48 protein-coding genes and 1 pseudogene (1 of these 49 running past the window's edge) are annotated in these 57,671 nt (G+C 62.8%); 26 read left to right on the top strand and 23 right to left on the bottom strand.

What is annotated here, in order from left to right; genetic code table 11:
• The 3 genes in view from folK to panB are tightly spaced (at most 33 nt apart) and all read left to right on the top strand, a layout consistent with a single transcriptional unit that may run on beyond the window.
• Positions 1 to 219, top strand: partial view of a 2-amino-4-hydroxy-6-hydroxymethyldihydropteridine diphosphokinase gene (gene folK / locus J2W46_RS12820; protein ID WP_020069715.1) — the end only. Its footprint begins 315 nt before the window's first position; 219 of the gene's 534 nt are visible here — the last part of the coding sequence; its start codon lies off the left edge, out of view; it ends in the stop codon at positions 217 to 219.
• Positions 216 to 896 carry a deoxynucleoside kinase gene (locus tag J2W46_RS12815; RefSeq protein WP_020069714.1) on the top strand — a complete coding sequence of 227 codons (681 nt, stop codon included), beginning with the start codon at positions 216 to 218 and terminating at the stop codon, positions 894 to 896. Before folK ends, J2W46_RS12815 begins: the two co-directional genes overlap by 4 nt.
• A 33-nt stretch (positions 897 to 929) precedes the next feature.
• Positions 930 to 1,745 (top strand): 3-methyl-2-oxobutanoate hydroxymethyltransferase, encoded by an 816-nt coding sequence (gene panB / locus J2W46_RS12810; RefSeq protein WP_020069713.1) that lies wholly within the window; start codon positions 930 to 932, stop codon positions 1,743 to 1,745.
• A gap of 47 nt (positions 1,746 to 1,792) precedes the next feature.
• On the opposite strand, the gene pabB is transcribed toward panB, so the two are convergent.
• From pabB to grpE, 5 genes are all read right to left on the bottom strand, one after another.
• Positions 1,793 to 3,682, bottom strand: a complete 1,890-nt coding sequence (gene pabB, locus J2W46_RS12805; RefSeq protein ID WP_310354198.1) for an aminodeoxychorismate synthase component I — start codon at positions 3,680 to 3,682, stop codon at positions 1,793 to 1,795.
• Positions 3,683 to 3,707: 25 nt separating this feature from the next.
• A complete protein-coding gene (dnaJ, locus tag J2W46_RS12800; RefSeq protein ID WP_020069711.1) occupies positions 3,708 to 4,850 on the bottom strand; it encodes a molecular chaperone DnaJ in 1,143 nt (380 codons plus the stop codon).
• A gap of 269 nt (positions 4,851 to 5,119) precedes the next feature.
• Positions 5,120 to 7,078, bottom strand: coding sequence for a molecular chaperone DnaK (gene dnaK, locus J2W46_RS12795; RefSeq protein ID WP_020069710.1), 1,959 nt, complete (start codon positions 7,076 to 7,078; stop codon positions 5,120 to 5,122).
• A gap of 152 nt (positions 7,079 to 7,230) precedes the next feature.
• Complete coding sequence (locus tag J2W46_RS12790; protein ID WP_088173104.1) at positions 7,231 to 7,671, bottom strand: thioredoxin family protein; 441 nt, start codon at positions 7,669 to 7,671, stop codon at positions 7,231 to 7,233.
• An 89-nt stretch (positions 7,672 to 7,760) separates the two neighbouring features.
• Entirely contained in the window at positions 7,761 to 8,345 is a 585-nt protein-coding gene (gene grpE, locus J2W46_RS12785; RefSeq protein WP_027804896.1) for a nucleotide exchange factor GrpE, read from the bottom strand.
• Between the two features lie 379 nt (positions 8,346 to 8,724).
• Here grpE and J2W46_RS12780 point away from each other — a divergent pair, with 379 nt between their 5' ends.
• Positions 8,725 to 8,886, top strand: a complete 162-nt coding sequence (locus tag J2W46_RS12780) for a hypothetical protein (RefSeq protein ID WP_006047884.1) — start codon at positions 8,725 to 8,727, stop codon at positions 8,884 to 8,886.
• On the opposite strand, the gene J2W46_RS12775 is transcribed toward J2W46_RS12780, so the two are convergent.
• The 3 genes from J2W46_RS12775 to hrcA form a co-directional block, all read right to left on the bottom strand.
• A complete protein-coding gene (locus J2W46_RS12775) occupies positions 8,858 to 9,265 on the bottom strand; it encodes an RNA-binding S4 domain-containing protein (protein WP_020069707.1) in 408 nt (135 codons plus the stop codon). The genes J2W46_RS12780 and J2W46_RS12775 overlap by 29 nt on opposite strands.
• An 8-nt stretch (positions 9,266 to 9,273) precedes the next feature.
• A complete protein-coding gene (gene hemH / locus J2W46_RS12770; protein WP_310354195.1) occupies positions 9,274 to 10,344 on the bottom strand; it encodes a ferrochelatase in 1,071 nt (356 codons plus the stop codon).
• A 167-nt stretch (positions 10,345 to 10,511) separates the two neighbouring features.
• On the bottom strand, positions 10,512 to 11,531 hold the full coding sequence (gene hrcA / locus J2W46_RS12765; protein ID WP_020069705.1) for a heat-inducible transcriptional repressor HrcA: 1,020 nt from the start codon (positions 11,529 to 11,531) through the stop codon (positions 10,512 to 10,514).
• A 330-nt stretch (positions 11,532 to 11,861) separates the two neighbouring features.
• Here hrcA and J2W46_RS12760 point away from each other — a divergent pair, with 330 nt between their 5' ends.
• A complete protein-coding gene (locus J2W46_RS12760) occupies positions 11,862 to 12,764 on the top strand; it encodes an NAD kinase (protein ID WP_027804895.1) in 903 nt (300 codons plus the stop codon).
• Between the two features lie 68 nt (positions 12,765 to 12,832).
• Positions 12,833 to 14,503 (top strand): DNA repair protein RecN, encoded by a 1,671-nt coding sequence (recN, locus tag J2W46_RS12755; protein ID WP_310354193.1) that lies wholly within the window; start codon positions 12,833 to 12,835, stop codon positions 14,501 to 14,503.
• Positions 14,504 to 14,629: 126 nt separating this feature from the next.
• Here the strand turns inward: recN and glnE are convergent, their stop codons facing one another.
• Entirely contained in the window at positions 14,630 to 17,482 is a 2,853-nt protein-coding gene (glnE, locus tag J2W46_RS12750; protein ID WP_310354191.1) for a bifunctional [glutamate--ammonia ligase]-adenylyl-L-tyrosine phosphorylase/[glutamate--ammonia-ligase] adenylyltransferase, read from the bottom strand.
• 151 nt (positions 17,483 to 17,633) lie between these two features.
• On the opposite strand from glnE, the gene J2W46_RS12745 reads away from it, so the two are divergent.
• The 3 genes from J2W46_RS12745 (at position 17,634) to tldD (ending at position 24,427) form a co-directional block, all read left to right on the top strand.
• On the top strand, positions 17,634 to 21,821 hold the full coding sequence (locus J2W46_RS12745; RefSeq protein ID WP_310354189.1) for a YhdP family protein: 4,188 nt from the start codon (positions 17,634 to 17,636) through the stop codon (positions 21,819 to 21,821).
• A gap of 272 nt (positions 21,822 to 22,093) precedes the next feature.
• Positions 22,094 to 22,870: a carbon-nitrogen hydrolase family protein gene (locus J2W46_RS12740; RefSeq protein WP_374726832.1), complete on the top strand. Its 777-nt coding sequence runs from the start codon at positions 22,094 to 22,096 to the stop codon at positions 22,868 to 22,870.
• A 90-nt stretch (positions 22,871 to 22,960) separates the two neighbouring features.
• Positions 22,961 to 24,427 (top strand): metalloprotease TldD, encoded by a 1,467-nt coding sequence (gene tldD / locus J2W46_RS12735; RefSeq protein ID WP_088173110.1) that lies wholly within the window; start codon positions 22,961 to 22,963, stop codon positions 24,425 to 24,427.
• Positions 24,428 to 24,532: 105 nt separating this feature from the next.
• Here the strand turns inward: tldD and J2W46_RS12730 are convergent, their stop codons facing one another.
• Positions 24,533 to 24,715 carry a hypothetical protein gene (locus tag J2W46_RS12730; RefSeq protein ID WP_288824676.1) on the bottom strand — a complete coding sequence of 61 codons (183 nt, stop codon included), beginning with the start codon at positions 24,713 to 24,715 and terminating at the stop codon, positions 24,533 to 24,535.
• 57 nt (positions 24,716 to 24,772) lie between these two features.
• Here J2W46_RS12730 and aroG point away from each other — a divergent pair, with 57 nt between their 5' ends.
• Positions 24,773 to 25,846 (top strand): 3-deoxy-7-phosphoheptulonate synthase AroG, encoded by a 1,074-nt coding sequence (gene aroG, locus J2W46_RS12725; RefSeq protein ID WP_020069697.1) that lies wholly within the window; start codon positions 24,773 to 24,775, stop codon positions 25,844 to 25,846.
• Positions 25,847 to 26,083: 237 nt separating this feature from the next.
• Here the strand turns inward: aroG and hmpA are convergent, their stop codons facing one another.
• Complete coding sequence (gene hmpA / locus J2W46_RS12720; protein WP_310354186.1) at positions 26,084 to 27,289, bottom strand: NO-inducible flavohemoprotein; 1,206 nt, start codon at positions 27,287 to 27,289, stop codon at positions 26,084 to 26,086.
• A 104-nt stretch (positions 27,290 to 27,393) separates the two neighbouring features.
• The gene (locus J2W46_RS12715) at positions 27,394 to 27,948 is read right to left on the bottom strand and encodes a cob(I)yrinic acid a,c-diamide adenosyltransferase (RefSeq protein ID WP_310354184.1); all 555 of its coding nucleotides are present in this window, start codon (positions 27,946 to 27,948) and stop codon (positions 27,394 to 27,396) included.
• Between the two features lie 458 nt (positions 27,949 to 28,406).
• Between J2W46_RS12715 and J2W46_RS12710 the strand changes: the two genes are divergently transcribed.
• From J2W46_RS12710 to proC, 6 genes are all read left to right on the top strand, one after another.
• Positions 28,407 to 29,822: an FAD-linked oxidase C-terminal domain-containing protein gene (locus J2W46_RS12710; RefSeq protein ID WP_310354182.1), complete on the top strand. Its 1,416-nt coding sequence runs from the start codon at positions 28,407 to 28,409 to the stop codon at positions 29,820 to 29,822.
• A gap of 139 nt (positions 29,823 to 29,961) precedes the next feature.
• Positions 29,962 to 31,455 (top strand): FAD-linked oxidase C-terminal domain-containing protein, encoded by a 1,494-nt coding sequence (locus tag J2W46_RS12705; RefSeq protein WP_020069693.1) that lies wholly within the window; start codon positions 29,962 to 29,964, stop codon positions 31,453 to 31,455.
• 136 nt (positions 31,456 to 31,591) lie between these two features.
• The gene (gene glcE, locus J2W46_RS12700) at positions 31,592 to 32,680 is read left to right on the top strand and encodes a glycolate oxidase subunit GlcE (RefSeq protein WP_020069692.1); all 1,089 of its coding nucleotides are present in this window, start codon (positions 31,592 to 31,594) and stop codon (positions 32,678 to 32,680) included.
• A gap of 7 nt (positions 32,681 to 32,687) precedes the next feature.
• The gene (glcF, locus tag J2W46_RS12695) at positions 32,688 to 33,914 is read left to right on the top strand and encodes a glycolate oxidase subunit GlcF (protein WP_020069691.1); all 1,227 of its coding nucleotides are present in this window, start codon (positions 32,688 to 32,690) and stop codon (positions 33,912 to 33,914) included.
• Between the two features lie 37 nt (positions 33,915 to 33,951).
• On the top strand, positions 33,952 to 34,650 hold the full coding sequence (locus J2W46_RS12690; protein WP_310354180.1) for a YggS family pyridoxal phosphate-dependent enzyme: 699 nt from the start codon (positions 33,952 to 33,954) through the stop codon (positions 34,648 to 34,650).
• 96 nt (positions 34,651 to 34,746) lie between these two features.
• Positions 34,747 to 35,562: a pyrroline-5-carboxylate reductase gene (gene proC, locus J2W46_RS12685; protein ID WP_088173114.1), complete on the top strand. Its 816-nt coding sequence runs from the start codon at positions 34,747 to 34,749 to the stop codon at positions 35,560 to 35,562.
• A gap of 144 nt (positions 35,563 to 35,706) precedes the next feature.
• Here the strand turns inward: proC and ubiA are convergent, their stop codons facing one another.
• From ubiA to recG, 7 genes are all read right to left on the bottom strand, one after another.
• Positions 35,707 to 36,570: a 4-hydroxybenzoate octaprenyltransferase gene (ubiA, locus tag J2W46_RS12680; RefSeq protein ID WP_310354178.1), complete on the bottom strand. Its 864-nt coding sequence runs from the start codon at positions 36,568 to 36,570 to the stop codon at positions 35,707 to 35,709.
• Between the two features lie 297 nt (positions 36,571 to 36,867).
• Positions 36,868 to 37,356 (bottom strand): Dps family protein, encoded by a 489-nt coding sequence (locus J2W46_RS12675; protein WP_006047907.1) that lies wholly within the window; start codon positions 37,354 to 37,356, stop codon positions 36,868 to 36,870.
• Positions 37,357 to 37,630: 274 nt separating this feature from the next.
• A complete protein-coding gene (locus J2W46_RS12670; protein WP_204520256.1) occupies positions 37,631 to 37,792 on the bottom strand; it encodes a hypothetical protein in 162 nt (53 codons plus the stop codon).
• A gap of 77 nt (positions 37,793 to 37,869) precedes the next feature.
• On the bottom strand, positions 37,870 to 39,324 hold the full coding sequence (locus J2W46_RS12665; RefSeq protein WP_204520255.1) for a catalase: 1,455 nt from the start codon (positions 39,322 to 39,324) through the stop codon (positions 37,870 to 37,872).
• A gap of 81 nt (positions 39,325 to 39,405) precedes the next feature.
• A complete protein-coding gene (locus J2W46_RS12660; protein ID WP_310354175.1) occupies positions 39,406 to 39,543 on the bottom strand; it encodes a hypothetical protein in 138 nt (45 codons plus the stop codon).
• A 205-nt stretch (positions 39,544 to 39,748) separates the two neighbouring features.
• Positions 39,749 to 40,708, bottom strand: a complete 960-nt coding sequence (locus J2W46_RS12655; RefSeq protein WP_020069683.1) for a LysR substrate-binding domain-containing protein — start codon at positions 40,706 to 40,708, stop codon at positions 39,749 to 39,751.
• Between the two features lie 147 nt (positions 40,709 to 40,855).
• Positions 40,856 to 43,246: an ATP-dependent DNA helicase RecG gene (gene recG / locus J2W46_RS12650; protein ID WP_310354173.1), complete on the bottom strand. Its 2,391-nt coding sequence runs from the start codon at positions 43,244 to 43,246 to the stop codon at positions 40,856 to 40,858.
• Between the two features lie 167 nt (positions 43,247 to 43,413).
• Between recG and queA the strand changes: the two genes are divergently transcribed.
• The 5 genes from queA (at position 43,414) to secF (ending at position 49,450) form a co-directional block, all read left to right on the top strand.
• Positions 43,414 to 44,481, top strand: coding sequence for a tRNA preQ1(34) S-adenosylmethionine ribosyltransferase-isomerase QueA (queA, locus tag J2W46_RS12645; protein ID WP_310354171.1), 1,068 nt, complete (start codon positions 43,414 to 43,416; stop codon positions 44,479 to 44,481).
• Between the two features lie 103 nt (positions 44,482 to 44,584).
• Entirely contained in the window at positions 44,585 to 45,775 is a 1,191-nt protein-coding gene (gene tgt / locus J2W46_RS12640; protein ID WP_020069680.1) for a tRNA guanosine(34) transglycosylase Tgt, read from the top strand.
• A 198-nt stretch (positions 45,776 to 45,973) separates the two neighbouring features.
• On the top strand, positions 45,974 to 46,303 hold the full coding sequence (gene yajC / locus J2W46_RS12635; RefSeq protein ID WP_020069679.1) for a preprotein translocase subunit YajC: 330 nt from the start codon (positions 45,974 to 45,976) through the stop codon (positions 46,301 to 46,303).
• Between the two features lie 117 nt (positions 46,304 to 46,420).
• On the top strand, positions 46,421 to 48,481 hold the full coding sequence (gene secD / locus J2W46_RS12630; protein WP_087750842.1) for a protein translocase subunit SecD: 2,061 nt from the start codon (positions 46,421 to 46,423) through the stop codon (positions 48,479 to 48,481).
• 18 nt (positions 48,482 to 48,499) lie between these two features.
• On the top strand, positions 48,500 to 49,450 hold the full coding sequence (secF, locus tag J2W46_RS12625) for a protein translocase subunit SecF (RefSeq protein WP_020069677.1): 951 nt from the start codon (positions 48,500 to 48,502) through the stop codon (positions 49,448 to 49,450).
• 137 nt (positions 49,451 to 49,587) lie between these two features.
• On the opposite strand, the gene J2W46_RS12620 is transcribed toward secF, so the two are convergent.
• From J2W46_RS12620 to J2W46_RS12605, 4 genes are all read right to left on the bottom strand, one after another.
• Positions 49,588 to 50,865 carry an MFS transporter gene (locus J2W46_RS12620; RefSeq protein WP_020069676.1) on the bottom strand — a complete coding sequence of 426 codons (1,278 nt, stop codon included), beginning with the start codon at positions 50,863 to 50,865 and terminating at the stop codon, positions 49,588 to 49,590.
• 320 nt (positions 50,866 to 51,185) lie between these two features.
• On the bottom strand, positions 51,186 to 51,758 hold the full coding sequence (locus J2W46_RS12615) for a YceI family protein (RefSeq protein WP_020069675.1): 573 nt from the start codon (positions 51,756 to 51,758) through the stop codon (positions 51,186 to 51,188).
• Between the two features lie 63 nt (positions 51,759 to 51,821).
• Positions 51,822 to 52,385: a YceI family protein gene (locus J2W46_RS12610; protein ID WP_110402670.1), complete on the bottom strand. Its 564-nt coding sequence runs from the start codon at positions 52,383 to 52,385 to the stop codon at positions 51,822 to 51,824.
• 8 nt (positions 52,386 to 52,393) lie between these two features.
• The gene (locus J2W46_RS12605) at positions 52,394 to 52,954 is read right to left on the bottom strand and encodes a cytochrome b (RefSeq protein ID WP_310354169.1); all 561 of its coding nucleotides are present in this window, start codon (positions 52,952 to 52,954) and stop codon (positions 52,394 to 52,396) included.
• 375 nt (positions 52,955 to 53,329) lie between these two features.
• On the opposite strand from J2W46_RS12605, the gene J2W46_RS12600 reads away from it, so the two are divergent.
• The 5 genes and pseudogenes from J2W46_RS12600 to J2W46_RS12580 form a co-directional block, all read left to right on the top strand.
• Complete coding sequence (locus tag J2W46_RS12600) at positions 53,330 to 54,109, top strand: paraquat-inducible protein A (RefSeq protein ID WP_020069672.1); 780 nt, start codon at positions 53,330 to 53,332, stop codon at positions 54,107 to 54,109.
• 7 nt (positions 54,110 to 54,116) lie between these two features.
• On the top strand, positions 54,117 to 54,767 hold the full coding sequence (locus J2W46_RS12595) for a paraquat-inducible protein A (protein WP_020069671.1): 651 nt from the start codon (positions 54,117 to 54,119) through the stop codon (positions 54,765 to 54,767).
• Entirely contained in the window at positions 54,760 to 56,418 is a 1,659-nt protein-coding gene (locus tag J2W46_RS12590) for a PqiB family protein (RefSeq protein WP_310354166.1), read from the top strand. The genes J2W46_RS12595 and J2W46_RS12590 overlap by 8 nt, the downstream gene beginning before the upstream one ends.
• Positions 56,415 to 57,197 carry a PqiC family protein gene (locus J2W46_RS12585; RefSeq protein ID WP_310354164.1) on the top strand — a complete coding sequence of 261 codons (783 nt, stop codon included), beginning with the start codon at positions 56,415 to 56,417 and terminating at the stop codon, positions 57,195 to 57,197. Before J2W46_RS12590 ends, J2W46_RS12585 begins: the two co-directional genes overlap by 4 nt.
• A gap of 265 nt (positions 57,198 to 57,462) precedes the next feature.
• Positions 57,463 to 57,671: pseudogene (locus J2W46_RS12580) on the top strand (IS256 family transposase); the annotation flags it as partial.

Here is a 57,671-nt window from a genome sequence, read left to right as displayed (position 1 = left end):
GACGAAGCCGATCTGATCGTTCCGCATCCTCGCCTCGTCGAGCGTGCTTTCGCGCTGGTGCCGCTTGTCGAAATCGACGCTGCGCTGATCATTCCGCGACATGGGCGCGCCGACGCGCTGCTCGACGCCGTGCGCGATCAGCGCATCGAGAAAGTCAAAGGACCCTGCCAGTGCCCGATGCTGAACGCACTCGCCGCGGGCAAGGGCCGCTGCGAATGAATTCCACACCGCTTACCGTCACCGCGCCGCAATTGCGGCCTCCATTCGGCTATCTGGCGATCGAAGGGCCTATTGGCGTCGGCAAGACCTCGCTCGCGCGGCGTCTTGCGCAACGCTGGTCGATGCAGGAACTGTTCGAGAGGCCGCAGGACAATCCTTTCCTCGAGCGCTTTTATCGCGACACCGCGCGTTATGCGTTGCCAGCGCAATTGCATTTCGCGTTGCAACGCGCGCAGCAGGCGCAGGAAGTGAACGCGGCGCAAGTGGCGGGCACGCCGCTCGTCGCCGATTTCATGACGCAAAAGAACGACATCTTCGCGCGCCTCACGCTGCAGGAAGACGAGTGGCATCTGTATCGCGCGCTCGCCGCGCGGCTGGAAGTGAGCGCGCCGGCACCGGACTTCGTCGTGTATCTGCAAGCGAGTCCCGAAGTGCTCTTCTCGCGCATTCAAAAGCGCGCAGTGCCGATGGAGTTGCAGATTTCCGATGCGTATCTGCATGCCCTTTGCGACGCCTACAACGAATTCTTCTATCACTACGACCGCACGCCGGTGCTGACGGTTAACGCCGAACATCTGAATCCGCTCGACTCCGACGCGGACCTTGCGCTGCTCGCCGAGCGCATCGAAACCATGCGCGGACGCAAGGAATTCTTTGTCAAGGGCACGTCGCTCTGAGCGGCGCGCGCCTCTCTCTTCAACGGATCGACCATGACCTATTTGCAGGAGACGAGCCGCAGCGCCGTCACCGTGCCGAAACTACAGGCAATGCGCGATGCTGGCGAGAAAATCGCCATGCTCACCTGTTACGACGCAAGCTTCGCCGCGCTGCTGGATCGCGCGGGTGTCGACGTCATGCTGATCGGCGACTCGCTCGGCAACGTCCTGCAAGGACAGACGACCACACTGCCGGTTTCGCTCGCCGACATCGCCTATCACACGGCGAGCGTGGCGCGCGCGCGACCGTCTGCGCTGATCGTCGCGGACTTGCCGTTTGGCACGTATGGCACGCCGGAAGAAGCGTATAGAAGCTCCGTCGAATTGATGCGCGCGGGCGCGCAGATGGTGAAGCTCGAAGGCGGTGAATGGCTCACGGATACTGTCCGTTTCCTCGTGGAGCGCTCAATTCCGGTGTGTGCGCATGTCGGGCTGACGCCGCAATCAGTGCATGCCTTTGGCGGCTTCAAGGTGCAGGGCAAGACCGAGGAAGGCGCGAACCAGTTGTTGCGCGACTCGCTTGCCATGCAAACGGCCGGCGCCCAGCTCATCGTGATGGAAGCGATTCCGACGCTGCTCGCGAGCGAAGTCACGAAGCAGTTGCGGATTCCAACCATCGGCATCGGCGCGGGCCTCGACTGCTCAGGTCAGGTGCTGGTATTGCACGACATGCTGGGCATCTTTCCCGGTAAACGGCCGCGTTTCGTGAAGGATTTCATGGTCGGGCAGCCGAGCATTCTTGCTGCGGTGGAAGCGTATGTGCAGGCCGTGAAGGACGGGACTTTTCCTGGGCCTGAGCACTCGTTTTGAGAGTGCTTTCGCGGGGGCGATATTAGCGTGGCCGCGCTTCGGTGTTTCTAGCGGACGATCCGGGCCGGCAGCGCGCCGCGCAATGCATTGCAGATCAACAGCGCTTCGGCGCTCAGTACGTCAGCCTCTGTCAGCACCTTTTCAGCCGCCTGCAGATTAGCGTCGTCTTCAAGCAGGATGCTTCGCATCACACCAGGCAGCACGCCCGACGCGAGCGGCGGCGTCCACCACCGCCCCGCCAGCTTCACGAATACGTTTGAGCGCCCGCCTTCCGTCAACTCGCCTCGTTCGTTGAAGAACAACGTGTCGAAGGCGCCTTTTGCCTCTGCTTCGCGCCAGCCGCGATCGTACTGTGCTCGGTGCGTGGTCTTATGACGCAGCAGTGGATCGTCGGATTGGGTCGATGCAAAATCGTGATCCGTTGCGAGCAGAACGTTGACCGTCAAATCGGCCAACGGCACCAACACCGCCGCCGTGATTTGCGTCGCGCCGCTCTTGCCTAGCGCGACGCGCATACGGTGCGGTGTGGCCGCGGGCAACAACGCGCATCGCTCCGCGATCTGCGCGCGGATGCTTGCGGCATCGAATTGAAAACCTAGCGTCGCTGCACTCGCCGACAGCCTCGCGAGATGGCGCGACACATGGCGCACGCCCTCTTCCCGCGTCGCGTACATGGTTTCGAATAGCTCGAAGCCGGGTTCCGCACCGGTCAGGAAACGCGCTTTCAATCGACACTCCGCATATTCGTCTTCGGCGACGCTGTCGAGCACGATGCCCGCGCCTATGCCCATCGTGCCGCGCAATTCTCCCGTGGACTCTAACGGCTTCAAGGTCAGCGTGCGAATCGCGACGGACATGCAGAAGTCGCCGCCGTTATTTTCATTCGCCGCCGGCTCGGGCGTGGGCGCGTCCAGCCAGCCGATCGCGCCGGTGTAAAGGCCGCGTGGCGTGCTCTCCAGTTCGTCGATCAACTGCATCGTGCGATGCTTCGGCGCACCGGTGATCGAGCCGCAAGGAAAGAGTGCGCGCACTATCGCGGCGAACGACGTGCCGGGCCGCAAAGCGGCTTCAACCGTCGACGTCATCTGCCAAACCGACGCATACGGCTCGACGGAAAAGAGCGCGGGCACTTTGACGGAGCCCGTCTGAGCGACGCGCGACAGATCGTTCCTCAGCAGATCGACGATCATCACGTTTTCGGCGCGGTTCTTGGGGTCGTTGCCGAGGAATTCAGCTGCGCCGCGATCCGCTGACGGATCGGCTGAACGTGGCGCGGTGCCTTTCATCGGGCGCGCGCGCAATGTTGCATTCCGCTTCTCGACGAAAAGCTCCGGGGAACACGACAGCACCCACCCGTTACCAGGCATCGCGATCAATGCGCCGTACCGAACGGGTTGACGCGCCCGCAACCGCCGATAAAGCGCGATGGGCGGGCCAAATACGTCGAAGCCGAGCCGGTATGTGTAGTTGACCTGATAGGACTCGCCGTCGCGCAGGGCGGCATGAATTGCACCGATGGCCGCATTGAACTCCGCGGGTTCGACACTCTCGCGCACATTGGCTGTGCCCGCCACAGACGGCTCTGCGAGGTCGCCGTCTTGTTTTACGAGCCACGCGTCGACCTCGTCGCGTGAGAGTTTCTCGCAACGCTCGAACAATAAAAAACGCAGCGTGGCATCGCCATGCTGCGTTTTGAACGACGGGTCTGATGCCCCGCCGAGAAGATGCCGGCCAAACTCGTAGTCGGCGAGCACGATAGCGTGCAGGCCGTGCCGTGCATCCGATTCGGCGGCCTCGCATACGGCTTCCAGCTGCGCGGGATCGGCGCATACCCGCTCATGCGCGAAACCGGTGTACAGCCTGCTCGCGCGGCGCGCCGCCGACGCGTCGCAATCATCGAGCAATGCAAATACAGCGCCGCGCTCATCTGCCGTCATGCGTACCGCCAACTTCTAACTGCCGTTAATCGAAGAAGCTCTTCACTCTATCGAACCAGCTCTTGCTTTGCGGGCTGTGCCGAGCGCCACCTTCCACCAAAGCTTTTTCGAACTGCTTGAGCAGATCGCGTTGCGGTTCCGTGAGCTTGACCGGCGTTTCGACCTGCACATGCACGTACAGATCGCCGGCAATGCTCGAACGCAAGCCCTTGATACCCTTGCCGCGCAACCGGAACGTCTTGCCCGACTGCGTGCCTTCAGGCACCGTGAAGCTCGCGCGGCCCGCGAGCGTGGGCACCTCGATTTCGCCGCCCAACGCCGCCGTGGTAAACGGAATCGGCATCTGGCAATGCAAATCGTCGCCGTCGCGCTCGAATACCGAATGCTGCTTGATATGAATTTCGACGTACAGATCGCCTGACGGCCCGCCGTTGATGCCCGGTTCGCCGTTGCCGGCCGAACGGATGCGCATGCCGTCGTCGATACCTGCCGGGATCTTTACTTCGAGCGTCTTGGTTTCCTTTACCTTGCCCGCGCCGTGGCAGTGAGCGCACGGCTCAGGAATATAGGTGCCAGTGCCGTGACACTTCGGACACGTTTGCTGGATGCTGAAAAAGCCTTGCGACATCCGCACAGCACCCGAACCGCTACAGGTCGGGCAGGTTTCCGGCTTGGTGCCGGGCTTCGCGCCCGAACCGTGACAGACTTCGCACGAGACCCAGCTCGGCACGCGAATCTGCGTGTCGTAACCATGCGCCGCCTGTTCCAGCGTGATTTCCATGCTGTAGCGCAGATCGGCGCCGCGATACACCTGCGGGCCTGCACGTCCGCCGCCGCCTCGCGCCGCGCCGCCGGCCGCCTGGCCGAAGATGTCGCCGAAAATATCGCCGAACGCATCGGCAAAGCCGCCGAAGCCTTGCGCACCGGCGCCGCCCATGTTCGGATCGACGCCCGCGTGACCATACTGGTCATAAGCCGCACGCTTTTGCGAGTCCGAGAGCATTTCATAGGCTTCCTTCACCTCCTTGAAATGCTCTTCCGCATCCTTGTTGCCCGGATTGCGGTCGGGGTGGTGCTTCATCGCCAGCTTGCGATAAGCCTTCTTGATTTCGTCGTCGCTCGCGTTCTTTGCGACGCCCAGAACCTCGTAGTAATCCCGTTTCGCCATATCGGTTCAACGCCCCTCGCGAGAGTGCCGCGCGGTGGCTCCTCTTGAATGCTGGAGTCTCACGACTCGTCCGGTCGTGTTTCGTGCCGCGTGAATGCGGTTCAAAACAACGGCCTCCATAAAACAAATGTGCCCGGAGAGCCTAAAAGGCTCGCCAGGCGTGATAACCGCTCTTGCACGTTCCCGCGTTCAGATGCCCGCGGTGCTTCGTGCAGCCGGGCTGCACACATGACCCGTGTGCGGCTTTACGGTCGGAATGCGACCTGGCTTTAGTCTTTCTTGACTTCCTTGAAGTCGGCGTCGACCACGTCGTCCTGCTGCTGGCTCGCGCCACCAGCCGACGGGCCTGCGCTCGCGCCCGCCGCGCCTGCTGCCGCAGCTTCGGCACCTTGCGCAGCCTGCATGTCGGCGTACATCTTTTCGCCCATCTTCTGCGAGGCAGTCGCCACCGCTTCGATCTTGGCTTCGAGTGCAGCCTTGTCGGTCGAACCGCTCTTCAGTGCGTCTTCCAGGTCCTTCAGCGCGGTTTCGATCTTTTCCTTCTCGCCGGCTTCCAGCTTGTCGCCGTACTCGGTGAGCGCCTTCTTCGTGCTGTGGACGAGCGCGTCGCCCTGGTTGCGGGCGTCGGCCAGCTCACGCAGCTTGTGATCTTCTTCCGCGTTCGCTTCGGCGTCCTTCACCATCTTCTCGATTTCGGCTTCGGACAGACCCGAGTTCGCCTTGATCGTGATGCGGTTTTCCTTACCGGTCGCCTTGTCTTTCGCGCCGACGTGCAGAATGCCGTTCGCGTCGATGTCGAAGCTCACTTCGATCTGCGGCGTGCCGCGTGGTGCCGGCGGAATGCCTTCAAGGTTGAACTCGCCCAGCAGCTTGTTGCCCGCCGCCATTTCGCGTTCGCCCTGGTACACCTTGATCGTCACGGCGCTCTGATTGTCGTCAGCCGTCGAGTAGACCTGCGAATGCTTGGTCGGGATCGTGGTGTTCTTGTTGATCATCTTCGTCATCACGCCGCCGAGCGTTTCAATGCCGAGCGACAACGGGGTCACGTCGAGCAGCAGAACGTCCTTGCGGTCGCCGGACAACACCTGGCCCTGGATCGCGGCGCCAACGGCCACGGCTTCGTCCGGGTTCACGTCGCGGCGCGGGTCTTTGCCGAAGAATTCCTTAACCTTTTCCTGCACCTTCGGCATGCGGGTCATACCGCCGACCAGAATCACGTCGTCGATTTCGCCGACCTTTACACCTGCGTCCTTGATAGCGACGCGGCACGGTTCGATCGTGCGCTCGATCAGTTCTTCAACCAGCGCTTCCAGCTTGGCGCGCGTGATCTTCAGGTTCAAGTGCTTCGGACCCGACGCGTCGGCCGTGATGTACGGCAGGTTGATTTCGGTTTGCTGGCTCGACGACAGTTCGATCTTTGCCTTTTCAGCCGATTCCTTCAGGCGCTGCAATGCGAGCACGTCTTTCGACAGATCGACGCCCTGCTCTTTCTTAAACTCACCGATGATGTAGTCGATGATGCGCTGGTCGAAGTCTTCACCGCCGAGGAACGTATCGCCGTTCGTGGACAGCACTTCGAACTGCTTTTCACCGTCGACATCGGCGATTTCGATGATCGACACGTCGAACGTACCGCCGCCCAGGTCATACACGGCGATCTTGCGGTCACCCTTCTCGTTCTTGTCGAGACCGAACGCGAGCGCGGCTGCGGTCGGTTCGTTGATGATGCGCTTGACTTCCAGACCGGCGATGCGGCCTGCATCTTTGGTTGCCTGACGCTGGCTGTCGTTGAAGTACGCGGGAACCGTGATCACAGCTTCGGTGACCGGCTCGCCGAGGTAGTCTTCAGCGGTCTTCTTCATCTTGCGCAGCACTTCCGCGGAGATCTGCGGCGGAGCGAGCTTCTGATCGCGTACTTCGACCCATGCGTCGCCGTTGTCGGCCTTCATGATCTTGTACGGCATCAGGCCGATATCTTTCTGAACTTCCTTCTCTTCGAAGCGGCGGCCGATCAGGCGCTTAACCGCGTACAGCGTGTTCTTCGGGTTGGTGACCGACTGACGCTTGGCAGGCGCGCCGACGAGAATCTCGCCGTCTTCCATGTAGGCGATGATCGACGGCGTGGTGCGTGCACCTTCCGAGTTCTCGATCACCTTGACCGAATTGCCTTCCATGATCGCCACGCACGAGTTGGTCGTGCCGAGGTCGATACCGATGATTTTGCCCATTTTTACTAATCTCCTGACTTTGATCGCTGCGGGAATCGCCCTGTTTGCCGTCCGGCGGCAAGGCAATCCGCCCTAAATTCATACCTGCACTCAACATAAGTGCGTCCGCATCGTTTTCAAGACCTCTTTTGCGATGCGGTCTTTAATTTTTTTCAATCGACCGAACTTTTGCCCGAATCCGCTCCGTCGGCTTGCGAACCGCCTGCGGCATTGGCCGGGCGGATCTTCTCGCGCGCCGCGGCGACCGCCGCCTCGAACTGCGCGAGGCCGTGCCAGCCTGTCGCCCTACCCAGCCGTTTGCCGCGGTGAAAGAAGAACCACGTCGGCACACCATGAAGCATGAAACGCCGGCCAAGTTCACGGTGCTCGTAGACATTGCTGTGAAACCACCGCAGGCCGAGCGCGCGGATCGCGTCCGGTTGCGCAAGCATGGCCTTCTTGGCGATCTCGCAGTTGAAGCAGTCCAGTCCCCAGAAGAACACCACCGCGAGTTGGTCACCCGCTTCGGCGAGACTGGCGTCGAATGACTCGGCGCTTAGCTCCTGCATGTCAAACGCCGAAAACGCGGTTGCGTCGACGGGAATTTTGGCCATGGCGATGCTTACTTGATGCCTACTCGTTGTCTACGGCTGTGTCTAGCGAACGCCAGCGAAACCCGAACGGAATACGGAGCAAACTGGCCTTACTTCGGCGCGGCGACAGTAACGAGCGCCGGGCGCAGCACGCGATCGGCAATCACGAAGCCCTTTTGCAACACGGCAACAACCGTGTTCGGCTCCTGGTCTGCCGGCACCATGGAGATAGCCTGATGGCGGTGCGGGTCGAACTTCTCGCCCACCGGATTCAGCGCGACGACGCGGCCTTTCTCCAGCGCGCCTGTGAGCTGACGCAGCGTGAGTTCGACACCTTCGCGCACTTTCTGCAGGTCGTCGGTCGAGTGAGCGACGGCTGCTTCCAGACTATCGATCACCGGCAGCAGATGCTCCGCGAAGCTCTCGATTGCAAACTTATGTGCCTTCGCAACGTCTTCTTGCGCGCGGCGGCGCACGTTCTCCGTCTCGGCTTTCGCGCGCAGGAAGCTTTCCTGCAATTCGGCGATCTTCGCCTGCGCTTCGGCCAGTGCAGCTTCCGCACCCGTTGCCGGCGTGTCCGTGGCGACGCTCGCAGCGGCTTCCTGCTCGGGCGTGACCGCCTCGGCGGCCTGGCGCGCGGTTTCGTCCGCGGGCGTGGGATTCTGGCTCGTCGGGTTCTCTTGCGTGTTTTCCATGTCGCTGAAAGTCGTTAAAAAATTAAAAGCCAACGGCAGCAACGGCGCATGACACCGACGCGATTTGTGCGTTGCAAAATCGCGACAGTTACCCAGGCGCGCTACCACGTATCGAAACGGCAGTTGGGGCCGCAGATGCGCCATTTCAAGCGCCTTCGCCGAAATTTTCAAACCGGCAGCAGCCGGCCGAAACGCGCGGTTACAACCATGAGTGCGCGGCGATCAGATTCAGATTGAGCGCGGCGTGCAAGTGACCTATGCTCCAGTTACGCGGCGGAAAAACAGCGTTAACCCTAATCTGACATAAACCTTTCCGCCTTTTTGCAATTTCCACCTGGCTAGCTCGTTTCTTTTCCGCACCATCCCAAAAGGGGGTACCGTGAAACTGACCTTTGCAATCTCGGTGGTCGCACTGGTACTCGTTGCGGGCACCACGACCATCTGTATGTCTGGGGCGGTCAACGATCACACAACCGAATACGGCGGCGTGAACGCGACCATGGAACAACTGTTCAATCCCCACCTGAAAATCTGTCGATAGTCCGGCGGTCGCGCTTGGTCGGGCGGCCGTGTAGTGCCTCGGCCGGCTCTCGATAGGTCTTGCGGCGCTCGTGCTCAGCCTGCCGCTTTTGCCGGCTTTCGTCCGTCTCCGCGTAAAGCGTCTGCGCGACGCTTGCTGGGCCGCGCACGTCACATACGCCCAGCACCTGCACCTGCCATACGAACCGCTCGATTTCGATCTCGACGAGATCGCCGACCCGCACGTCCTTGGCCGGCTTCACGTTGGCTCCGCCTATGCGCACGCGCCCCTTCTCGACCGCGTCCGCGGCAAGCGAGCGCGTCTTGAAGAAGCGTGCTGCCCAAAGCCACTTGTCGATGCGCAGCTTCGCGCCCGGTTCCGTCGAAATTCGATAGTTCATAAGCGTGCTCAAGCCGGAGTGTGATGCGGTACGGGGACCGCCTGCACCGGCCAGCCTTGCAGATTCTGCGCGACGATTTCGCCAAGCGCGGCAATCCACGCCTGCGAAGCGTTCACGCAAGGAATGCGATGGAACTCCTTGCCGCCGGCATGCAGGAACTCGTCGCGCACTTCCATGCCGATCTCCTCGATCGTCTCGAGGCAATCAGCGGTGAAGCCGGGACAAAATACGTCAGCACGCCGCACGCCTGCTGCCCCGAGCTCCTTCAGCGTGGGTGCCGTATACGGCTGCAACCACTCCGCCTTGCCGAAACGCGACTGGAACGTGATCCGGCATTCCACCGGCGTGAGGCCGAGCGCCTGCATCAGCAGCGCGCCTGTCGTCTGGCACTGCTCGTGGTACGGATCGCCAAGATCCAGTGTTCGCTTGGGCACGCCATGAAAACTGAGAACGAGCTTGTCGCCGGCAGCGAAATCCGGACGACCATGCAGATGCCAGTAGTGGTGCACCTGCGCAGCGAGCGCTGAAATGTACGCGGGATGATCGGCGTACTGGCGAACCGTGCGGATCTCGGGCTGGTTACGCATGCGCTTCAGGGCGGAGAACGCGTCGTCGAACGCGGTCGCCGTGGTCGACGACGAGTATTGCGGATACATCGGCACCAGCAGCACCCGTTCAGCACCGGCGAGCTTCAGCTGATTGAGCATGGCGGGAATGCCTGGCGTGCCGTAGCGCATGGCGTACTCGACGAGCACCGTGTAGTCATTCAATTGCAGCAGGTGGCGCAAACCTTCCACCTGCTTTTCCGTATAGACGCGTAGCGGCGAGCCTTCGGGCATCCACACGGCCGCATATTTCTTCGCGGATGCGCGACCCCGGAACGGCAGGATCAGAAGCCGCAAAATGATTTGCCACAGCAGCGCCGGAATTTCTACCACGCGAGGATCGGAAAGGAACTGCGCGAGATAGCGGCGAACCGCTCGAGGCGTTGGCGCGTCGGGCGTGCCGAGATTGATCAGCAGCACGGCAACGCGGTGCGACGTGGCGTTCTGCGAGGGCCGCTCGAGGTCGAAGCGCATAGGCAGCAGGGATAACCGCTCAAGGCGGGAAGTGGAATCAGGTGAGATTCATTATAGCGGCGCGCCTCGTGGCCGCGCGCCCTGGAGACCCCTGGCCATTCGGCCAATTGGCAGGCGGCGCCGGCTCGCGCATCATGTACTGGAAGAAACGCCGCAGCGGCGACGCGCTACTGCTGGCTGAGCGTCAGCGAGAGCAGTCTCGCGGTGATGTCCACGATCGGGATCACGCGGTTGTAGGCCATTCGCGTGGGTCCGATCACGCCAAGTGTGCCGACGATCTTGCCATTCACCTCGTACGGCGCGGTAACGACGCTCATTTCCTCGATAGGCACGAGGTTCGACTCGCCGCCTATGAAGATCTGCACGCCGGCCGCATGACTCGACACATCCAGCAACTGAAGGAGACTGGTCTTTTGATCGAACACATCGAAGAGCTTGCGCAAGCGCGCCATGTCCGAGGAAAGATCCGCGACCTCGAGCAGATTGCGCTCGCCCGAAATGAGCACGGTCTCGCCGGTGTCCGATTCGTCGGTGCTCGCGGTGACGGCCGCGTGCATGAGCGTGGTCATGTCGCCGCGCAACTGGTCGATCTCTTCGCGCAGGCGGCGGCGCACTTCGTCGAAAGAAAGACCGGCGAAGTGGGCGTTGATGTAGTTGGACGCTTCGACCAGTTCGGACGGCGTGAAGTCGCGTTGGGTCGCCATCATGCGGTTCTGCACGTCGCCTTCGGGCGTAACGATGATCAGCAGAATGCGCTTGTCCGACAGGCGCATGAATTCGATCTGCTTGAACACGTGGCTGCGCCGCGGCGTGAGCACGACCCCGGCAAACTGCGACAGATTCGAGAGCACGCTCGCCGCCGCGGCGACGATTTTCTGCGGCTCGCCGGCCTGCAGCGTAGTCTTGACAGTACGCGTGACTGCTTCTTCGTCTGCGGCCGACTCGACAGTCAACATTGTGTCGACAAAAAGCCGGTAGCCGCGCGGCGTGGGAATGCGTCCAGCCGAAGTATGCGGGCTGATCACAAGGCCCAGATCCTCGAGGTCCGACATGACGTTGCGGATGGTCGCCGGACTCAGCTCCAGGCCGGAATAGCGCGACAACGTGCGCGAGCCGACCGGCTGACCTTCGGCAATGTAGCGCTCGATCAGAGTTTTTAGGAGGGTTTGTGCGCGAGGATCTAGCATGACGGAAAATTTTAGCTCAATGGTGCGACTACCGCGAGCGCTAACGGCGCCCAACACCGGCGGATCAACCGCCGCTCGCCAGGACTGCGTCTTGCGCTGGTTTCAGCGCCGGTCTCAACGCCCGGTGCCGCATTCGGTCCGGTGCGCCGCCAGCCCTGTTGCCGACGGCCCCGCCCGCAGCGCGCCGTTGCAGTTTGCAGGGCGCGCATGTCATCAAGGCTTCACCATTCTAACGATAATCCCTAACTGCGCTGGCGGCCTGCCCGTGCCGGCGGGCCACCGGGTCCGCGCGCGGTTCTTTTCGGGCCTTACCTATGGTGTAATGCCGGCATGCAAGTAACCAGCCAGTTCAAGACCGTGGCGCTCGTCGGGCGCAACAACACCCCGGGCATTCGCGAGCCCCTGACGGCGCTCGCCTCCTGCATCGCGAAGCGCGGCTTCGAAGTCTTTTTCGAAGCCGACACCGCCGCGGAAATCGGCGTTACCGAGTATCCGGCGCTGCGTCCGGCCGAGATCGGCGCGCGTGCAGATGTGGCGATCGTGCTGGGCGGCGACGGCACGATGCTGGGCATCGGGCGGCAACTGGCGCCTTACCGTACTCCGCTCATCGGCATCAACCACGGACGGCTGGGTTTCATTACCGACATCCCGATCTCGGACATGAGCGAGATCGTGCCGCAAATGCTGGCGGGCAACTTCGAACGCGAGGAGCGCGTGCTGCTGGAGGCGCGCATCATGCGCCAGGGCAATCCGATCTATCACGCGCTTGCCTTCAACGACGTGGTGGTCAATCGCAGCGGCTTCTCCGGCATGGCGGAACTGCACGTTTCGGTGGACGGCCGCTTCATGTACAACCAGCGCTCGGACGGCCTGATCGTCGCCACGCCCACCGGCTCGACGGCTTACGCGCTGTCGTCGCAAGGGCCGATTCTGCATCCGCAGTTGCAGGGCATCGTACTCGTGCCGATCGCGCCGCACGCGCTGTCGAACCGGCCCATCGTGCTGCCGGACGACTCGAAGGTCAGTATCCAGATCGTTTCGGGGCGCGAGGTCAACGTCAATTTCGACATGCAGTCGTTCACATCGCTCGAACTGGGCGACGCGATCGAAGTGCGCCGCTCGCGTCATACGGTGCCCATGCTGCATCCGGTCGGCTACAGCTATTTCGCGACGCTGCGTAAGAAACTGCACTGGAACGAATACCCGTCGCACGAAGAAGACGGCAAGCTCTGACCCGCGGAATGCCGGGATATACAAGCGCCGCTAGAGAAACCCGAATATCAGGCTCACAGACCACCTTCATGCTTCGCCACCTCTCGATACGCGACTTCGTCATCGTCGCCGCGCTCGATCTTGAATTCGACAGCGGCTTTACCGTTTTTTCCGGCGAGACCGGCGCCGGCAAGTCGATCCTCATCGACGCGCTGGCGCTCGCGCTCGGCGCGCGCGCCGACGCGAGCGTCGTTCGCACCGGCGAGAGCCGCGCCGACATCACCGCGGAATTCGACACGCACGCGCAGGTGGATCAGTGGCTCGACGAGCAGGCGTTCGCCGCGTCGGCAGCCGACGGCCCGAACGGCGGCACGGTGATGCTGCGCCGCGTGGTGGATGCAAATGGGCGCTCGCGCGCTTTCATCAACGGCACGGTCGCGACTTTGGCGCAACTGCGCGAGGTCGGCGAAATGCTGGTGGACATTCATGGCCAGCACGCGCACCAGTTGCTGATGCGTCCCGACGCCCAGCGCGAGCTGTTCGATACCCACGCGGGTTTGAGCGAACTTTCCGCGGGCGTCACGCGCGCGTGGCGCACATGGCGCGAGAAGGTTCAGGCGGTCGAGCATGCGCAAACGCGCGATCGCGAGTTGCAACTGGAACGCGAGCGGCTTGCCTGGCAGCTTGCGGAGCTGGACAAGCTGTCGCCCCAGCCGGGCGAGTGGGAAGAAGTTAACGCGGAGCATCGGCGGCTGTCGCATTCGGCGAATCTGATCGACGGCGTGCAAGGTGCGCTGACTGCGTTATCCGAATCGGACGAAGCGATGATCACGCATCTTGCGTCGATCGTGTCGAAGGTGCGCGACCTCGCGGAAATCGATCCGGCGTTGAACGACGTGCTGGCCGCGCTCGAACCCGCCGAGATTCAACTTCAGGAAGCTGCGTACTCGCTGAGCCATTACGCACAGAAGCTCGAACTCGATCCCGACCGGCTCGCCCAGGTCGAAAAGCGCCTCGACGCATTGCATTCGGCGGCGCGCAAGTTCCGCTTGCAGCCCGAAACGCTGCCCGACGAACATGAAACACGCCGTGCGCAGCTTGCCGCGCTTGACGCTGCCGCCGACCTCGATAGCCTGCATGCAGCAGAAGCGAAGGCGCGTGAGGTATTCGTCGCGGAAGCTAAAAAGCTGTCCAAGGCGCGCGCAAAGGCCGGCAAGGCCCTCGGCGCGGCGGTCACCACGGGCATGCAGGAACTGTCGATGAAAGGCGGCAGCTTCGAAGTTGCGCTCGTGCCGCTGCCGGAAGGCGGCGCGCATGGGCTTGAGCAGGTCGAATTCCGCGTTGCCGGACATGCAGGCGTGCCGTTGCGGCCGCTCGCCAAGGTCGCATCGGGCGGCGAACTCGCGCGGATCAGCCTTGCGCTGGCTGTGATCGCCAGCGCCGCAAGCCCGACGCCCACGCTGATCTTCGACGAAGTGGATACGGGCATTGGCGGCGGCGTCGCCGAAGTGGTCGGACGGCTACTGCATCAACTCGGAGAAGCGCGCCAGGTGCTTTGCGTGACGCATTTGCCGCAGGTCGCCGCACGGGGCGATCATCATTTCCAGGTCGCGAAGACCGGCAATGGCAAGGGCGGTACGGTAAGCAGCGTCGTTTCCCTTGACAAGGCGAGCCGCGTGGAAGAAGTCGCGCGAATGCTCGGCGGACTCGAAATCACGCCGACCACTCGCAAGCACGCGAAGGAAATGCTGGCGGCTTAGTCGTCCCAAGGCTGCGGCGAACGCCCGGACTTCAGCGCGGGCAGAGGTCTTTACCGTAGAAGCGGCACCGGACAAAGCGCCGGCAACACGCGCTTGTGCCGCGGCCCGCCATAACGCACGTCTCCTTCAACGCTCGCCAAACACCCGCTCCCAAAGTCCGAGCACGGCATCGCGTTCCGTCGCGACGAGAGCCGGCTCCACGCGCGCCTTCTCCATCCCATCCAGCCGCAGCTTGTGCTGCAGCTTCCGGTACGTGCGGTAAGCCGCGCCGACCGTCTCGGCTTCGGCCTCGCTCATCAGCCCGAGGCGCGACACTTCGCGCAGCAAAGCAATGTTCCCGGTATTGCGGATCAATTCGGGATCGCGCGCCGCGTGCAGCAAGACCCAGTACTGCACAGTGAATTCGATATCCACCATGCCGCCGCGATCATGCTTGAGGTCGAACAGCGTCGTATGGTTAGGGTGCCCGGCTATCACCCGCTCGCGCATCTCGACAATCTCGGCGGCAAGCTGCGCGGCGTCGCGCGGCGTGGTCAATACCTGCTCACGGATCGCCTCGAACTGCGCGCCGATCTGCGCGTCGCCCGCACAGTAACGCGCGCGGGTCAGTGCCTGGTGCTCCCAGACCCATGCGGTGTTGGCTGCGTCGCCCTCGCGCAACTGATAGCGGCGGAACGCGTCCAGATCGGTGACGAGCAAACCCGACTCGCCGTTCGGCCGCAGGCGCAGGTCGATATCGAACAATGTGCCTGCGCCGGTCGCCGTGGTCAGCCACGTAATCAGCCGGCGGGTGTACGTGGAATAGATATCGGCTGCGGCGTCGTCGGGATCGTCGTAGAGGAAAATGACGTCGAGGTCGGACGCATAGCCCAACTCTTTGCCACCCAGCTTGCCGTATGCGATCACCGCGAAACGCGGCACCTCGCGGTGGCGCTTCGGCAACTGATTCCACACGGCTTCGAGCGTTACATCGAGCACAGCATCGGCGAGTTCGGACAGGCGATCGCTCACATGTTCGACGCTCAGCTTGCCTGCAAGGTCGATCAGCAGAATCCGGAACACTTCTGCCTGGTGCGCGTGGCGCAGCAAGTCCATTTGCTGCTCGACGCCGTCCGCGGCGGCAAGCCGCAAGCGCAACGTGCGCTTGAACTCCGACCAGTCGAATGGACTATTGATCGCTTCGTCGTCGAGCAGCTCGTCGAGCAATTGGGGATGGCGGATCAGATAGCCAGCCGCCCAGCGCGAGGCGCCCAGCACCGACAACACCCGATGCAGCGCTTGCGGATATTCGGTCAGCAGCGCCAGGTACGCACCGCGCCGGCTCACCGCTTCGAGCAGATCGAAAAGACGCGCGAGCGTATCGCCGCGCCGCTCGGGCGGCTCCAGCGTGCGTGCGGCTTCGAGTGCGCGCTGCGCGACGATGTCGAAACGCTGCCGGCTGCGCTCCGCGAGCCCCGCATAACGCGACGATTGCCACACGCCGCGCAGCCGCGCGAGCAGATCGCCCGGCTCCGCCACACCCAGTTCGACGATACGCGCGCGCAACGCATCTTCGGCGCTGTCGTCCGAGAGTGCGCTGCTCCAGACCCAGGCCGCCGCGCCGTCTTCGGGGGCGCCGCAGCCATCGCGGCCGCTTACCTTGTCGGCAAATATCTGATCGAACTGCTGTTCGACAAACTCGCGATGTGCGTCGAGCCGAGCCATCAACGTCGAATAGTCGTCGCAGCCCATGGCACGGGCGAGCGCGGCACGGTCCTCGGGATCGACGGGCATCGCGTGAGTTTGCGCGTCGTTGCGATATTGCAGCCGGTGTTCCAGTTCGCGCAGGAACCGATACGCCTGCGAAAGCTTCACGCAGACCGACGTGTCGATCAACCCATGCGTCGCGGCGTGCCGCAACACGGCGAGCGTCGGACGCACACGAAAACCGGCGTCCTGGCCGCCGCGGATCAACTGGAACACCTGCGCGCTAAATTCGATTTCGCGGATGCCACCGCGCCCTAGCTTGATGTCGTCAGCCTTGTCAGGGCGCATCGACGCGCGGCGCTGCGCCTCCTGGCGAATCTGCAGATGCAACGCGCGAATCGCACTGATCACGCCGAAGTCGAGATAACGGCGATAGACGAACGGCGTGACAATCGCATCGAGCTGTTTAGAGAGACGCCGCGCCGCCTCGCTCGTGGCTTCGGAAACGAGCCGGCCCTTGATCCACGCATAGCGTTCCCACTCGCGGCCCTGCACATAGAAATACTCTTCAAGCATGCCGAGACTGCATACGAGCGGCCCCGAATCGCCGTTCGGGCGCAAACGCATGTCGACGCGAAACACATAGCCGTCGGCGGTGACTTCAGCGAGAGCGCCGATCAGCCGCTTGCCGAGCCTTGTGAAAAAGTCTTGGGTGGCGATCGCCGCGCGCTGCCCGCCGGCGGTCTCACCGTCCTCTTCATAAATGAAGATGAGATCGATGTCCGACGACACGTTCAGTTCCCGACCGCCGAGTTTGCCCATGCCGACCACGCCCAGCGTGAGCCGCTCGCCTTGCGGGCCGCGCGGCTCGCCAAAGAGCGCCTCGAGTTCGGCGGAAAGCACGGCAAGCGCGCGCTGGATTGTCGTCTCGGCTAGATCGGTCATCGCTCCGGTGACTTCGGCGACGTCCGCCTCGCCAGCCAGATCGCGCTCCATCACGGCGCAAAACACCTCGGTGCGCAACCGGCGCAGCGCCCGTTTCAGTGCCTCTTCGGTTAAGGGAGCGGAAGCGCCGCCGGCGGCCTCCGCGCAAAGCATGTCAAAGCGGGCGTCGATGCGCTCGCGGGTCAGCGGCGCGGACGCAAGCTCCGCCACCTGCACGGCGAGTTTGGGATGCGCCGCGGCGGCACGCGCCGCATAGTGCGAATAGTCGGAACTCAGAAGAGTAGCGTGAGTCATCAAAGGTCTGGCTCGCTCGTTGCTTGATTGTCGGGGACTGTGCGCCAGAGGCATGACCGCTTCGTCGCACCACGACTTCCCGCACGCCAATGAGGCTCGCGCGGCGGCGTGCTGACAGGGCCTGCACGAAGTCCTGCCGACGCTTTCCCGTGTGTTACATTTCGTCGTTAAATCGCAAAACTACCATACGCCCACCCGCCGCAGCATGTCCGAGCGAAACGAATCCGCCGACCCGCAGGAAACCGGGCAGGCCCGGCCTCTGAGCGGAAGCGACCACGTCGTGCTGCGCCGGACTCTTCACGTCGTTCTGGCGCTGGCGCTCGTCCTCTATTTCATCGCGGCGGGACTGTACCTCGGCTTGCGCTATGTGGTGTTGCCGCGCGCCGACGCTTTCCGCCCGCGCATTGAAGCCGCCGTCTCCGAAAAGCTGCACGCGCAGTTCACCATCGGCAAGCTGGCGCCCCATTGGAGCGGGTTCCAGCCAGGGCTCGACATCACTAACCTGGTGATTCGAGACCGTGAAGGCAAACCCGCGCTCACCATACCGCACGCCACCGCGAGCTTGTCGTGGCGCTCGCTCTGGCAGTTCTATCCGACGCTCTCCAGCCTGATCGTCGATCAACCGGATGTGCTGATTGCGCGCGGCGGCGACGGAGAACTGTCGGTCGCCGGCGTGCCGGTGCCAACACGTCACAGCGGCAACGATACGTTGTCGACGTGGCTCGTGCGACAACAGGCGATCGTCGTGCGCGGCGGTGTGCTGCGCTGGCGCGATGTCCAGCGTGACGAACCGGAACTCGCGCTGCGCGACATCCGCATAGCGATCCTGAACGACGGCTACGATCACCGTCTTGCGCTGCAGGCGCCGCCGGACGGCCGGTTGCTACACGGCCCGATCGATTTCCGCACGCATTTCCGGCACGCGCCGCTCGCGGCGATCGGCAAGCCGATTAACTGGAAGGGACAGGCCTATGTGTCGACCGGGCCGGTCGATCTGCCGACGCTTGCGCGTTACGTCAGGTTTCCGATCGAAACGTTCGCCGGCCGCATCGACAACGCAATCTGGGTCGATTTCGCCGACGGCCGCATGAAGTCGGCCAGCGGCCAGATGGCCGGCGCAGATGTCGCGTTACGCGTGCGGCCCACGCAGCCGAAGCTGCTTGTGCCGGTCGCCCATTTTGGGTGGCGCATGGAAGCCGATCAGGGCGACTACAAGCTTCAACTGAGTGACATGCGCGCCGAACTCGGCCAGCCGCCGCTCGAGGACGGCACGCCGCTTACGCGCACACTGACGTTCAACACGCTCGACGGACGCTATCGCAAAGCTTCGCAGCAAAACGGACAGCTCATGAGCGTGTCGGGCGACCGCGTGGACCTGGGCATTCTCGCGGAATTCAGCCGCGCGTTGCCGCTGCCGCGGCCCCTTCTGAACGGTCTCGTGCGTTACAACCCGCGCGGCATCGTTGCCAACTATCTGATCGAAGTGGAACGCGGCAAGCCGGAATCGGGCGAGCCTGGCGGCGACCGCCACGCGACGGGCGCCGAGCCAGTCGAGCGTTATCGCTTCAAGGGCGATCTGCAAGGCATCAGCTTCGCCGCACAAGAACCGCCGCCTGGGCTCACCGCGCGCAATCACCCGCGTGCGGGCATTCCGGGTATCGAAAATCTTTGGGGCAGTGTCGACGCCGATCAACGTCACGGCACGGCTTTGCTCGACACGTCCAACGTGGCGATCACGCTGCCAGGCGTCTTCGACGATCCGCGCCTCAAGCTCGACCATCTGCACGGTCGCGCCGACTGGACCATCGGCAAGAAAGCTCCCGGCGACAACCACCCTGCGTTCACAGTGAAACTGGCCGATTTCGGCGTCTCGAATGCAGACGTCGCGGCGAGCGCCACCGCCGACTACAGCAACCCCGGCCACGGACGCGGCTCGCTTGATCTGAAAGCGGACTTCGAGCGCGCGCAGGTCTCGCGCATCGCCCGCTATCTTCCGACCAGCATCAGCGAAAAGCTGCGCATCTACCTTGGTCACGGCTTGCAGGCCGGCATGTCGCGCGGCGCGACGATCGAGATACATGGCGATCTGACGAAATTCCCCTACTCGCGCGATCCCGACGCGGGCGTCTTTCACATTGTCGCGCCGTTCAAGGGCGGCAAATTCGATCCTTCGCCATACCCGCCGCGCAAGATGAGGAACGGCACGCCGAACGTGTGGCCGCCGCTCGACAGCATCGACGGCGTGTTCGAACTCAAAGAGAAGATGTTGCGCTTCGACATCGACCGCGCACGCTATAAACGCGTGGCGCTGCATGGCGTGAACGGCAGAATCGAGGACCTCGGCACGCGCGAGTCGAACCTCGTGATCAAGGGCGACGGGCTCGGGCCGCTCGCCGACATGCTCGACTACGTGAACGAAAGCTCGCTCGGCATCATGGCGCGGCACCAGACCGAGAAGATCCGTGCCGAAGGGCCGGCCTCGCTCGCGTTGAAGCTGACGGTTCCGCGTACGCCCAAGCCGCATATCGGCGTGGAAGGCGCGATTGGCTTCGAGAATAATCGACTGACGGTAGAAAACGTACCGCCGCTGTCGCAGTTGAAAGGCAAAGTGCACTTTACCGAACGCAGCGCGCAGACCGACCGGCTCACCGCGCAGTTTCTTGGCGGCGACTTGCGGGCAAGCGGCGGACTGAAGCAGGACGGCACTTACGCGCTCGACCTGGACGGCCATCTCGCCGTCGATGCGGCGCGCGGTCTCGGCCTGCATGGTCCGGCGGCTCAGGTGCTCTCGCGCATGAGCGGCAGCGCCCCTTACGCGCTCAATGTGAGCGGCGCAAAAGGCAGGCTGCCGCAACTCACCATGAACTCGGACCTGACTGGCCTCGCGCTCGACTTTCCGGCGCCGTTCAACAAGCCGGTCGGCGCACCGATGCCGCTACGGCTCGCCGCCGGGCCGTCCACGGTTGCCGGCGAAAGCGGGCTGGAGCGTGCGGAACTCAACTTTGGTCCGATCGCCGCGCGCTACTTGCTGGACTACAAGCCGAAAAGCCCGCCGACGGTGCTGCGCGGCGCAATCGGCGTGAACCGGCCGGCCGACCTGCCTTCGGAAGGGGTAATCGCCGCGGTCGACCTCGAAGCATTCGATGCCGACGCATGGCGCGCGCTCGTTACACAGATGCGCAACAAGGAAGCGCCCGCCGCATCGGCCACGCCTTCCACCCCCAACCCGACTGTCGCGCAATTCCTGCCGAGCCGCTTCGCGCTCCACATCGGCACTTTGACGCTGCTCAAGCGCCATTGGGACAGCGTAATCGTCGGCGCTTCGCACGCTGACGGCAAATGGCAGGCGAATATCGCGTCCAATCAGGTGTCGGGGCACGTTTCGTGGTTGCCGGGCGCCGACAAGGCGTCGCCGGGCACGCTGCAGGCGCGCTTCGCGCGCGTCGTGATTCCGTCGGTGGCCGACAAGGATCTGCTCGGTCAAGCTATCTCGGCTCCAGCGCAGAACATGCCGTCGATCGATCTGGTCGTGAACGAACTGATCGTGCGCGACCGCGATATCGGCCGGCTCGAAGTGCTGGCGCACAATTTCAACGAAGACGGCGTGCCCGTCTGGCAACTCGACAAGCTGGACATTGCGAACCCCTCGGCCACGCTCACTGCGACGGCGAACTGGCGCACGTCGGCGGAACTGGCCAACTCCGCCGACGACACCACGTCGCGGCGCACAGTGTTCGATTTCAAGCTCGACATCAAGGACGCGGGCGGATTGCTCCAGCGCTTCGGCCAGCCGCGCACGCTGAAGGCGGGCAGCGGCACGCTATCGGGCAAGATGGTGTGGCGCGGTGGCCCGACCGCGATCGACTACCCGACGCTAAACGGCAATATGGCCGTCGATCTTCGTCACGGCCAGATTCTCAAGGTCGATCCGGGCGTCGCCAAGCTGCTCGGCGTGCTCAGTCTGCAGAGCCTGGCGCGCTTCGCGACGCTGAACTTTCGCGACGTGATCGGCGAAGGTCTGCCGTTCGAGCACGTCACGGGAACCGCGCAGATTCACAACGGCATCGGCCACACCGACAACTTCGAAATGGTGACCGCGCCGGCCCGCGCCGAAATGAAAGGCTCCGTCGATCTGGCTCAGGAAACGCAGGATCTGCATGTCCAGATCGTGCCGACGGTGAGCGCCGGCGCAGCGGTCGTCGCGGCCGCGGTAATCAATCCATTGCTCGGCTTGGGCGCGCTGGTGGCGGATCTGGCGTTCAGCCAATCGATCTCGCACGCGTTCGCGCGGGAGTACGCGATCACCGGCTCGTGGTCGAAACCGCACATCGAGCGGGTCAAGAACGATCGGGGTAAGATGGACGCTCCAGCTTCGACCGCGGTCGCGCAGTAAGTGTCTTCGGTTGAAGCGTTGGCTCGAGCTTCAAGTCGGCGGCGGGTTCGACGCTGTCGGTGCGTTACGGAGTGCCCGAGCCAGCTACAAACGACGTACGCGGCGCCAGCATTTCGCGCCGCCGCCTTTGCCGGGAGTTTCTCGAAACGCTCATGAGCGAAACACACGTCTCTTCATCTTCGTCCCCTGCTTTGTCGGCCGCAGCACCTGGCGATTCACAGCTTGGGCAGGCAAACGGCACACAGAGCACGTTCCGCGTCGCGGCGCTGCAGATGGTGAGCACGCCAGATCGCGATCGAAATCTGGCCGACGCCGAGCGCCTCATTGCTGAAGCCGCGGCCGATGGCGCGCAGCTTGTCCTCCTGCCGGAATACTTCTGCTTCATGGGCTTCAAGGACACGGACAAGCTCGCCGTGCGCGAGGCTTACCGCGACGGCCCGATTCAGCGCTTTCTCGCGGATGCCGCGCGCCGTCACAAGCTGTGGGTGATCGGCGGCACGCTGCCGGTCACGGCGCCCGAACCGTCGCGAGTGTTGAACACCACACTCGTATTCGATCCGCAGGGACACGAGGCGGCCCGCTACGACAAGATTCATCTGTTCAACTTCGAGAAAGGCGAGGAATCGTTCGACGAGGCGCGCACCATCTGCCCCGGTGACGAGGTCCGCACCTTCCAGTCGCCCTTCGGCCGTGTCGGTCTGTCGGTCTGCTACGATTTGCGCTTTCCCGAGCTGTACCGGCGCATGGGCGATTGCGCGCTGATCGTGGTGCCATCGGCGTTTACCTACACGACCGGGCGCGCGCATTGGGAGATGCTGCTACGCGCCCGCGCCGTCGAAAACCAGTGCTATGTGCTGGCTGCGGCGCAAGGCGGCAAGCACGAGAATGGCCGCCGTACGTGGGGCCACAGCATGTTGATCGACCCGTGGGGCGAAATCGTGGCAGTGCGTGACGAAGGCGCCGGCGTGGTCGCCGGCACGCTGGAGCGCACGCGTATCGACGAAGTGCGGCAGAGCCTGCCCGCCTGGCGTCACCGGGTGCTGAGCTAGACTCATTGACATTGAAACTGCGGCGCCCCTCACCCATATAGTGTTGGTGGCGCTAACCGAATCCTTCGTATCGAGCAGAACATACTTCGCATGAATATCATCGAACCCGGTATCCGTAATCTCGCCACCGCCAAGGACATTCTCCTGACGCCCTACGGTCTCGACGAGTCCCTGCTCACCCGCACGCTGGCTGAGATCTTCACGCATCGCGTCGACTACGCGGACCTGTACTTTCAGGCAACGCGCAGCGAAGCATGGAGCCTGGAAGAAGGCATCGTGAAGTCGGGCAGTTTCAGCATCGACCAGGGCGTCGGCGTGCGTGCCGTGTCGGGCGACCGCACGGCTTTCGCGTATTCGGACGACCTGTCGCCCGAAGCGATCCGCCAGGCGGCCATTGCCACACGTGCAATTGCCAAGGCCGGCGGCGGCAAGCAGAAGATCAAGGTGGCGTCGTCGTTGACCGGCATTGCCGGGCGCGATCTGTACCTGCCCGCCGATCCTCTGCATTCGCTCGACGCAACCGCCAAGGTCAAGCTGCTCGAGCGCATCGAACACATGGCGCGCGGTCGCGACCGGCGCATCCAGCAAGTCATGGCGGGCCTCGCCGGTGAATACGACGTTGTGTTGGTCGCGCGCAGCGACGGCGGGTTCGCAGCAGATATCCGTCCGCTCGTGCGGGTGTCGGTCACGGTGATCGCCGAGCAGAACGGTCGCCGCGAGATCGGCAGCGGCGGCGGCGGCGGCCGCTTCGACTACAGCTACTTCACCGACGAAGTGCTGTCGCGTTACGTCGACGACGCGGTGCACGCAGCGCTCGTGAACCTCGAAGCGCGCCCGGCTCCGGCCGGCGCGATGACTGTCGTGCTCGGACCGGGCTGGCCCGGCGTGTTGCTGCACGAAGCGATCGGCCACGGTCTGGAAGGCGACTTCAATCGCAAGGGATCGTCGGCGTTCGCGGGACGCATCGGCGAGCAGGTCGCGGCCAAGGGCGTGACCGTCGTCGACGACGGTACACTGCCGAACCGGCGCGGCTCGCTCAACATCGACGACGAAGGCAATCCGACGCAGTGCACGACGCTGATCGAAGACGGCATTCTCAAGGGCTATATTCAGGACACGCTCAACGCGCGTCTGATGAAGATGCCGGTCACGGGCAATGCACGCCGTGAGTCGTACGCGGCGCTGCCCATGCCGCGCATGACCAACACGTACATGCTCAACGGCGACAAGGACCCGCAGGAAATCATCGAATCGGTGAAAAACGGTTTGTACGCGGTGAATTTCGGCGGCGGCCAAGTCGACATCACCAACGGCAAGTTCGTATTCTCGGCCTCTGAGGCCTACATGATCGAAGACGGCAAGATCACGTACCCGGTCAAGGGCGCGACGCTGATCGGCAGCGGTCCGGAATCGCTGAAATACGTCAGCATGATCGGCAACGACATGAAGCTCGATTCAGGCGTCGGCGTGTGCGGCAAGGAAGGCCAGAGCGTGCCGGTCGGGGTCGGGCAGCCGACGTTGCGCATCGACCGGATGACGGTTGGCGGCACGGCTTAAAACTGAACTCGCCGCATGATTCGTGCATCGATTGCATGAATCATGCGGGTTTTCCGCATTTTCTCGCCCCACAGCTTGTCAGTCGAGCTTAGCCGGGTTATAAAGTCACTCACCCTTTTTGACCAGCGACTCCATTTCGCCATGTCCGCCAAGTTTTATTTTTACTTTTTCTGGTATCTCAGACCGCTGGCGGATCGAGAGGGGTGTTAGTGCACGTAGAACACCGAGAATTCCCGAAAAACCGCCAGCGAGTCTGGCGGTTTTTTTTCGCCTTCCGTCTTTGAACATTACGTTTTGCACGCACCGCCTGCGCGAACACGCTACGAACCGATTCAGGAGAACAACATGCCCCCGCACAACACCGACGATGTCCGCATTCGCGAATTGAAAGAGCTCACTCCTCCCGCGCACCTGATCCGCGAATTTGCCTGCGACGAAGCGGTGTCCGACCTGATCTACAACTCACGCACCGCCATGCATCGCATTCTGCACGGCATGGACGACCGCTTGATCGTAATCGTCGGGCCGTGTTCGATTCACGATACGAAGGCGGCGCTGGAATACGCGGGGCGCCTCGTCGAACAGCGCAAGCGCTTCGCGGGCGAACTCGAAGTCGTGATGCGCGTGTACTTCGAAAAGCCACGCACGACGGTTGGCTGGAAGGGTCTTATCAATGACCCGCATATGGACAACAGCTTCAAGATCAACGAAGGGCTGCGCACGGCGCGCGAGCTGCTGTTACGCATCAACGAACTGGGTCTGCCGGCCGCCACCGAGTATCTCGACATGATCAGCCCGCAGTACATCGCCGATCTGATCTCGTGGGGCGCGATCGGCGCGCGGACCACCGAGTCGCAAGTGCACCGCGAACTCGCTTCGGGACTGTCGTGCCCGGTCGGCTTCAAGAACGGCACGGACGGCAATGTGAAGATCGCCGTCGACGCGATCAAAGCCGCGTCGCAGCCGCACCATTTCCTGTCGGTCACCAAAGGCGGCCACTCGGCGATCGTATCGACGGCGGGCAACGAGGATTGCCATATCATCCTGCGCGGCGGCAAGACGCCGAACTATGACGCGGACAGCGTCAACGCGGCGTGTTCGGACATCGGCAAATCAGGTCTCGCCGCGCGCCTGATGATCGACGCAAGCCACGCGAACAGTTCGAAGAAGCATGAGAACCAGATTCCGGTGTGCGCGGACATCGGCCGGCAAGTTGCTTCGGGTGACGAACGAATTATCGGCGTGATGCTGGAATCGCATCTGGTGGCCGGCCGCCAGGACTTGCAGGAAGGCTGCGCACTCACGTACGGGCAGAGCGTGACCGATGCATGCATCGGCTGGGACGAAAGCGTTGCCGTACTCGAAGGTCTCGCCGACGCCGTCAAGCAACGGCGCGTGGCGCGCGGAAGCGGCAACTGATTGCTGCTCGATTGCGTCGTGCGACGCATTTGGCAGATGAAAAACCGGGCTCGACGAGCCGGGTTTTTTGTTTGGGTGGCCAAACGGATGAATGTCGCTCGATGGACCGCCTCGGTACCGTGACAAGTCATGGTCGCTCCCAGCGTGACTTGCGTTGGGCCGAAGCCGCCGGTTACGTGGACTTTGCCTCGCATGGCTCGCTTCTTCTTTTTGGAGCTTGCCATGCACGGCTACGTTTCACTCGACCACGCCCGAACCGAAGACTTCAGTGTGGATCCGCGCCGGGTCCACGCCGAGCGCCGCCAGCGCATCGCACTGCGCGCGCATGAACGGCACCGGTCCACAGATGTAGTAGTCGGCATCCGGCACGATGACCTGACCGGCAATTCTTGACAGGTCAAGACGACCGTCGAAATCGTAGTCGACGCCCTGCCGGTCGCCCTCGCCGATCGCTTCGTAGAACACCACGCGCTTCACGTTCGAATGCGACGCGACCGTCTCGTTGAGCCACTGACGGAACGCGTGCACGCGGCCGTTGCGGCATGCGTGAACGAAAGTCACGCTCCGCTCGCTGCCGTCGGCGAGGATAGTTGAGAGCATCGAGGTCATGGGCGTCACGCCCACGCCGCCGCTCATCAGCACCACAGGCGTGGTTTTCTTGCGAGCGAGCGTGAAGTCGCCCATCGGCGCGCTCACATGCACGACGGTGCCTTCTTCGACATCTGCGTGCAGCAGGTTCGACACGTGGCCGGGCGCTATGTCTTCGCGGCCGTCTTCGCGCTTCACGGAGATGCGCAGCCACTTGCCATGCGGCGCGTCCGACAAGCTGTACTGACGCGGCTGATCGACACCCAGCTTGTCGACGAAACGTTTCACGCTCACGTACTGACCCGGTTCGAAGTCACACGCGGCCGAACCGTCGGCTGGCGTCAGATAGAACGACGTGATTTCGTCGCTCTCCACCTGTTTGCGCGCCACCTTGAACGGACGGAAGCCACTCCACGCCGCGCCTTCATACAGCTTCGCCTCGGTGCCCACGAAGATGTTCGCGAGCTGACCATACGCGACTTGCCAGGCGTCGAGCGTGGGTTGATCGACCGCGTCGCCGAGCACGTCGACGATCGCACCCAGCAGGTGGCGGCCCACAATCGGGTAATGCTCGGGCCGTATGTTCAGGCTCGCGTGCTTGTTGGCGATCCGCGAGACAGTCGGGCCGAGCGCGCCCAGATTGTCGATGTTGGCTGCGTACGCATAGACCGCGCGCGCCAGCGTTTCGGGCTGATTGCCGCTTTGCTGATGTGTCTGGTTGAACAGATTCTTCAACTCGGGATGATGCGCAAACATGCGCTTGTAGAAGTGCTTCGTGATGGTCGTGCCATGTTCAGCAAGCACGGGCACCGTGGCTTTGACGCGGGCAATCTGTTCGGCGGTCAGGGCGGTCATTTGTACTTCTCCTTAAAGATGCAAATACGATACATCTTTAAGCCGCGACTTGCTCTGACAGATTGTCGCAGGCCACTGCCGACTGCTGAAAGCCGGCCGTGCGCCTAGTTTTGCCCGCGATCGTGCTGCCAGAGCACGTCCGCGCCGCCGTCAGCGCGATTGAGCACGCGTGCGAGGACAAACAGAAGGTCCGACAGACGGTTTACATACTGACGCGGCGCGGCGTTGACGGCCTCCTCGTCACCGAGGGCGACGATGGAGCGTTCGGCGCGGCGGCAAACCGTACGGCAAACGTGGGCGAGAGACGCCGCGCGCGAGCCGCCTGGCAAGATGAACTCCTTCAGCGGCGGAAGCGCAGAGTTGTAGTCGGCAAGCCAACCGTCGAGTTGCGCGAGATGGCGGTCGGTGATCATTGTGTGACCGGGAATGCAAAGTTCGCCGCCCAGATCGAACAAGTCGTGCTGGATCGAGATCAGCGCCGCTCGCACGTCATCAGGCAAGGGCTCGCACAGCAGCACGCCAAGATTCGAATTGAGTTCGTCGACGTCGCCAATCGCCGCAATGCGCGCGCTGTCCTTGCGGACGCGCCGGCCGTCGCCGAGACCGGTGGTGCCGTCGTCGCCGGTACGAGTGGCAATCTTGCTCAGACGGTTACCCATGATTTCTCCCTGCGTTCAATGATGAAGCCCGCGTCGATAGCGCATCGGTCGCCGACTAAAGTCCCGGTCTTCTTGCGCTGTGGCGGCGGCAGACCGGTTGCCGCATCATCTGCCGCGTTATCTCTGTCTTATCACCGCGTTAACCATGTTGCGCGGAGCCACTAGCCGCCGCCATTATAGGAGCGATAGCCGGCGCGACGCCTCCGAAGCAATGGAAGCGGCCCACCCCCGGCAGAAAGCGATCGGCGTAAAATGAAGTGCCTGCTGCAAAAAGCAGCTTCGCCTGACAAGTACTAACAAATCTTCTCATCGGGCTGACCGGCGTAAGTGTTAAGCACTAACGGTCGACATCGTTGATGGGACCGGCGTAAGTGCTGAAGCACTAACGTGAATGCACATTATTGATGGGACCGGCGTAAGTGCTGAAGCACTAACGCCGGTCGACACAGGAGACATGCGTGAATCATTCCGTTTCGCCGGCCACGCTGCGCCGGCCATTCCCTGCCGAATTGCTGAGCGCGCTCACCAACGCCTTCGGTGAGCGCGTGTCGATCGCGCAAGCCGTACGCGAACACCACGGCCGCGACGAATCGCCGTTCGATCCCCAACTGCCCGACGCCGTCGTCTTCGCACGCAACACCGAAGACGTGCAGACCGCCGTCAAGCTGTGCGGCCAGTACAACGTACCGATCATTCCGTACGGCAACGGCTCGTCGCTGGAAGGGCATCTGCTTGCGGTGCAGGGCGGCGTGTCGATCGATCTGTCCGAAATGAACCGCGTGCTGTCCATCAACGCCGAAGACCTCACGGTCACCGTCGAGCCAGGCATTTCGCGCAAGCAGTTGAACGAAGCGCTACGCGACACCGGCCTCTTTTTCCCGATCGATCCGGGCGCGGACGCGAGCATCGGCGGCATGTCGGCCACGCGTGCGTCAGGTACCAACGCCGTGCGCTACGGCACGATGCGCGAGAACGTACTCGGGCTCACCGTGGTGCTGGCCGACGGCCGTGTGATCAAGACGGGCACGCGGGCGCGCAAATCGTCCGCAGGCTACGACCTCACGCGTCTGTTCGTCGGTTCGGAAGGAACGCTCGGCGTGATCACCGAAGTCACCGTGCGCCTTTATCCGCAGCCGGAGGCCGTGTCCGCCGCGGTCTGCGCATTTCCGTCGATGGGCGACGCGGTTCGCGCCGTCATCGAAACAATTCAGATCGGCGTGCCGATCGCGCGCGTGGAATTCGTCGACGCGCTTGCGATCCGCTCGATTAACCGGCATTCGAATCTCACGCTGCGCGAGGCGCCCACACTGTTCTTCGAATTCCACGGCACCGAGGCCAGCGTCAAGGAACAAGCCGAACTCGTGCAGGAACTTGCCGCGCAGAACGGAGGCGAAGGATTCGAATGGGCGACGCGTCCGGAAGACCGCAGCCGTCTGTGGAACGCGCGTCACAACGCCTATTTCGCCATGCTGCAACTGAAGCCCGGTTGCCGCGCCGTCACGACCGACGTCTGCGTGCCGATCTCGCGACTTGCCGAATGCGTCGTCGAAACGGAGCAGGACTTGAAGGCGTCGCCGCTGCCCTGCCCGATTGTCGGTCATGTCGGCGACGGCAATTTCCACGTCGCGATCCTGATCGATCCGAACAAGCCGGAAGAACTCGCGGAAGCCGAGCGATTGAACCATCGCATCGTGCAGCGCGCGCTGCGCATGGACGGCACCTGCACCGGCGAGCATGGAGTCGGTCTGCACAAGATGGGTTTTCTGCTGGAAGAACATGGCGACGTTGCGGTAGACACCATGCGCTCTATCAAACATGCGCTCGATCCGCAAAATCTGATGAACCCCGGCAAGATTTTTAGCTGGGCCGCCTGACGCGTCGTTTCAAGGCGCGTTGTCGGCAACGATTGGGCAGGACTGAACGCGGCTGAGCGTTATCGAGCCGCGGCGACCGCAAACGGGCCGCCACGCAAGCGCCGGTTAGCGCTGGGTGAAACAGGAGGAGACGACTCACATGAATGCACCCGCCGAACTGTCAGCAGAGGTTCTCGCCCAGCGCCAGCGCGAAGTCGTGCAGGCGCTGATGGCGGTGTTGCCAAACCACTGTCTGCTATATCGCGACGAAGATACCGTCGCGTACGACTGCGACGGCCTCGCCGCCTATCGTCGTCTGCCGCTCGCCGTCGCATTGCCCGAGACGGAGTCGCAAGTGCAGCGCATCGTGCAGATCTGCCATCGTCTCGGGGTGCCCATCGTGCCGCGCGGCGCCGGCACGGGCCTGTCCGGCGGTGCAATGCCGATTCGCCACGGCGTGGTGGTATCGCTCGCACGCTTCAGGAAGATCATCGAGGTGGACTCTTACGCGCGAACCGCCACGGTGCAACCGGGCGTGCGCAATCTGTCGATTTCCGAAGCCGCCGCGCCTTACGGTTTGTACTATGCGCCGGACCCGTCGTCGCAGATCGCCTGCACGATCGGCGGCAACGTGTCGGAGAACTCGGGCGGCGTGCATTGCCTCAAGTACGGCCTCACCGTGCACAACGTGCTGCGCGTGCGGGCCGTGACAATGGAAGGCGAAATCGTCGAGTTCGGCTCGCTCGCGCCCGACGCGCCCGGCCTCGATCTGCTTGCGGTGCTGATCGGCAGCGAAGGCATGTTCGCGATCGTCACCGAGGTCACCGTCAAGCTGATTCCAAAACCGCAAACGGCGCAGGTCATCATGGCCAGTTTCGACGACGTCGTAAAAGGCGGCGACGCGGTCGCCGGCATCGTTGCCGCGGGCATCATTCCGGCCGGCCTCGAGATGATGGACAAGCCGGCCACGCGCGCGGTCGAGGAATTCGTCCACGCGGGCTACGATCTCGACGCAGCGGCAATCTTGCTGTGCGAATCCGACGGCACGCCCGAGGAAGTCGCCGACGAAATCGTCCGCATGACCGCGGTACTGCGCGAGCACGGCGCAACCCGTATCCAGATTTCGCGCACGGAAAACGAGCGGCTGCGCTTCTGGTCCGGTCGCAAAAACGCGTTCCCGGCTGCGGGCCGGATTTCGCCGGACTACTACTGCATGGACGGAACCGTGCCGCGCCGCAGTATCGGACCGCTGCTTTCGCGCATCGAGGAGATGGAGAAGAAGTACGCGCTGCGTTGCATCAACGTCTTTCATGCGGGCGACGGCAACATGCATCCTCTGATTCTCTTTAACGGCAATGACCAGGATGAATGGCACAGAGCCGAGGCATTCGGCTGCGACATCCTGGAAGCATGCGTCGAGCTGGGCGGCACGGTGACGGGCGAGCATGGCGTCGGCATCGAGAAGATCAACTCGATGTGCGTGCAATTCTCGCCGGAAGAGCGCGATGCATTTCACGCGGTTAAACGTGCGTTCGATCCGCCCGGTCTGCTGAACCCGGACAAGGGTATTCCCACGCGAGCACGGTGCGCCGAGTACGGCAAGATGCACGTGCGCGGCGGTCTGTTGCCGCATCCGGAGCTACCGCGCTTCTAGCACCAGGCAATACGCATAGCCCGCCGCGGCGGCGTTTGCCGCCATCCCACCCTGATTACCCGATGCGGGTCCGCTCCGGGTTGTCAGCGAGCCCCCGCCCGGTACAATCGATCGAAACATAACGAAGCAGGGCATCATGGAAGAGGACGACATCGTCGCCATGTGGTCGGAACGCGTGCGTTCCGCCAGCGCCGCAGGCCGCGCGTTGCGCGTTCGCGGCGGCGGTACGAAAGACTGGTACGGTCAGACGCTGGAAGGCGAGATCCTCGACACGCGCGCTTATCGCGGCATCATCGCTTACGACCCGGCGGAGCTGGTCATCACCGCGCGCGCCGGCACGCCGCTGCTCGAAATAGAAGCCGCGCTCGCCGAACACCATCAGATGCTCGCTTTCGAGCCGCCGCACTTCGGACCGCAAGCCACCTTCGGCGGCTGCATCGCTGCGGGCATCGCCGGCCCGCGCCGTCCGTCGGCCGGTGCGGCGCGCGACTTCGTACTAGGTGCCGTCGTCATGAACGGCCAGGGACAAGCGCTGCATTTCGGCGGCCAGGTGGTGAAAAACGTCGCCGGCTATGACGTCTCACGCTTGATGGCGGGCTCGCTCGGCACGCTGGGGCTCATCCTTGAACTCTCGGTGAAGGTGCTGCCGCAGCCCCAAGCCGAAGCCACGCTCAAATTCGACGTGAACGGCACCGACGCTGTCCGTAAGCTCAACGAATGGGGCGGCCGCCCATTGCCGATCACCGCGAGCGCGTGGCGTCACGGCACGCTTGCCGTGCGTCTCGCGGGCGCGGAGAGCGCGGTCAAGTCGGCGCGTGCGTCGCTGGGCGGTGAGGTTGTCGATGCGGTCGAGGCAGAACGCTTCTGGGCAGGCCTGCGCGAGCAGACCGACACGTTCTTCGCCGCAATTCCGCCGAAAGCCGCGCTGTGGCGGCTCGCGCTGCCGTCCATCACCGAGCCGCTTCAATTGCCCGGTGCTCAATTGATGGAATGGGGCGGCGCGCAGCGCTGGTGGATCACGGACACCGACGCGCAAACCGTGCGCATCAGCGCGAAGCAAGCCGGGGGTCACGCGACCATCTTCCGCACCGGTCACGGCTATGACCGCGGTGCCGGGGTGTTCACACCGCTGCCCGCGCCGCTGATGAAAATCCATCGCGGTCTGAAAACCGCTTTCGACCCGGCCCGCATCTTCAATCGCGGCCGTCTCTACCCCGACTTCTGAGCGCGCGATGCAAACCAATCTCGCGGACTTCATTCGCAACACGCCCGACGGCGACGAAGCCGACGCTATCCTGCGCAATTGCGTTCACTGCGGCTTCTGCACGGCCACGTGCCCGACTTATCAACTGCTCGGCGACGAACTCGACGGCCCGCGCGGCCGCATCTATCTGATCAAGCAGATGGTGGAAGGCGCCGAAGTCACGCGTAGCACGCAGGTTCACCTCGACCGCTGCCTTACTTGCCGCAATTGCGAATCGACCTGCCCGTCCGGCGTGCAGTACGGCAAGCTGGTAGAGATTGGCCGCAAGATCACCGAGAAGAAGGTGACGCGTCCGCTCGGCCAGCGTCTCACGCGCCGCTTCCTTGCGAGCTTCGTGCCGAACAGCGCGCTATTCACGCCGGCCATGCGTCTCGGCCAGCATTTCCGGGCGCTGCTGCCGCGAAAATTGCGCGACAAGGTGCCCGCGCGGCAGCGTCCGCTCGAGTGGCCGACCGCAAGACACACGCGCAAGATGCTGATGCTCGCGGGCTGCGTGCAACCTTCGATGATGCCGAACGTCAACGTCGCCACCGCGCGCGTGCTCGATGCGCTCGGTGTGGAAACGCTCGTCGCGCCCGACGCCGGCTGCTGCGGTGCCGTGCGCCTGCACCTTGGCTATAACGACGAAGCGCTCGTGGACATGCGCGCCAACATCGACGCATGGTGGCCGTATGTCGAACAGGGCGTCGAGGCGATCGTGATGAATGCATCGGGCTGCGGCGCGACCGTCAAGGAATACGCGCATCTGTTGCGCCATGACCCGGCGTATGCGGAGAAAGCGCGCCGCATCGTCGAATTGACACGCGACATTGCCGAGATCCTGCCGGACTTCGAGGAACAACTCGCGTCGATCACGCGCCGCCGCGCGATCCACACGGTCGCGTTTCATCCGCCCTGCACGTTGCAGCACGGACAGCAGGTGCGCGGCACAGTGGAACATCTGCTGACGCGACTCGGCGTGGAAGTGCGCCTGCCCGCCGACAACCACCTTTGCTGCGGTTCCGCCGGCACTTACTCGCTCACGCAGCCGAGGCTCTCGTATGCGTTGCGCGATCAGAAGCTCGAGCGGCTGCACGCGCAGGAGCCGCAAATGATCGTGTCCGCGAATGTGGGCTGTATTTCTCACCTGCAGAGCGGCACGTCCACACCGGTCGCGCACTGGATCGAACTGGTGGAGCACATGCTGTCCGTATAATCGGGGCATCGACTTCCGTCCGTTCCCCGTTCGCTCCATGCCAGATCTGATTCATAACCTCGAAGCGGTTAAGCAACGCATCGCAATGGCCGCACACGTGGCCGGGCGCGACGCGCGTTCCATCGCGCTGCTCGCGGTCTCGAAAACTTTCCCCGCCGAAGACGTGCGCGCGGCGCACGCCGCCGGTCAACGCGCATTCGGTGAAAACTACGTGCAGGAAGCCCTCACGAAGATCGAAGCGCTCGCCGATTTGCGCCGCTCGCTCGAATGGCATTTCATCGGGCCGTTGCAGTCGAACAAGACCCGTCCGGTGGCCGAGCAGTTCGACTGGGTGCATTCGGTCGATCGCCTGAAGATCGCGCAGCGGCTTTCCGAACAGCGGCCCGATAACCTACCGGCGCTGAATGTCTGCCTGCAGGTCAACATTAGCGGCGAGACCTCAAAAAGCGGCGTGAGCGTCGAGGAAGCCGCCGAAGTCGCCCGGGAAATCGCCACGCTGCCCAAGCTGAAATTGCGCGGCCTGATGGCAATTCCCGAACCGGTGGGCAGCATCGACGAACAGCGCGTGCCGCATCGCCGGTTGCGCGAGCTGTTCGAGCGTTTGCGCGAAGAAGGTCTCGCGCTCGATACGCTTTCGATCGGCATGTCGGGCGACCTCGAGGCCGCGGTACTCGAAGGCGCGACCATCGTGCGCGTGGGCACTGCCATTTTCGGTGCGCGCGACTACTCGAACTAGCGGCTGCAAACGTGGCTGCAAGCGCAGTTTCAACTGCGGCTGCAAGCTCATTTGTAGGCGCGGATTCATACGCTCAATCAAACCTTCCGGACCATCATGAAAATTGCTTTTATCGGCGGCGGCAACATGGCTGCGGCGTTGATCGGCGGCCTTATCAAGCGTGGCGTCGCGCCCGCCGATCTCTATGCGATCGATCCTAACGAAGACGCGCGCAAGCGTAACGAAGAACAGTTCGGTATCAATACCGGCGCCGCCGCCGACGCGGCGCTCGCTGCGTATGACGCCGTCGTGCTCGCGGTGAAGCCGCAAATTCTGAAGAGCGTTGCCGAATCGCTCGCGCCGCATCTCAAGGCGTCGCAACTGGCAATCAGCATTGTCGCCGGCATTCGCATGGACGACATGTCGCGCTGGCTGAACGGCCATACGCGGATCGTGCGCGTCATGCCGAATACGCCGGCGTTGATCGGCATGGGCGTCGCCGGATTGGCCGCAACGGCGAGTGTCGACGAAGCGGGCCGCGCGCTTGCATCGCAGGTGCTAGGCGCCGTGGGCGAAACGGTATGGTTCGACGACGAAGCGAAAATCGACGCCGTCACCGCCATTTCGGGAAGCGGCCCGGCCTACGTCTTCTATTTCATCGAAGCGCTGCAGGAAGCCGCGCGTCAGCTCGGGATGAATGAAGCGCAAGGCCGCGCGCTCGCCGTGGCGACCTTCACGGGAGCCGCGCAACTGGCGGCCAATTCGGACGAGCCGCCGAGCCTGTTGCGCGAACGCGTGACGTCGAAGGGCGGCACGACTGCGGCGGCGCTTGCCTCGTTTGACGCAAGCGGCGTGAAGGAAGCAATCGTTCGCGGGGCGCTCGCCGCCGATGCGCGCGCGAAAGAAATGGGCGACGAGTTCGGTAAGCAATAAGCGCGGCTATCGCGGGTTCGCTGATTACTGTCTATCGCTTACTGCCTGCTGCAAAGGGATAAGCCGTGCGACGCGGAGTCGGGTCAACCCGCTCCGCATCCAGCGAAAAACGACATGCGGCCAATGGACAGACCGCACCAAAACTCAGAACGAGGCCACCGCATAATGCGCGGCAATGCCCACGAACAACGCGCCGCCCAGCCAGTTGTTGTGCCGGAACGCCGCGAAGCACGCCATCCGGTCACGGTTGCGAATGAGCGTGTAGTGATAGACCGCGCAGCCCGCGGCAGCAAGCCAGCCTAACCAGTACAGAACGCCGAAACCCAGCATCACGCCGATGCCGACGTAGATGCCAAGCGTCACCGCATAGCAGAGCATGATCGCGGCCACGTCGAAGCGGCCAAAAGTGAGCGCCGAAGTGCGGATGCCGATCCTGATGTCGTCGTCGCGATCGACCATTGCATATTCGGTGTCGTAAGCGACCGACCAGAACACGTTCGCCAGCAGCATGACCCAGGCGAGCATCGGCACATGGTTCTGCACGGCCGCGAACGCCATCGGAATGCCGAATCCGAATGCGATACCCAGGTACGCCTGCGGAATCGCGAAGAAACGCTTGGTGAACGGATACGAGCCGGCAACGAACAGCGCGGCCACCGACAACTCTTTCGTCAACGCATTGAGCGGCAGAATCAGCAGAAAAGCCAGCAGGGACAAACCGGCGGCGAGCGCGACCGCTTCCCATGCTTTGACCTTGCCTGAGGTGATCGGACGATTTTCGGTGCGCTTGACGTAGCGGTCGAAATCGCGATCGGCGTAGTCGTTGATCGCACATCCCGCCGAGCGCATCAGCACGGTACCGACCGTGAAGATGACGAGAAGCGGCCACGACGGACGACCGTCGGACGCGATCCACAGCGCGTTGAGCGTCGGCCACAACAGCAGCAGACTGCCGATAGGCTTGTCCATACGCACAAGGCGCAGATAGAGCGGAAGTCGGGCAAACATGGCGGACTCTGTAAAAGCGGGCGGAATGCGGAAACAGTGCCGACATTTTACGGGATGCAGCCGGCGTCGAGCGTCATACGGCCTGCGGGTTGAACGCTCATGCCGCGGCAGCGGTTGCGAAAGCGGCGTCGGAAAAAAACAAAGCCTCCCGCGAGGGAGGCTTTGATATGTCCGGCTGTATCTGAGCGCGTCTGGACGTTTTCGCCCGTGCCCCCGGCCGATTCCGGTTCCTGGAACCGGAATCAGATCGTGCTCCGGCCGGCGACGGACCGGCAAACGAACGGCCGCAGCGCGAAATCAGGCCAGCATCGAGCGCAACATCCACGCGGTCTTTTCGTGCGTCTGCATGCGCTGCGTCAGCAGGTCGGCGGTCGGCTCGTCGTTCGCGGCTTCCGTCGACGGGAAAATTGCGCGCGCGGTACGCACCACGGCTTCCTGACCTTCCACCAGCTGGCGGATCATTTCCTCTGCAGCCGGCACGCCGTCCGCTTCGGGAATCGACGACAGCTTCGCGAAATCCTTGTAGCTGCCCGGCGCATGCACGCCAAGCGCGCGAATCCGTTCAGCGATCGAATCGACGGCGAGTGCCAGTTCGTTGTATTGCGTTTCGAACATCAGATGCAGCGTGTTGAACATCGGACCCGTCACGTTCCAGTGGAAGTTGTGGGTCTTCAGGTACAGCGTATAGGTGTCAGCGAGCAAACGCGACAGACCTTCCGCAATCTTCTTGCGGTCCTTGTCGCTGATTCCGATATTGACGTGTTGTACAGCTTCTTTTTTGGCCATGATGACTCCTTTGAAGAGTGATACGAACCGGTGGCAAAGTAACGGCGTGCTATGGACTGACTGACGACGAAGCCATTAAAACGGGCGCTCGACAGTTTATCGTAGAAAAGTGCCTGACTCGTGTGACGCGTGGTCACTACGCGCGCGCACTAGCGGGCGCGCGGTGTTGCGCAGCTGGCAACGGTGGCTTGCCCTGCCCGCCCTACTCGCCCTTCACACACTGCTACGCGCCCACTCGCGCCCGCGGTTGCATGTCGCTGCCTGCCATCGCCCTCTACCCGCCCACTGCATGCTGCAGCACCTGCGTCGCGATAACCGCGAGCCCACTCGTCACGATCGCGAAACCCACGGCTCTGCGCAATCCCAGCGCGTAGTGCTGCTGCGCGCGATGAGCGGTTCGTGATTTGCCCGCAGTGGCTTTCATCATCTCGATCATCAGCGTGCTCCTCGGTTAGCGCCGTTCACTCCGTTCACCTATCGCGGGACGCTTACGCGTCCCGCTCGTGCCGCCTGTTACTTCTTGCCGCCTTCCGCGAGTTCTGCCATCGCGGCGATCACGCCTTCGGCATAAGCGGGATCGATGCGGCGGAAATGTTCAACCGCGCGCGCAACGATGTCTTGCGGTACGCCGTTGATGTGACGCGCGATGTTGCCGAACAACCGCTCGCGTTGCGCCGCGTCAAAGAGCGCAAACAGCATGCCCGGCTGCGTGTAGTAGTCGTCGTCCGCGCGATGGTCGTAGCGATCGACCGCACCTGCTGCGAGCGCGGGCTCCAATGCGTTGGTGTCCTGCGCGAAGTCGCCGAAGCGGTTCGGCTCGTAGTTCACGTTGCCGCCGAGGTTGCCGTCCGTACGCATTGCACCGTCGCGATGGAACGAATGCGGGTTCGGCACGCGCGACGCATTCACCGGAATCTGGTGGTGATTGATGCCCAGACGATAGCGTTGCGTGTCGCCGTACGAGAAGAGACGCCCCTGCAACAGCCGGTCCGGCGAGAAGCCAATGCCTGGCACCACGTTGGCCGGCGTGAACGCTGCCTGCTCCACATCCGAGAAATAGTTGGCCGCGTTGCGGTTCAACTCGATCGTGCCAACGTCGATCAGCGGATAGTCTTTCTGCGACCACACCTTCGTGATGTCGAACGGGTTGAAGCGATACGTCGCAGCTTCCGCCTCCGGCATCACCTGGATCGCAAAGCGCCATTTGGGGAAGTTGCCCGCGTCGATGTTGCCCACCAGATCGCGCTGCGCACTTTCACGGTCTTGCGCGACCACTTGCGACGCTTCGCCATCGGTGAAATTTTCAATGCCTTGCTGCGATTTGAAGTGGAATTTCACCCAGAAGCGCTCGTTGTTCGCGTTGATGAACGAGTACGTGTGCGAACCGAACCCGTGCATCTGACGGTAGTTTTTCGGAATGCCGCGGTCGCTCATCAGGATCGTGACCTGATGCATCGACTCCGGATGGCGCGTCCAGAAATCCCACGCGGCGATGTTGCTGCGCAGGTTGGTGTACGGGTCACGCTTTTGCGTGTGGATGAAGTCCGGAAACTTCAGCGGATCGCGAATGAAGAACACCGGCGTGTTGTTGCCCACCACGTCCCAGTTGCCTTCTTCGGTGTAGAACTTGATCGAGAAGCCGCGCACGTCGCGTTCCGCATCGGCCGCGCCGCGTTCGCCCGCGACCGTCGAAAACCGCATGAACAACGGCGTTTCCTTGCCCACTTCGGCGAACACTTTGGCCTTCGTGTAGCGCGAAATATCGTGGGTCACCTTCAGCGTGCCGAACGCGCCCGAGCCCTTTGCATGAACGCGGCGCTCGGGAATCACTTCGCGGTCGAAGTGAGCGAGTTTTTCGATCAGCCATACGTCTTGCAGGACGACCGGGCCGCGCACGCCGGCTGTCATCGAATTCTGGTTATCGGCGACGGGCGCGCCGGCGGCATTGGTGAGCTTCTGTTCTGACATGCGGAACTCCTGTATGGTTTTTCGTTGGAAGGAATGTGGGGAGAAGCGCGGCAAAGCAATGCCGAAGGCTTATGCGAACAATCAGGCCGACAGAGCGTGGTCGACGAGGAGAGAAAGCGCGACCGTGCGCATACCGAGCAAGGCGGCGGCAAAACCTGTGTTGGCGCCGGCTGGGTCGGCGGCAAATGTCTGAGTTTGCGGCGAGTCTGATTGCGTCATGGTGTTCTCCGGGCCTTGGGAATCTTGCGATCCATGGAGAACACTATATCAATACTATTGGAAACTCGTGTTTTATAAATTTAATCTATCCAATAGGTGCACCCCGGCGCAGCCCGGCGCACCGCGGCGAAGATTGGCGCGCCGCAGCCAGGCGAAGCGGGGGCTGCGGCGAGAAGCCGTCAGCGCCCGTGCGCCTTGCCGCCGTTCAGTTCACGGCGACCGGCAAATCCAGCTTTTTGACGCCCGGCAGGTCGCAGGCGCTGATTGCGTCGCAAATCGCGTCGATGGCAGGCATCCGCGTAAAACTCTTTCGCCACGCGAGCACGACGCGGCGGTCGGGCACCGGTTCGCCGAACGGGACATAGGACAAAAGCCCCGAGTCGATGCCGCCCGCGTGCGGCTTCACCTCGTGCACGGACATGCGCGGCAACACGGTGATGCCCACGCCGCTTGCGACCATGTGGCGAATTGTTTCCAACGACGATCCTTCGAACGTCTTCTGGATGCCGTCAGCGTTCTGCGAGAAACGCATCAATTCCGGACAAACACCCAGCACGTGATCGCGGAAGCAATGGCCGCTGCCGAGCAGGAGCATGGTTTCCTGCTTGAGATCGTCGGCGTCGATCTTCTGACGGTTTTCCCACGCGTGACCCGACGGCAGCGCGACGACGAACGGCTCGTCGTAGAGCGGACGCAGCATCAGTCCGGTCTCGGGAAACGGCAGCGCCATGATTGCAACGTCGATCTCGCCCTGCTTGAGCAGTTCGATCAGCTTCAGCGTGTAGTTTTCCTGCAGCATCAACGGCATTTGCGGAACGCGCTTGATCATCTGCTTGACGAGCGTGGGCAGCAGATACGGTCCGATCGTGTAGATCACGCCGAGGCGCAGCGGTCCGACGAGCGGATCTTTGCCCTGCTTCGCGATTTCCTTGATGGCGAGCGTTTGTTCCAGCACCCGCTGAGCTTGCGTGACGATCTGCTCGCCGATCGGCGTGACGCTCACTTCACTGGTACCGCGCTCGAAAATCTGTACGTTGAGCTCGTCTTCGAGCTTCTTGATGGCCACCGACAGGGTCGGCTGGCTGACGAAACACGCTTCGGCGGCCCGGCCGAAGTGCCGTTCGCGGGCAACGGCAACGATGTACTTCAATTCGGTGAGCGTCATTGGGGGACCAATCAGTGCAGTGGATTCGATAGGTTTCAGTTATACACCCATAGGGTCGGTTCGCCAACCCGGTACGCGGGCTTTCAATATCCGCGAAACGCGCCACGGGTGCGGCACCAGGCGAAGGCCGACGGCAGGTGCGCCCGGTCATGCCTTCAGATACTGCTCGCGAGCCCCCAGCCAGCGCGCCAGATGCTGCGTGACGACATCCGGATACGTCTCCAGCAAAGCCGCAGCTGCTTCGCGCGCGGGCTCGATCAGCCATTGATCGTTCTGCAGATCGGCAAAACGAAGCATCGCCGCGCCGGATTGCCGTGCGCCGAGGAACTCGCCCGGACCACGAATTTCGAGGTCCCGGCGCGCGATTTCGAAGCCGTCCGTCGTTTCGCGCATGGTCTGCAAGCGCGCGCGCGCCGTCATCGACAACGGTCCGGTGTACAGCAGCACGCACACCGACGCCGCGCTGCCGCGTCCCACACGCCCGCGCAACTGGTGCAACTGTGCGAGGCCGAAGCGCTCGGCGTGCTCGATCACCATCAACGACGCATTAGGCACGTCGACGCCCACTTCGATCACCGTCGTCGCGACCAGCAACTGCACTTCGTTGCGGGTAAAGGCGTCCATGACAGCCGCTTTTTCAGCCGGTGCCAGCCGGCCGTGCACGAGTCCGACGTTCAGTTCAGGCAGCGCCGCGACCAGCGTTTCGTAGGTCTCGACCGCGGTCTGCAGTTGCAGCGTTTCGCTTTCCTCGATCAGCGGACAGACCCAGTAGACCTGACGCCCGGTCAGCGCGGCCTCGCGCACCCGGCCGATCACTTCTTCACGGCGCGCGTCGGACACGAGCTTGGTCAGGATCGGCGTGCGCCCAGGCGGCAATTCGTCGATGGTCGATACGTCGAGGTCCGCGTAATAGGTCATGGCGAGCGTGCGCGGAATCGGCGTGGCGGACATCATCAGTTGATGCGGTTGGAAGTCGCGCGCGCCGTCGGCGGCGTTCTTCGCTTTTGCGCGCAACGCCAGCCGCTGCGCGACGCCGAAACGGTGCTGTTCGTCGACGATCACGAGCCCGAGGCGCGCGAATTCCACGGCGTCCTGAATGATCGCGTGCGTGCCGATCACGAGCTGGGCAGTGCCGAGCGCCGCGGCTTCGATCGCGGCGCGTTTTTCCTTGGCCTTCAGACTGCCGGCGAGCCACGCGACGTTCACGCCGAGCGGCTCCAGCCAGCCGCGCAATTTGCGTGCGTGCTGTTCGGCGAGGATTTCGGTCGGCGCCATCAGCGCGGCCTGATAACCGGCGTCGATAGCCTGCGCGGCGGCCAGCGCGGCGACAATCGTCTTGCCGCTGCCGACGTCGCCTTGCAAGAGCCGCTGCATCGGATGCGGCTGCGTCAGATCGAGCGCGATCTCGCCGCCGACCCGCTCCTGCGCGCGGGTCAACGAAAACGGCAACGCCTTGAGCAGACGCGCGACCAAGGCGGATTCGTCGCCTAGCTTGCGGCGCGGCATGGGCGGCGCGGAGCGCGTGCGGCGCTCTTCGTGCGCACGCTTGAGCGACATCTGCTGCGCGAGCAATTCCTCGAATTTGATGCGCACCCATGCCGGATGCGTGCCGTCGATCAACGCGGTTTCGTCGGATTGCGCGCCGGGATGATGCAGCGTGCGCACCGCGTCCATCAGCGAGGGCACGCCGAGCGGCTGCAACCATTGCCGTGCGACGGCCTCGGGCAGCAGTTCCGGCAAAGACGTGCGCGACAGCGCGTTGTCGATCGACTTGCGCAAATACGCCTGCGTCACGCCGGCTGTGCTGGGGTAGACCGGCGTGAGCGCTTGCGGCAGCGGTGTGTCTTCGTCGACCACACGCACCGCCGGGTGCACCATCTCCATGCCGAAGAAGCCGCCGCGCACGTCGCCGCGCACGCGCAGCCGCGCGCCGATCGCCATCTGCTTGACCTGCGAACCGTAGAAGTTCAGAAAGCGCAGCACGAGTTCGTCGCCCGCGTCGTCGCGCAATTTGACGAGCAACTGCCGACGCGGTCGATAGGCGATTTCATTGTCGAACACGACGCCCTCGGTCTGCGCAATGCCGCCTGGCAGCAGGTGGCCGATCGGCGTCAACGAGGTTTCGTCTTCGTAGCGCATCGGCAGATGCAGCACCAGGTCGATGTCACGCGTGAGGCCGAGTTTGGCGAGCTTGTCGACGGGTTTGGCGGCGGGCTTGGCGGGCGATTTCGCCGATGACTTCGCCGCCGATTTCGCCGACGCGCTCGCTTTTCCGGCCGCAGCCTGCGGTGCGGGGGCGGTCATTCCGTCTGGTGTTTGCTGACGCGCTTGCTGAGATGTTCGCCGGGACGCTTCACCAGGCTCGTCACCAGATGTCTGGTCCGCTCGCTTCACAGCGCGCGCCGTCCGCCTGGGTTGCGCCGCGCCGTCGGCCTGCCCGCTTGCGTCCGCCGCCGTGCCGCCTCGCGCGACCGGGGCTGCCGGTTCGGCGCTGACTTCATCGGTAGCGGAGGGCAATCGGCGGTCGGACAAAGGCATGGGCTGCTTCGCAAGTACAATATCGGCTGTCAAAAGTATCGAAGGGCGCGTCGCTATCTGGCTGGCGCGCAAGCGCGGGCTCGCGGCACGCCGTGGCGCCCCGCAATCATAGCCGCCCGGCTCGGCCTTCGGCTCAATTCAGTCTCCATTCGCTTCCAGTCGTTCGCATGTTCAAGCTTTCCGATTTCGATTTCGATCTGCCGCCTGAGCTGATCGCGCAAGTCGCACTACCCGAGCGCAGCGCCAGTCGCCTGCTTCAGGTGGACAACGCGACCGATGCCGACGGCGCCGCGCGCCTCGTCGACCGCCGCTTCGCCGAACTGCCCGAATGCATTTCGGCCGGCGACCTGCTGGTCTTCAACGATACCAAAGTCCTGAAGGCGCGCTTCCTCGGCCAGAAGGCCAGTGGCGGAAAGATCGAAGTTCTGGTCGAACGCCTCACCGGCGAGCGCACGGCGCTCGCGCAGATCCGCGCGAGCAAGAGCCCGCAGGAGGGCACGACGATTCGTCTCGCCGATGCGTTCGACGTGACCGTCGGCGAGCGCGTCGAGCCGTTCTACACGCTGCATTTTCCCGACGACTGCCTGACGCTGATAGAGCAGTTCGGGCGTTTGCCGCTGCCGCCGTACATCGAGCACGACCCCGACTCGACGGACGAAACCCGCTATCAGACCGTTTTCGCGCAAAATCCCGGCGCGGTCGCGGCGCCCACGGCGGGCCTTCACTTCGACGACGCGCTGCTCGCGCGGCTCGACGCCGCGGGCGTTGAGCGAGCCACACTGACGCTGCACGTCGGCGCCGGCACGTTCCAGCCGGTGCGCGTCGAGAATCTGGCCGAGCACAAGATGCACAGCGAGTGGTATCACTTGCCGCAGTCTCTGGCCGACAGAATCGCGGCGACGAAGGCGCGCGGCAACCGCGTGATAGCAGTGGGCACGACGTCGATGCGCGCACTCGAAGCCGCCGCGCGCGACGCCGAAGCGGCCGGCCGCCCGCTTGCTGCGGCGAGCACCGAGACAGACATTTTCATCACGCCGGGCTACCGGTTTCGCGTCGTCGACCGGTTGGTAACGAACTTTCATTTGCCAAAGTCGACGCTGCTGATGCTGGTGTCGGCATTCGCGGGCGTCGAGACGATTCGCGCCGCGTATCGCCATGCGATCGAAGAGCGTTATCGCTTTTTCAGTTACGGCGACGCGATGCTGTTGACGCGGCGCGACGACCGAGCCGTCTGACGCGCCGTCCACGAGTTTGCAGTTTCCTCAGCCGCCGAACATCTTCGGCGGCGTTTCATTGTTTGCGCCGGACTGTTTTCCGGTTGCTCATGGAGTTACCTCAATGACCTCCGGTCACCACTCGCAACAGACAACCACCGAGCGCCCCGCCAACGGCCTCCACTTCGAACTGCTCGGCACCGACGGCCAGGCGCGCCGCGGCCGCGTCACGCTGAATCACGGCGTCGTCGAAACGCCGATCTTCATGCCCGTCGGCACTTACGGCACCGTGAAAGCCGTCCAGCCGCGCGAACTCGAGGAAATGCATGCGCAGATCATCCTCGGCAATACGTTTCACCTCTGGCTGCGCCCCGGGCTCGAAACGATCGGCGCGCACGGCGGCCTGCACGGTTTCATGGGCTGGAAGAAGCCGATCCTGACCGACTCCGGCGGCTTCCAGGTGTTTTCGCTCGGCGACCTGCGCAAGATCACTGAAGACGGCGTCACGTTCGCGTCGCCGATCAACGGCGACAAGCTGTTCCTGTCGCCGGAAGTGTCGATGCAGATCCAGAAGGTGCTGAACTCGGACATCGTCATGCAGTTCGACGAATGCACGCCCTACGCAACGAACAACGTGCCGACTTCGCACAAGGAAGCGGCCGACTCCATGCGCATGTCGATGCGCTGGGCGCAGCGCTCGATCGACGAATTCCAGCGGCTCGGCAATCCGAACGCGCTCTTCGGTATTGTTCAGGGCGGCATGTTCGAGGACCTGCGCGACGAGTCGCTCGCGGGTCTCGCAGAGAAAGACTTCCACGGCCTCGCGATCGGCGGCCTGTCGGTCGGGGAGCCGAAAGAAGACATGATGCGCGTGCTCAATCACATCGGCCCGAAGCTGCCGGCCGACAAGCCGCACTATCTGATGGGCGTCGGCACGCCCGAAGACCTGGTGGCCGGCGTGGCTGCAGGCGTCGACATGTTCGATTGCGTGATGCCTACCCGCAACGCGCGTAACGGCTGGCTCTTCACGCGCTTCGGCGATATCAAGATCCGCAACGCCACGCACAAGAATTCGCTGCGTCCGCTCGACGAGCAATGCGGTTGTTACACGTGCCGAAATTTCACTCGCGGCTACCTGCATCATCTGCATCGCGTGGGGGAAATTCTCGGCGCACAACTGAATACGATTCACAACCTGCACTACTACCTGGAACTGATGCAGGAAATGCGCGACGCCATCGACGCAAAAATGTTCGAGCCGTTCCGCAAGCGCTTTCACGAGAACCGCGCGCGCGGCATCGACGAGGCGCCTTGATCGCCTGGTTCGTCGGATTCGGCGGAAGAATCCGTCAGATGCTTGCGGAAAACCTTACAATCTACTTTCGCGGACGGCGAAAAACGGCTTTAAACGATTGATCCCAAAGCCGAATCGCCGCGCCGACGCGCGCAATGCCGGTGGTAGAATAACCGGCTGATTTTTTTGATTGAATTGATCTATAACGGAGAGACCAACGTGTCGTTCATTTCCAATGCCTTCGCCCAAGGCACAGCCGCAGGTGGCATCGAATCGAACTTGATGAGCTTCCTGCCGCTGATCCTGATGTTCGGCGTGCTGTACTTCATCATGATTCGCCCGCAAATGAAGCGCCAGAAAGAACATCGCAACATGCTCGCCGCCATGGCCAAGGGCGACGAAGTTGTGACGAACGGCGGCATCGTCGGCAAGGTGACCAAGGTGGGCGAGGCTTACGTCGGCGTCGAAATCTCGGAAGGCACGGAAATCACCGTGCAAAAAGCGTCGGTCACGACGATTCTCCCGAAGGGCACGATCAAGTCGCTGTAAAGGCCTGCTCTCTCGCGTCCGGCGCGGCCTCGCCGGCGATCAGGCAAGCAGACGCCGGATCGCCCGCGCTCATCGCCGGGCGCATCGCTTTCAAGCCAACCTTCCGTTGGACTACTCATGAATCGTTACCCCCTCTGGAAATATGCCGTGATGCTGGTGGCTCTCGTCATCGGCCTCGTGTACACGCTGCCCAACCTGTTCGGCGAAGCGCCGGCGGTGCAGGTGTCGAGCGGCAAGGCAACGGTCAAGCTCGACTCGACCACGCTGTCGGCAGTCGAAGCCGCGCTCGCAGCCAATCAGATCAAAGCAGACGACGTCACGTTCGACAACACGTCGGCCAACGCAAACATTCGCGTGCGCCTGCCGGACACCGACACGCAATTGCGCGTGAAAGACCTGCTGCAGAAGTCGCTGAACAGCGACCCCACCGACCCGCAGTTCATCGTGGCGCTCAACCTGCAAAGTGCGTCGCCGCGCTGGCTGACCGCATTGCACGCGCTGCCCATGTACCTCGGTCTCGACTTGCGCGGCGGTGTGCACTTCCTGCTGCAGGTCGACATGGCGGGCGCGCTGAACAAGAAGCTCGACTCCGACGCGTCGGACGCGCGCACGCTCCTGCGCGACAACAACATTCGCGACGGCGGCGTGAACCGCGTCAACCAGACGGTGGTGATCAATTTCGCCGACCAGGCCACGGCGGACAACGCAGCGAAGCAACTGAGCCGCAGTATCAGCGAGCTCCAGTGGACGTCACAGAACGGTACTGACGGCTCCGTGCAGCTCGTCGGCACCTTCACGCCGGCTGTGCAAAGAGCCGTGCAGGACGCCGCGCTCAAGCAGAACATCACCACGTTGCATAACCGCGTGAACGAACTCGGCGTGGCCGAGCCGGTGATCCAGCAACAGGGCGCCGACCGCATCGTGGTCGAACTGCCGGGCGTGCAGGACACGGCGAAGGCGAAGGACATCATCGGCCGCACGGCAACGCTCGAAGCGCGCCTCGCCGACCCGGTCAACACGCATCCGAATCCGTCCGACCCGGTTCCGCCGGGCGACGAGCTCTTCACGCACGGCAACCAGACGCCGGTGCTGCTCAAGAAGCAGATCATTTTCACCGGCGACCGCATTATCGACGCGTCGGCGGGCTTCGACGAACATCAGCGTCCGTCCGTCAACATTCGCCTCGACTCGGCCGGCGGCCGCGCAGTGCGCAGCGTGTCGCGCGACAACATCGGCAAGCCGATGGCAATGGTGCTGTTCGAAAAAGGCAAGGGCGAAGTGCTGACGGTCGCAACCATCCAGTCGGAACTCGGCGATCGCTTCCAGATCACCGGCCAGGCCACGCCGCAAGGCGCCGCCGACCTCGCGCTGCTGCTGCGCGCCGGTTCGCTGGCCGCGCCGATGGACATCATCGAGGAACGCACGATCGGCCCGAGCCTTGGCGCCGACAACATCAAGAAGGGCTTCCACTCGGTCGTGTGGGGCTTCGCGGCGATCGCCGTCTTCATGATTGCGTACTACATGCTGTTCGGCGTGATCTCGATGATCGGCCTATCCGTGAACCTGTTGCTGCTGATCGCGGTGCTGTCGATGCTGCAGGCCACGCTCACGTTGCCCGGCATCGCCGCAATCGCGCTCGCGCTTGGTATGGCGATCGACGCCAACGTGCTGATCAACGAACGCGTGCGTGAAGAACTGCGCAACGGCGCGCCGCCGCAACTGGCCATCCAGAACGGCTACGCGCATGCATGGGCGACGATTCTCGACTCGAACGTCACCACGCTGATCGCCGGTATCGCGCTGCTCGCATTCGGCTCAGGCCCGGTGCGCGGTTTCGCGATCGTTCACTGTATCGGCATTCTGACGTCGATGTTTTCGGCAGTGTTCTTCTCGCGCGGCATCGTCAACCTTTGGTACGGCGGCAAGAAGAAGCTGAAGTCGCTGGCAATCGGCCAGGTGTGGCGTCCGGAAACGGCGCCTGCGGGCTCTGCCGCTTACCTCGGCACCGACGACGCAGCGACCGACACGGCGCAGGCCATGCGTGCCGCGTCGGCCGCCGCCGTGAAGCCAAAGGCGCCGGCCGCTGCCGCGCAGTCGCGCGCGGGCAAGCCGACCGTACGCCGCCGCAATGCACAGGGCACGCCGAACACGCCGCAGAAACCGGGTTCATCCCGCTGAGTCCCGGAGAACAAGACCATGGAATTTTTCCGCTTTCGTAAAGACATTCCGTTCATGCAGCGTGCGTTGATCTTCAACGCAATTTCGCTGCTGACGTTCCTCGCCGCGGTGTTTTTTCTCGTGCACCGGGGACTGCATCTGTCGGTGGAGTTCACCGGCGGTACCGTGATCGAAGTCCAGTATCCGGGCGCCGCGCCGCTCGATCCGGTGCGCGGCACGCTGAGCAAGCTCGGCTACGCCGACGCGCAGGTGCAGAACTTCGGCACCTCACGCGACGTGCTGATCCGTTTGCCGCTCAAGCAGGGTTTGACGTCCGCGCAGCAAAGCGATCAGGTCATGAGCGCGCTGAAAACCGAAACGCCGCAGGTGCAGTTGCAGCGCGTCGAGTTCGTCGGCCCGCAAGTCGGCAAGGAACTCGCCACCGACGGTTTGCTTGCGCTCGCCTGCGTGGTCGCGGGCATCGTGATCTATCTGTCGTTCCGCTTCGAATGGAAGTACGCGGTGGCGGGCGTGATCGCGAACTTGCACGACGTCGTGATCATTCTCGGGTTTTTCGCGTTTTTCCAGTGGGAGTTCTCGCTGTCGGTGCTGGCCGCCGTGCTCGCGGTGCTCGGCTATTCGGTGAACGAATCGGTGGTTATCTTCGACCGGATTCGTGAGACGTTCCGCCGCGAGCGCAAGATGACCGTGATCGAAGTGATCAACCACGCAATCACGAGCACCATGTCGCGAACCGTCATCACGCACGGATGTACGCAGATGATGGTGCTGTCGATGTTCCTGTTCGGCGGCCCGACACTGCACTACTTCGCTCTGGCACTGACGGTCGGTATTCTGTTCGGTATCTACTCGTCGGTATTCGTTGCCGCGGCGCTTGCCATGTGGTTCGGCGTGAAGCGCGACGATCTGATCAAAGACAAAAAAGATCGCGTCGATCCGAACGATCCGAACGCGGGCGCTCAGGTTTGATCGCGTTAAAGTAAGTAACGCATTGGCAACAAAAAAGGCCGGTTCATCGCGAACCGGCCTTTTTGTTTGTGGCGTTGTCCTCAGCGCTTCACTGTCCGACTCGCCGGGCTCGCCGACTGACTGAAACCGCCGACATTCTACCGAAAGCCCAATTTGCGCCGCGCCGCAATCAGCGCCGCGACGCTCAAAAGCGCGGCAAAAATCAGGTAGTAACTGGGCGCGGCCTTCGAACCCGTAAAGCCGATCAACCACGCGATGATGAAGGGCCCGAAGCCGCCGAAAACCGTCACGGCGATGTTATAGGCAAGCGACATGCCGGTCGTGCGTGTCTGCACCGGAAACATCTCAGACAGCAAACCCGGCAGCGCAGCGAAATAGCCTGTCATGAGAAAGCCGAGCACCACCTGGAGTGCGATCAGCGTGCCAAAGGTTGGATGCGCGACGAGATACACGAACGCCGGATAAATCAGCACTAGAAGCAGCACTGCCGAAATCAGCATGATCGTGGTGCGCCCATGCCGGTCCGACAGATGCCCGACCACCGGCGCAAACACCATCTGAATCAAGCCCGTCAGCGCAATGGCGGAGAACGCGACCGAAGGTGCCAGTCCCAGTTGCTTCACGCCGAAGGTCGGCATGAACAGCACGAGGTAAGTCGAGACAGTCCCAAGCACCACCGCGCCGATTGCGATCAGTAGCCGCAGTTTCTGACTCGTGAACGTGTCGCGCAGCGGCGTGCTCGTCGTTTCGGCAGCGAGAAACTCCGGCGTTTCATCGAGCTTCGTGCGGATGTACCAGGCGACTGGTCCGATCAGGAGCCCGAAGAAGAACGGCACGCGCCATCCCCAAGACGCCATCTGGTCCGGCGTCAGATTGCCCGTCAGTGCGACGCCGAAACCCGCGGCAAGCAGCGTAGTGAGCCCCTGGCTTGCGACCTGCCAGCTTGCGAAAAAGCCGCGCCGCCCCGGCACATGTTCCGCGAGGAAGGCGGTGGCGCTGCCGAACTCACCGCCCGCCGAAAAACCCTGCATCAATCGCGCGATGACGAGAATCACGGGCGCGGCAATGCCAATGCTCCTGTAAGTCGGCAAAACCGCGATGATCAGCGTGCCGCCCATCATCAGCAGAATGGACAGCGTGAGCGCGGCCTTGCGCCCGGCGCGATCCGCATATGCGCCAATCACGATTGCACCGAGCGGACGCATGAAGAACGACACGCCGAACGTGCCGAGCGTGAGCAGCAGCGAAACGGTGTCGTTGCCGGCGGGAAAGAACAGCTTGGCGATGACCACGGCGAAAAAGCCGTAGACGACCAGATCGAACCACTCCAGCGCGTTGCCGATCGATGCGGCGATCACCGCCCGCCACGAATTTCGCCGGCTTCCCGCAAGGCTTGCTGCTGTCGTTGCGTTCATGCAGATCTCCAGTTTGCGCGAATATTATGGATGCGGACTCAGGTCCCATCTCGCCGTATTGGATGCGCGCACAACCAATGCGGTGCCAGCGCTCTATGTACCCGAAAAATTAAACCGAGGCGAGCGGCAAATTACGCGCCCGCGCCGCGTAAGCCTCGCACGGCGCGATGCGCGGCCGGCTCCATGAAAAAACCGCTTCGTCGCGGAAGCGAACGAAGCGGTCATATATTCAGCGAGACGCGAAGCGCTGTTCGTGCTGCGCCGCAACGGCGGCGTCATCGTGTCATTGTGAATCGGTGCGCATGCACGCACCTCGGCAGTTACTGTTGCTTGATGCCTTCAGCCTGAATGTGCAGCTTGGTGTCCATATTGAAACCGTACTTTGTGCCGAAGTCGATACCGTAGTCCGCACGGTCGAAATGACCGCTCGCTTCCACGCCGCACACTTCGCGCTTGAGCACCGGGTGCTGCATGCACTTGAACGACTCGACCTTCAGGTTCAGCGGCTTCGTCACGCCGTGCAGCGTCAAAGTGCCGATCACTTCCGAAGGCTTGTCGCCGTCGAACTTGATGTCCGTGCCTTTGTAGGTCGCGGCGGGAAACTTCGACACGTCGAAGAATTCAGCCGACTTCAGATGGTCGTCGAGCTTGCCGTTCCCGGTGGCGATCGAAGCGGGATCCACGTTCACTTCGACGGTACCCGTCTTTGCGGTGCGGTCGAGCGTGACAGTGCCTGAACTCTTCGTGAACTTGCCGCGCCACACGGACAGTCCGCCGAAGTGGTCTGCTTCGAAGCTCGGATAGGTGTGAGTCGGGTCGAGCTGATAAGTGTCCGCGGCGGCGAATGCGCTGAGCGAAACACAGGAGGCCAATGCACCGGCGGCGATCAACATGGATGTCTTCAATTCATGCTCCCAGTCAGTTAAAAACGGCTGCACTGAACCGCGCAGCGCAAGTTATTTATGTGCGGCGACGATATGAAACTTGATGACCACGTCATCGGCAACAACCGACGTGTCCTTCCATTCGCCCGTGCCGATGTCGAATTGCGAGCGCTTGATCGGCAACGAACCGTCGAACGTTTGCGTCGCGCCTTGCTGCGTCACGGTGACCGGCACCACCACCGTCTGCGATTTGCCCTTGATGGTCAGCTTGCCAGTCACTTTGTACTGGTTGCCGCCGGCCGGAGCAATGGCGCTGGAAACGAACGTGGCGCTGGGATAGGTCTTTGCGTCGAACCATTCCTTGCCGCGCACCTGATCGTTGTAGCTCTCGTCGCCGAGATCGTAGCTGCCGACGTCGATGTTCAGCTGAGCGCTGCCCTCGGCCGGCTTGGCCGGGTCGAACTTGATCTGCGCACTGAATTTGCCGAACTTGCCTTCCACCGGCACGTTCATCTGCTTGGACGTGGCCGTCACCGAACTCTTTGCGACATCGACCTGGGCCAGCGCGCTGCCAGTTGCGGTCAGCGAAACCGCGGCAAATGCGGCGAGCATATAGCGATAAAACGAGACCTTCATGGTTGTCCTTATTTGAGGAAGGGAAGCATGCGCGACAGCAAGCCGTCGCGGTCCAGCCACTGATGCTTGAGCGCCGCCGCTACATGCAGCCCGACCAGCACCAGCAATGTGTAATTCAGCACGATATGGACGTTCTTGAGCAATTCCTTCAGATGCGGGTCCGGCGCGATCAGACGCGGCAACGGAATCAACCCGAGATAGACAACCGGCACGTTCGCCGCCGAGCTGTACAGATAGCCGGAGACGGGAATCGCGATCATCAATACATAGAGCAGCAGATGCACGAGATGCGCGGCGCCGCGCTGCCAGGCGGGCATGCGGCGCGGCATCGCCGGAGCGCCATGCGTCGCGCGCCAGAGGATGCGCACGATGGCCAGCGCAAATACCGTCACGCCAATCCATTTATGCCACGAGAAATAGCGCAGTTTGGTCGGCGTAAAACCAGGGATGTCGGTCATCACCCAGCCGAGCGCAAAGCCGCAGACGATCAGCAATGCGATCAGCCAATGAAAGGCAATGGCAGTCCGCGTGTACGACTCCCGGCCACCGAATGAAGGGTTGTGTGCCATGACAGGTGAACGCTTGCTAAGAGAGGTTAACGGTGCGGCAGGCCCGGCTATTCCGTGCCGATGCAAAGTCTATCGGCGGATAACCCGGTGCCGCGGCCTTCGAGACACGCCAGGCCGCCATGCTACCCGAAGCGGAAAAAGCTGGCTGCGGCAACGCGAAATTTACCGAAAGGCGACCTAGGGCGCGCCTCGCCACGCCGTTGAACAATTGGGGACGGACGCTGTCAGAGCTTTCATTCACAAGGCGCAGCGCCCACGCGCGCGCCTGCAACGCGTTTGGTACTATTGCTGCACAAATTTTTTCGAACTGCGTTATTCGCCCACACTTGCGACCGGCATTGCACGCTTACTCACATATCGTTGGCCCGCTGCCGTATGGAAAATGACAACCTGATTGCGTGCCACGAGTGCGATACGCTATTCCGCAAGCCGCGGCTTGCGGGGCGCAAACTCGCGCGCTGTCCGCGTTGCCGTGCGACGCTCTACAGCGGCGTCTCGCGCAAGCTTGAGGGCATCAGCGCCATGACGCTTGCCGCGCTGATCACATTCCTGATCGCGCAGGGATTTCCCATCGTCGAACTCGAAACCAATGGCATTACCTCGCAGACCACGCTCTTCGGCGCGCTCGTCGCGCTCTGGAACGAGGACATGCAGATCGTCGCCGTCATGGTGTTCTGTTCGACCATTCTGTTTCCGCTCACCGAACTCGTCGCGCTGCTCTACGTTCTGATCCCGCTGCGCTCCGGCTATGTGCCTGCGGGCTTCAACCGCGTCTTGCGCGCTATCCAGTTCGTTCGTCCCTGGGGGATGATCGAAGTGTTCATGCTCGGTGTGCTGATCACCATTGTGAAGATGGTCAGTCTCGCGCGCGTGATACCCGAGGCGGCGCTTTTCGCGTTCGGCGCGCTGACACTGATGTTCGCCGTGGTCGTCACCTTCGACCCGCGCATTCTGTGGGATCTCGCGGACGAACTCGGCGCGCGCAGCCAGCGGCCGCTGCCGCGCAGTTCGGCCGATAGCGCGGCACTCGCCGTCGGCGCGGTTGCCGGCCCGCCCGCTCCGCCCGCGCTGCAAGTCGACGCGGAGCCCGGCGTAGACCGCGGCCAGGCCCCCGACGCAAGCCCCGGCGTACCGCCGGCGCCGCATCGAGGGTGACCCGCGCATGAAATACATCACCGCAAGACGCGCGGGCCTCGTCGCCTGCCACGCGTGTGGACGCGTCGAACCGCGCATCCGCTCGATCACGCCGCAGCATTGCTCACGGTGCGGCTCGCGCCTGCACTCACGCAATCCGGACAGCCTCATGCGCACGTGGGCGCTGCTGATCGCGGCGGCGTTGCTGTATATTCCGGCAAATTTGTTGCCGGTCATGCATACCTCGTCGCTGCTGGGTTCGGAGGACGACACCATCATGAGCGGCGTCGTGTACTTCTGGACGTCCGGCGACTGGCCGCTTGCGGTAATCGTGTTCGTCGCCAGCATCATGGTGCCGATGCTCAAGCTGAGCGTGCTCGCGCTCCTCACCATTACCGCGCAGCGCCGCTCGCGCTGGCGTCCGGAGCAACGCACCACGCTTTACCGGATGGTCGAACGGATCGGCCGCTGGTCGATGCTCGACGTGTTCGTGGTCACATTGACGGTCGCGCTGGTGCGCTTCAAGTCGCTTGCAGTCATCACGGCTGGACCGGGCGCGATCGCGTTCGGCTCGGTGGTGATCCTCACGATGATGGCATCCATGCAATTCGATCCACGGCTCATCTGGGACGACGTGGACGGCAGTACTCAAAAACCTCAGGATCTCGAACATGACTAGCCCGCCAGGACCGACGCCCGCCCCCGATGCGCCGCGCAACGATTCGAACGGACCGCAGTTGCCGCCCCAACTCCCAGACCCCCAGATCGAGCCGCGCAGCCGCTGGCTGCCGTCGCTCGTGTGGGTGATTCCCTTGATCGCCGCGCTGATCGGTATTGCGCTCGTCATCAAGTCGGCGACGGAAAAAGGCCCGACCATCACGATCAGTTTCGTGAGCGCCGAAGGGCTCGAGCCCGGCAAAACCAAGGTTAAGTACAAGGACGTCGACGTCGGCGCGGTGAAGTCAATCACGTTGTCGAAAGATCTTTCTCACGTGCTCGTACAGGTGCAGTTGACGAAGGAAGGCGAAGACTTCGCGGTCAAGGACTCCCGCTTCTGGGTCGTGCGCCCGCGGGTGGGCGCAAGCGGCGTGTCCGGGCTCACCACGCTCCTTTCCGGCGCCTATATCGGCGCGGACGCCGGCCATTCGCCCGACAGCGAGAAAAATTTTGTCGGCCTCGAAACGCCCCCGCCTATTACTGGCGACCAGAAGGGCCACCAGTTCATCCTGCACGGCGATTCGCTGGGCTCGATCGACATCGGTTCGCCGATTTTCTACCGTCGCGTGCAGGTCGGCCAGGTGGTGGGCTTCTCGCTCGATAAGGACGGCACCGGCGTGACGATGCAGGTGTTCGTGTCCGCACCGTTCGACCAGTACGTCGGCACCAATTCACGCTGGTGGCATGCGAGTGGCGTCGATCTGCGGCTCGATTCGAGCGGTTTCAAGCTGAATACGCAGTCGCTCGCGACGGTGATCGTCGGCGGTTTGTCGTTCCAGTCGCCGCCCGGCCAGGGCGTGGGCGCGCAGGCGCCGAACAACATGACGTTCCGCCTCGGTTCGGACGAAGGCGACGCGATGCGCGAGCCGGACGGCGAGCCGCTACGCGTCGTGATGAACTTCAACCAGTCGCTGCGTGGGCTGTCGGTCGGCGCTACGGTGGACTTCCGCGGCATCGTGCTGGGTCAGGTGACGAACATCGGCATCGACTACGATCCGAAGACGCGCAGCTTCACGATGCCCGTGACCATGAATATCTACCCGGACCGCCTCGGCAAGCGCTTCCGCGAAACGGCTCCGGCGCCGGGCAGCCTTGCTGGTCAGAACCTGTTGCAACAGCTGGTCAAACACGGTCTGCGCGGCCAGTTGCGCACGGGCAATCTGATCACGAGCCAGCTCTACGTTGCGCTCGATATCTTCCCGAAGGCGCCGCCAGCCACTGTCGACGTAGCACGCGATCCGCTCGAATTGCCGACCATTCCGAACACGCTCGACGAGTTGCAGCTTCAGGTGGCGGACATCGCGAAGAAGCTCGACAAGGTACCGTTCGACCAGATCGGCAACAACCTGAACAGCGCGCTCAAGAATGCCGATCAGCTCTTCAAGCGCCTCGACACGGAAGTCGTGCCGCAAGCCCGCGACACGCTGGCGGCGGCTAAGCAGACTTTCGGCTCGGCGGAGGCGACGTTGCAGCAGGACTCGCCGTTGCAGTCGGACGTGCATCAGGCGTTGCAGGAATTGACGCGGACGTTGCAGTCGCTGAATGCGCTGTCGGATTATCTGGAGCGTCACCCCGAATCGTTGTTGCGCGGTAAAGCAGGAGATAAACCATGATGTTTGGCCGCCTTTCCAGACTGTCCCGGCTTTCGCGCCTGCCGGGCGGGCCCGCGCGCAACTCTTTCCAAGCCAGTGCACTCGTCGCCGTGCTCGCACTGGCGGCGTGTGCATCGCCGAGTAGCCGGTTCTATACGCTCGGCGGCGCAAGTGTGGGCGCTTCAGGGAGCACGCCAGCGGGCGCGTCGAGCGTGCGTACGGCGGCGGCGCCGGCGTGGCTGATCGAAGTCGCACCGATCGACGTGCCGCCGCAAGTTGCCAAGACGCAGTTGGTCGTGCAGACGGGACCGACCCAGGTGAAGGTGCTGGAAGAAGAGCGTTGGGCGTCATTGCCGGGCGACGAACTGCGCCGGGCGTTGTCGACAAGTCTCACGCAGCAGTTGAATACGATCGATGTGTATGGCACCGCTTATTCGGATACGACGCCTGTGTATCGGGTCAGCGTGAATGTGCAGCGGTTCGAATCGTGGCCGGGGTCGCATGCGCTGATCGACGCGGTGTGGAGTGTGCGGGCTGTTCGGAGTACTGCTGTGATGACTTGTCGCAGTGTCGTGAGCGAGCAGGTCGGGAGTGGGTACGATTCGCTTGTCGATGGGCATCGGAGGGCTTTGCAGCGGGTTTCCGAGCAGGTGGCGGGGGCGTTGCGGGCGATGGCTGCTGCTTCTTCTACTTCTGCCGGTGCAGCTGCTGCTGGCGCTTCTTCTTCGCAGGCAAAGGGAGCGGCGCGGGTCAATGTGCCGGCTTGTCCTTCCGACGGGGCAGCTGTTGCTGCGGGGTAGGTTTCGAAGGTGCGTGGGTTCTTTCGCCGTTTAAACCCCTTGGCCTTTCCTTGATTTCACGGTGGTCTATTGGCACTGCCCCTGTGCGGGGCGGCACTTACTTTCTTTGCATGCCGCAAAGAAAGTAAGCAAAGAAAGCGGCTTTGCACCGCTAACTCATAAGCGGGTCCCCTGGCTCGGAGGGGGTAGCGGTGCATCTGGAATCTGGAGCCTGTCAGATATTTCGTGTGAAGAGGTCATGAGACGATAACGGAAATAACGTCCAATGACCGACACAAACGTGACCAAGAAGAGCAAGAACCCGAAGGCGCCGAAGCTGTTCCCCGATGAACTGATCGATCAACTGCTGGCGCAGGTGCAGAACAAGGATGCCGAGTCAATCCTCGGCGAATCGGGCCTGGCCGGGCAACTGAAGAAGCAACTGGCCGAGCGCATGCTGGCAGCGGAGCTCACGCACCACCTGCAAACGGAAGC

Source organism: Paraburkholderia strydomiana (assembly GCF_031456815.1).
Classification (GTDB): domain Bacteria; phylum Pseudomonadota; class Gammaproteobacteria; order Burkholderiales; family Burkholderiaceae; genus Paraburkholderia; species Paraburkholderia caledonica.
Note: the sequence above shows the minus strand (reverse complement) of the source record. Positions and strands in the feature narration are given on the sequence as shown.

Bases quoted from the DNA above. Each gene is read 5' to 3' on its own strand.
- J2W46_RS12815 (WP_020069714.1), top strand. From the start codon at position 216: ATGAATTCCACACCGCTTACCGTCACCGCGCCGCAATTGCGGCCTCCA.
- panB (WP_020069713.1), top strand. From the start codon at position 930: ATGACCTATTTGCAGGAGACGAGCCGCAGCGCCGTCACCGTGCCGAAA.
- pabB (WP_310354198.1), bottom strand. From the start codon at position 3,682: ATGACGGCAGATGAGCGCGGCGCTGTATTTGCATTGCTCGATGATTGC.
- dnaJ (WP_020069711.1), bottom strand. From the start codon at position 4,850: ATGGCGAAACGGGATTACTACGAGGTTCTGGGCGTCGCAAAGAACGCG.
- dnaK (WP_020069710.1), bottom strand. From the start codon at position 7,078: ATGGGCAAAATCATCGGTATCGACCTCGGCACGACCAACTCGTGCGTG.
- J2W46_RS12790 (WP_088173104.1), bottom strand. From the start codon at position 7,671: ATGGCCAAAATTCCCGTCGACGCAACCGCGTTTTCGGCGTTTGACATG.
- grpE (WP_027804896.1), bottom strand. From the start codon at position 8,345: ATGGAAAACACGCAAGAGAACCCGACGAGCCAGAATCCCACGCCCGCG.
- J2W46_RS12775 (WP_020069707.1), bottom strand. From the start codon at position 9,265: ATGAACTATCGAATTTCGACGGAACCGGGCGCGAAGCTGCGCATCGAC.
- hemH (WP_310354195.1), bottom strand. From the start codon at position 10,344: ATGCGCTTCGACCTCGAGCGGCCCTCGCAGAACGCCACGTCGCACCGC.
- hrcA (WP_020069705.1), bottom strand. From the start codon at position 11,531: ATGCTAGATCCTCGCGCACAAACCCTCCTAAAAACTCTGATCGAGCGC.
- J2W46_RS12760 (WP_027804895.1), top strand. From the start codon at position 11,862: ATGCAAGTAACCAGCCAGTTCAAGACCGTGGCGCTCGTCGGGCGCAAC.
- recN (WP_310354193.1), top strand. From the start codon at position 12,833: ATGCTTCGCCACCTCTCGATACGCGACTTCGTCATCGTCGCCGCGCTC.
- glnE (WP_310354191.1), bottom strand. From the start codon at position 17,482: ATGCCTCTGGCGCACAGTCCCCGACAATCAAGCAACGAGCGAGCCAGA.
- J2W46_RS12745 (WP_310354189.1), top strand. From the start codon at position 17,634: ATGTCCGAGCGAAACGAATCCGCCGACCCGCAGGAAACCGGGCAGGCC.
- J2W46_RS12740 (WP_374726832.1), top strand. From the start codon at position 22,094: ATGGTGAGCACGCCAGATCGCGATCGAAATCTGGCCGACGCCGAGCGC.
- tldD (WP_088173110.1), top strand. From the start codon at position 22,961: ATGAATATCATCGAACCCGGTATCCGTAATCTCGCCACCGCCAAGGAC.
- J2W46_RS12730 (WP_288824676.1), bottom strand. From the start codon at position 24,715: ATGTTCAAAGACGGAAGGCGAAAAAAAACCGCCAGACTCGCTGGCGGT.
- aroG (WP_020069697.1), top strand. From the start codon at position 24,773: ATGCCCCCGCACAACACCGACGATGTCCGCATTCGCGAATTGAAAGAG.
- hmpA (WP_310354186.1), bottom strand. From the start codon at position 27,289: ATGACCGCCCTGACCGCCGAACAGATTGCCCGCGTCAAAGCCACGGTG.
- J2W46_RS12715 (WP_310354184.1), bottom strand. From the start codon at position 27,948: ATGGGTAACCGTCTGAGCAAGATTGCCACTCGTACCGGCGACGACGGC.
- J2W46_RS12705 (WP_020069693.1), top strand. From the start codon at position 29,962: ATGAATGCACCCGCCGAACTGTCAGCAGAGGTTCTCGCCCAGCGCCAG.
- glcE (WP_020069692.1), top strand. From the start codon at position 31,592: ATGGAAGAGGACGACATCGTCGCCATGTGGTCGGAACGCGTGCGTTCC.
- glcF (WP_020069691.1), top strand. From the start codon at position 32,688: ATGCAAACCAATCTCGCGGACTTCATTCGCAACACGCCCGACGGCGAC.
- J2W46_RS12690 (WP_310354180.1), top strand. From the start codon at position 33,952: ATGCCAGATCTGATTCATAACCTCGAAGCGGTTAAGCAACGCATCGCA.
- proC (WP_088173114.1), top strand. From the start codon at position 34,747: ATGAAAATTGCTTTTATCGGCGGCGGCAACATGGCTGCGGCGTTGATC.
- ubiA (WP_310354178.1), bottom strand. From the start codon at position 36,570: ATGTTTGCCCGACTTCCGCTCTATCTGCGCCTTGTGCGTATGGACAAG.
- J2W46_RS12675 (WP_006047907.1), bottom strand. From the start codon at position 37,356: ATGGCCAAAAAAGAAGCTGTACAACACGTCAATATCGGAATCAGCGAC.
- J2W46_RS12670 (WP_204520256.1), bottom strand. From the start codon at position 37,792: ATGATCGAGATGATGAAAGCCACTGCGGGCAAATCACGAACCGCTCAT.
- J2W46_RS12665 (WP_204520255.1), bottom strand. From the start codon at position 39,324: ATGTCAGAACAGAAGCTCACCAATGCCGCCGGCGCGCCCGTCGCCGAT.
- J2W46_RS12660 (WP_310354175.1), bottom strand. From the start codon at position 39,543: ATGACGCAATCAGACTCGCCGCAAACTCAGACATTTGCCGCCGACCCA.
- J2W46_RS12655 (WP_020069683.1), bottom strand. From the start codon at position 40,708: ATGACGCTCACCGAATTGAAGTACATCGTTGCCGTTGCCCGCGAACGG.
- recG (WP_310354173.1), bottom strand. From the start codon at position 43,246: ATGCCTTTGTCCGACCGCCGATTGCCCTCCGCTACCGATGAAGTCAGC.
- queA (WP_310354171.1), top strand. From the start codon at position 43,414: ATGTTCAAGCTTTCCGATTTCGATTTCGATCTGCCGCCTGAGCTGATC.
- tgt (WP_020069680.1), top strand. From the start codon at position 44,585: ATGACCTCCGGTCACCACTCGCAACAGACAACCACCGAGCGCCCCGCC.
- secD (WP_087750842.1), top strand. From the start codon at position 46,421: ATGAATCGTTACCCCCTCTGGAAATATGCCGTGATGCTGGTGGCTCTC.
- secF (WP_020069677.1), top strand. From the start codon at position 48,500: ATGGAATTTTTCCGCTTTCGTAAAGACATTCCGTTCATGCAGCGTGCG.
- J2W46_RS12620 (WP_020069676.1), bottom strand. From the start codon at position 50,865: ATGAACGCAACGACAGCAGCAAGCCTTGCGGGAAGCCGGCGAAATTCG.
- J2W46_RS12615 (WP_020069675.1), bottom strand. From the start codon at position 51,758: ATGTTGATCGCCGCCGGTGCATTGGCCTCCTGTGTTTCGCTCAGCGCA.
- J2W46_RS12610 (WP_110402670.1), bottom strand. From the start codon at position 52,385: ATGAAGGTCTCGTTTTATCGCTATATGCTCGCCGCATTTGCCGCGGTT.
- J2W46_RS12605 (WP_310354169.1), bottom strand. From the start codon at position 52,954: ATGGCACACAACCCTTCATTCGGTGGCCGGGAGTCGTACACGCGGACT.
- J2W46_RS12600 (WP_020069672.1), top strand. From the start codon at position 53,330: ATGGAAAATGACAACCTGATTGCGTGCCACGAGTGCGATACGCTATTC.
- J2W46_RS12595 (WP_020069671.1), top strand. From the start codon at position 54,117: ATGAAATACATCACCGCAAGACGCGCGGGCCTCGTCGCCTGCCACGCG.
- J2W46_RS12590 (WP_310354166.1), top strand. From the start codon at position 54,760: ATGACTAGCCCGCCAGGACCGACGCCCGCCCCCGATGCGCCGCGCAAC.
- J2W46_RS12585 (WP_310354164.1), top strand. From the start codon at position 56,415: ATGATGTTTGGCCGCCTTTCCAGACTGTCCCGGCTTTCGCGCCTGCCG.